At 70.9% G+C, this 56,471-nt stretch carries 52 protein-coding genes (2 of these 52 cut by a window edge); 33 read left to right on the top strand and 19 right to left on the bottom strand.

Features of this window, described 5'->3' with window-relative positions; translation table 11 throughout:
• Positions 1-679, bottom strand: the 5' portion of a protein-coding gene (locus BFN33_RS06120; protein ID WP_069758972.1) for an O-antigen ligase. 350 nt of this gene lie to the left of the window's left edge; 679 of the gene's 1,029 nt are visible here — the first part of the coding sequence; the start codon lies at positions 677-679; its stop codon lies beyond the left edge, outside the window.
• A 240-nt stretch (positions 680-919) separates the two neighbouring features.
• Here BFN33_RS06120 and lnt point away from each other — a divergent pair, with 240 nt between their 5' ends.
• The 4 genes from lnt (at position 920) to BFN33_RS06100 (ending at position 5,871) form a co-directional block, all read left to right on the top strand.
• On the top strand, positions 920-2,524 hold the full coding sequence (lnt, locus tag BFN33_RS06115) for an apolipoprotein N-acyltransferase (protein ID WP_069758754.1): 1,605 nt from the start codon (positions 920-922) through the stop codon (positions 2,522-2,524).
• 10 nt (positions 2,525-2,534) lie between these two features.
• Complete coding sequence (locus tag BFN33_RS06110) at positions 2,535-3,014, top strand: NUDIX domain-containing protein (RefSeq protein WP_069758753.1); 480 nt, start codon at positions 2,535-2,537, stop codon at positions 3,012-3,014.
• Between the two features lie 54 nt (positions 3,015-3,068).
• Positions 3,069-3,869, top strand: coding sequence for a 3-hydroxybutyrate dehydrogenase (locus BFN33_RS06105; RefSeq protein WP_069758752.1), 801 nt, complete (start codon positions 3,069-3,071; stop codon positions 3,867-3,869).
• An 82-nt stretch (positions 3,870-3,951) separates the two neighbouring features.
• On the top strand, positions 3,952-5,871 hold the full coding sequence (locus BFN33_RS06100) for a GAF domain-containing protein (protein WP_069758970.1): 1,920 nt from the start codon (positions 3,952-3,954) through the stop codon (positions 5,869-5,871).
• Between the two features lie 54 nt (positions 5,872-5,925).
• Here BFN33_RS06100 and BFN33_RS06095 read toward each other — a convergent pair whose 3' ends face one another.
• The gene (locus BFN33_RS06095) at positions 5,926-7,314 is read right to left on the bottom strand and encodes an MFS transporter (protein WP_069758751.1); all 1,389 of its coding nucleotides are present in this window, start codon (positions 7,312-7,314) and stop codon (positions 5,926-5,928) included.
• A gap of 234 nt (positions 7,315-7,548) precedes the next feature.
• Between BFN33_RS06095 and BFN33_RS06090 the strand changes: the two genes are divergently transcribed.
• Together BFN33_RS06090 and BFN33_RS06085 are read left to right on the top strand one after the other, a co-directional pair.
• Positions 7,549-8,241, top strand: coding sequence for a hypothetical protein (locus tag BFN33_RS06090; protein ID WP_069758750.1), 693 nt, complete (start codon positions 7,549-7,551; stop codon positions 8,239-8,241).
• A gap of 126 nt (positions 8,242-8,367) precedes the next feature.
• On the top strand, positions 8,368-9,288 hold the full coding sequence (locus BFN33_RS06085; RefSeq protein WP_069758749.1) for a squalene/phytoene synthase family protein: 921 nt from the start codon (positions 8,368-8,370) through the stop codon (positions 9,286-9,288).
• Positions 9,289-9,417: 129 nt separating this feature from the next.
• Here the strand turns inward: BFN33_RS06085 and BFN33_RS06080 are convergent, their stop codons facing one another.
• Together BFN33_RS06080 and BFN33_RS06075 are read right to left on the bottom strand one after the other, a co-directional pair.
• Complete coding sequence (locus BFN33_RS06080) at positions 9,418-9,681, bottom strand: GlsB/YeaQ/YmgE family stress response membrane protein (protein ID WP_069758748.1); 264 nt, start codon at positions 9,679-9,681, stop codon at positions 9,418-9,420.
• A gap of 831 nt (positions 9,682-10,512) precedes the next feature.
• On the bottom strand, positions 10,513-10,779 hold the full coding sequence (locus BFN33_RS06075; protein ID WP_069758747.1) for a GlsB/YeaQ/YmgE family stress response membrane protein: 267 nt from the start codon (positions 10,777-10,779) through the stop codon (positions 10,513-10,515).
• Between the two features lie 265 nt (positions 10,780-11,044).
• Here BFN33_RS06075 and BFN33_RS06070 point away from each other — a divergent pair, with 265 nt between their 5' ends.
• The 4 genes from BFN33_RS06070 to BFN33_RS06055 all read left to right on the top strand — a co-directional run bounded on the left by BFN33_RS06070 (position 11,045) and on the right by BFN33_RS06055 (position 15,764).
• Positions 11,045-11,401 carry a metalloregulator ArsR/SmtB family transcription factor gene (locus tag BFN33_RS06070; protein ID WP_069758746.1) on the top strand — a complete coding sequence of 119 codons (357 nt, stop codon included), beginning with the start codon at positions 11,045-11,047 and terminating at the stop codon, positions 11,399-11,401.
• A gap of 270 nt (positions 11,402-11,671) precedes the next feature.
• Positions 11,672-13,378, top strand: coding sequence for an LCP family protein (locus BFN33_RS06065; protein ID WP_176742306.1), 1,707 nt, complete (start codon positions 11,672-11,674; stop codon positions 13,376-13,378).
• Positions 13,379-13,443: 65 nt separating this feature from the next.
• A complete protein-coding gene (gene tatA / locus BFN33_RS06060) occupies positions 13,444-13,716 on the top strand; it encodes a Sec-independent protein translocase subunit TatA (protein ID WP_069758745.1) in 273 nt (90 codons plus the stop codon).
• Positions 13,717-14,018: 302 nt separating this feature from the next.
• Entirely contained in the window at positions 14,019-15,764 is a 1,746-nt protein-coding gene (locus tag BFN33_RS06055) for a serine/threonine-protein kinase (protein WP_069758744.1), read from the top strand.
• Between the two features lie 51 nt (positions 15,765-15,815).
• Here BFN33_RS06055 and BFN33_RS06050 read toward each other — a convergent pair whose 3' ends face one another.
• Positions 15,816-17,045 carry a PP2C family protein-serine/threonine phosphatase gene (locus BFN33_RS06050; RefSeq protein ID WP_069758743.1) on the bottom strand — a complete coding sequence of 410 codons (1,230 nt, stop codon included), beginning with the start codon at positions 17,043-17,045 and terminating at the stop codon, positions 15,816-15,818.
• Positions 17,046-17,213: 168 nt separating this feature from the next.
• Here BFN33_RS06050 and BFN33_RS06045 point away from each other — a divergent pair, with 168 nt between their 5' ends.
• Positions 17,214-17,909 carry an NADPH-dependent F420 reductase gene (locus tag BFN33_RS06045; RefSeq protein ID WP_069758742.1) on the top strand — a complete coding sequence of 232 codons (696 nt, stop codon included), beginning with the start codon at positions 17,214-17,216 and terminating at the stop codon, positions 17,907-17,909.
• 243 nt (positions 17,910-18,152) lie between these two features.
• Here BFN33_RS06045 and BFN33_RS06040 read toward each other — a convergent pair whose 3' ends face one another.
• The 3 genes from BFN33_RS06040 to BFN33_RS06030 are packed head-to-tail and all read right to left on the bottom strand — an operon-like array spanning position 18,153 to position 19,714.
• Positions 18,153-18,566 (bottom strand): arsenate reductase ArsC, encoded by a 414-nt coding sequence (locus BFN33_RS06040; RefSeq protein ID WP_069758741.1) that lies wholly within the window; start codon positions 18,564-18,566, stop codon positions 18,153-18,155.
• Positions 18,567-18,599: 33 nt separating this feature from the next.
• Positions 18,600-19,343, bottom strand: coding sequence for an MIP/aquaporin family protein (locus BFN33_RS06035; RefSeq protein WP_069758740.1), 744 nt, complete (start codon positions 19,341-19,343; stop codon positions 18,600-18,602).
• Positions 19,340-19,714 (bottom strand): helix-turn-helix transcriptional regulator, encoded by a 375-nt coding sequence (locus BFN33_RS06030; RefSeq protein ID WP_079140646.1) that lies wholly within the window; start codon positions 19,712-19,714, stop codon positions 19,340-19,342. Before BFN33_RS06030 ends, BFN33_RS06035 begins: the two co-directional genes overlap by 4 nt.
• 76 nt (positions 19,715-19,790) lie before the next feature.
• Here BFN33_RS06030 and arsM point away from each other — a divergent pair, with 76 nt between their 5' ends.
• Positions 19,791-20,663 (top strand): arsenite methyltransferase, encoded by an 873-nt coding sequence (arsM, locus tag BFN33_RS06025; RefSeq protein WP_069758738.1) that lies wholly within the window; start codon positions 19,791-19,793, stop codon positions 20,661-20,663.
• Positions 20,664-21,109: 446 nt separating this feature from the next.
• Positions 21,110-21,892: a DUF899 domain-containing protein gene (locus BFN33_RS06020; protein WP_069758737.1), complete on the top strand. Its 783-nt coding sequence runs from the start codon at positions 21,110-21,112 to the stop codon at positions 21,890-21,892.
• A 77-nt stretch (positions 21,893-21,969) separates the two neighbouring features.
• Here BFN33_RS06020 and BFN33_RS06015 read toward each other — a convergent pair whose 3' ends face one another.
• The 4 genes from BFN33_RS06015 to BFN33_RS06000 form a co-directional block, all read right to left on the bottom strand.
• Positions 21,970-23,079: a LacI family DNA-binding transcriptional regulator gene (locus BFN33_RS06015; RefSeq protein ID WP_079140644.1), complete on the bottom strand. Its 1,110-nt coding sequence runs from the start codon at positions 23,077-23,079 to the stop codon at positions 21,970-21,972.
• A gap of 139 nt (positions 23,080-23,218) precedes the next feature.
• The gene (locus tag BFN33_RS06010; protein WP_069758736.1) at positions 23,219-25,204 is read right to left on the bottom strand and encodes a glycoside hydrolase family 97 protein; all 1,986 of its coding nucleotides are present in this window, start codon (positions 25,202-25,204) and stop codon (positions 23,219-23,221) included.
• Between the two features lie 311 nt (positions 25,205-25,515).
• The gene (locus tag BFN33_RS06005) at positions 25,516-26,247 is read right to left on the bottom strand and encodes a class I SAM-dependent methyltransferase (RefSeq protein ID WP_069758735.1); all 732 of its coding nucleotides are present in this window, start codon (positions 26,245-26,247) and stop codon (positions 25,516-25,518) included.
• Between the two features lie 20 nt (positions 26,248-26,267).
• The gene (locus BFN33_RS06000) at positions 26,268-27,404 is read right to left on the bottom strand and encodes a hypothetical protein (RefSeq protein WP_069758734.1); all 1,137 of its coding nucleotides are present in this window, start codon (positions 27,402-27,404) and stop codon (positions 26,268-26,270) included.
• A gap of 349 nt (positions 27,405-27,753) precedes the next feature.
• On the opposite strand from BFN33_RS06000, the gene BFN33_RS05995 reads away from it, so the two are divergent.
• Both BFN33_RS05995 and BFN33_RS05990 read left to right on the top strand, forming a co-directional pair.
• The gene (locus BFN33_RS05995; protein WP_069758733.1) at positions 27,754-28,167 is read left to right on the top strand and encodes a cytidine deaminase; all 414 of its coding nucleotides are present in this window, start codon (positions 27,754-27,756) and stop codon (positions 28,165-28,167) included.
• A 118-nt stretch (positions 28,168-28,285) separates the two neighbouring features.
• The gene (locus tag BFN33_RS05990) at positions 28,286-29,284 is read left to right on the top strand and encodes an aldo/keto reductase family protein (RefSeq protein ID WP_069758732.1); all 999 of its coding nucleotides are present in this window, start codon (positions 28,286-28,288) and stop codon (positions 29,282-29,284) included.
• A 411-nt stretch (positions 29,285-29,695) separates the two neighbouring features.
• Here BFN33_RS05990 and BFN33_RS05985 read toward each other — a convergent pair whose 3' ends face one another.
• Together BFN33_RS05985 and BFN33_RS05980 are read right to left on the bottom strand one after the other, a co-directional pair.
• Positions 29,696-30,073, bottom strand: coding sequence for a peptidase inhibitor family I36 protein (locus BFN33_RS05985; RefSeq protein ID WP_069758731.1), 378 nt, complete (start codon positions 30,071-30,073; stop codon positions 29,696-29,698).
• Positions 30,074-30,121: 48 nt separating this feature from the next.
• Positions 30,122-30,964, bottom strand: a complete 843-nt coding sequence (locus BFN33_RS05980) for a hypothetical protein (RefSeq protein ID WP_069758730.1) — start codon at positions 30,962-30,964, stop codon at positions 30,122-30,124.
• Positions 30,965-31,200: 236 nt separating this feature from the next.
• On the opposite strand from BFN33_RS05980, the gene BFN33_RS05975 reads away from it, so the two are divergent.
• From BFN33_RS05975 to BFN33_RS05965, 3 genes are all read left to right on the top strand, one after another.
• Positions 31,201-32,670: a cytosine permease gene (locus BFN33_RS05975; protein ID WP_069758729.1), complete on the top strand. Its 1,470-nt coding sequence runs from the start codon at positions 31,201-31,203 to the stop codon at positions 32,668-32,670.
• Entirely contained in the window at positions 32,667-33,209 is a 543-nt protein-coding gene (locus BFN33_RS05970; RefSeq protein ID WP_069758728.1) for a cysteine hydrolase family protein, read from the top strand. Before BFN33_RS05975 ends, BFN33_RS05970 begins: the two co-directional genes overlap by 4 nt.
• Before the next feature lie 390 nt (positions 33,210-33,599).
• A complete protein-coding gene (locus BFN33_RS05965) occupies positions 33,600-33,989 on the top strand; it encodes an SseB family protein (RefSeq protein WP_069758727.1) in 390 nt (129 codons plus the stop codon).
• 353 nt (positions 33,990-34,342) lie between these two features.
• Here the strand turns inward: BFN33_RS05965 and BFN33_RS05960 are convergent, their stop codons facing one another.
• The 4 genes from BFN33_RS05960 to BFN33_RS05945 all read right to left on the bottom strand — a co-directional run bounded on the left by BFN33_RS05960 (position 34,343) and on the right by BFN33_RS05945 (position 37,344).
• On the bottom strand, positions 34,343-35,245 hold the full coding sequence (locus BFN33_RS05960) for an acyl-CoA thioester hydrolase/BAAT C-terminal domain-containing protein (RefSeq protein ID WP_069758726.1): 903 nt from the start codon (positions 35,243-35,245) through the stop codon (positions 34,343-34,345).
• Positions 35,246-35,283: 38 nt separating this feature from the next.
• Positions 35,284-35,673: a MarR family winged helix-turn-helix transcriptional regulator gene (locus BFN33_RS05955; protein WP_069758725.1), complete on the bottom strand. Its 390-nt coding sequence runs from the start codon at positions 35,671-35,673 to the stop codon at positions 35,284-35,286.
• A gap of 66 nt (positions 35,674-35,739) precedes the next feature.
• Positions 35,740-36,090, bottom strand: coding sequence for a VOC family protein (locus tag BFN33_RS05950; protein WP_069758724.1), 351 nt, complete (start codon positions 36,088-36,090; stop codon positions 35,740-35,742).
• Positions 36,091-36,312: 222 nt separating this feature from the next.
• Positions 36,313-37,344 carry a LacI family DNA-binding transcriptional regulator gene (locus tag BFN33_RS05945; RefSeq protein ID WP_069758723.1) on the bottom strand — a complete coding sequence of 344 codons (1,032 nt, stop codon included), beginning with the start codon at positions 37,342-37,344 and terminating at the stop codon, positions 36,313-36,315.
• Between the two features lie 198 nt (positions 37,345-37,542).
• Between BFN33_RS05945 and BFN33_RS05940 the strand changes: the two genes are divergently transcribed.
• From BFN33_RS05940 to BFN33_RS05870, 15 genes are all read left to right on the top strand, one after another.
• A complete protein-coding gene (locus BFN33_RS05940) occupies positions 37,543-39,564 on the top strand; it encodes a beta-galactosidase (RefSeq protein WP_069758722.1) in 2,022 nt (673 codons plus the stop codon).
• A gap of 1,116 nt (positions 39,565-40,680) precedes the next feature.
• Positions 40,681-40,968 (top strand): helix-turn-helix domain-containing protein, encoded by a 288-nt coding sequence (locus BFN33_RS05935; protein WP_069758721.1) that lies wholly within the window; start codon positions 40,681-40,683, stop codon positions 40,966-40,968.
• A 28-nt stretch (positions 40,969-40,996) separates the two neighbouring features.
• A complete protein-coding gene (locus BFN33_RS05930; RefSeq protein ID WP_069758720.1) occupies positions 40,997-41,959 on the top strand; it encodes an SMP-30/gluconolactonase/LRE family protein in 963 nt (320 codons plus the stop codon).
• A 167-nt stretch (positions 41,960-42,126) separates the two neighbouring features.
• Positions 42,127-42,582 carry a fluoride efflux transporter CrcB gene (gene crcB, locus BFN33_RS05925; protein ID WP_069758719.1) on the top strand — a complete coding sequence of 152 codons (456 nt, stop codon included), beginning with the start codon at positions 42,127-42,129 and terminating at the stop codon, positions 42,580-42,582.
• Entirely contained in the window at positions 42,579-42,971 is a 393-nt protein-coding gene (locus tag BFN33_RS05920; RefSeq protein ID WP_069758718.1) for a DUF190 domain-containing protein, read from the top strand. Before crcB (BFN33_RS05925) ends, BFN33_RS05920 begins: the two co-directional genes overlap by 4 nt.
• Positions 42,968-43,342 (top strand): fluoride efflux transporter CrcB, encoded by a 375-nt coding sequence (crcB, locus tag BFN33_RS05915; protein WP_069758717.1) that lies wholly within the window; start codon positions 42,968-42,970, stop codon positions 43,340-43,342. Before BFN33_RS05920 ends, crcB (BFN33_RS05915) begins: the two co-directional genes overlap by 4 nt.
• Positions 43,343-43,415: 73 nt before the next feature.
• A complete protein-coding gene (locus BFN33_RS05910) occupies positions 43,416-44,252 on the top strand; it encodes an undecaprenyl-diphosphate phosphatase (protein WP_069758716.1) in 837 nt (278 codons plus the stop codon).
• Positions 44,253-44,571: 319 nt separating this feature from the next.
• Positions 44,572-45,255: a FadR/GntR family transcriptional regulator gene (locus BFN33_RS05905; RefSeq protein ID WP_069758715.1), complete on the top strand. Its 684-nt coding sequence runs from the start codon at positions 44,572-44,574 to the stop codon at positions 45,253-45,255.
• Entirely contained in the window at positions 45,252-46,700 is a 1,449-nt protein-coding gene (locus tag BFN33_RS05900) for an amino acid permease (RefSeq protein WP_069758714.1), read from the top strand. The genes BFN33_RS05905 and BFN33_RS05900 overlap by 4 nt, the downstream gene beginning before the upstream one ends.
• 79 nt (positions 46,701-46,779) lie before the next feature.
• Complete coding sequence (locus BFN33_RS05895) at positions 46,780-47,796, top strand: asparaginase (RefSeq protein WP_069758967.1); 1,017 nt, start codon at positions 46,780-46,782, stop codon at positions 47,794-47,796.
• A 115-nt stretch (positions 47,797-47,911) separates the two neighbouring features.
• Complete coding sequence (aspA, locus tag BFN33_RS05890; RefSeq protein WP_069758713.1) at positions 47,912-49,327, top strand: aspartate ammonia-lyase; 1,416 nt, start codon at positions 47,912-47,914, stop codon at positions 49,325-49,327.
• A 323-nt stretch (positions 49,328-49,650) separates the two neighbouring features.
• A complete protein-coding gene (locus BFN33_RS05885) occupies positions 49,651-50,682 on the top strand; it encodes an NAD-dependent epimerase/dehydratase family protein (protein WP_079140642.1) in 1,032 nt (343 codons plus the stop codon).
• A complete protein-coding gene (locus BFN33_RS05880; RefSeq protein ID WP_069758711.1) occupies positions 50,679-52,550 on the top strand; it encodes a glycosyltransferase in 1,872 nt (623 codons plus the stop codon). The genes BFN33_RS05885 and BFN33_RS05880 overlap by 4 nt, the downstream gene beginning before the upstream one ends.
• Before the next feature lie 69 nt (positions 52,551-52,619).
• Positions 52,620-53,642, top strand: coding sequence for a UDP-glucose 4-epimerase GalE (gene galE, locus BFN33_RS05875; protein ID WP_069758710.1), 1,023 nt, complete (start codon positions 52,620-52,622; stop codon positions 53,640-53,642).
• Between the two features lie 35 nt (positions 53,643-53,677).
• Positions 53,678-55,105, top strand: coding sequence for a UDP-glucose/GDP-mannose dehydrogenase family protein (locus BFN33_RS05870; protein WP_069758709.1), 1,428 nt, complete (start codon positions 53,678-53,680; stop codon positions 55,103-55,105).
• On the opposite strand, the gene BFN33_RS05865 is transcribed toward BFN33_RS05870, so the two are convergent.
• Positions 55,039-56,471 carry the 3' portion of a right-handed parallel beta-helix repeat-containing protein gene (locus tag BFN33_RS05865; protein ID WP_176742305.1) on the bottom strand. 319 nt of this gene lie beyond the right edge of the window, so 1,433 of the gene's 1,752 nt are visible here — the last part of the coding sequence; the start codon falls outside the window, past its right edge — the gene reads right to left on this strand; its stop codon occupies positions 55,039-55,041. The two genes, BFN33_RS05870 and BFN33_RS05865, sit on opposite strands and share 67 nt — an antisense overlap.

The raw sequence follows: 56,471 nt of genomic DNA, 5'->3' as shown, positions 1-56,471 counted from the left end.
TCTCGCGGGCCAGGCCGAGGGCGTCGTGCCACAGGCCGATGCGGTGCGGGGTGAACCGGCCGCGCAGCGACTCGGTGAGTCCGTCCGGGACGGCGTTCCCGGCCACCGCCCAGGTCAGACCGGTCACCGCGGTCGCGGCGAGGGTGAGACCCGCGATGCCAGGACCGCGGTGAGGCATCTGGCCCGCCGCGAGGGAGCACAGCAGCACCGCCGCACAGGTGACCAGCCCGGAGACCGACCCCAGGGCGGTCGAGGCCACCGCGATGCCGACGGCCATCAGACGCATCAGGAGCCGCACGGCGGGCGATCCGGTGGTCCAGGCGGCGCAGCACGCGGCGCCGGTGGCGAGCGTCAGCAGGGCGGCCGCGGCGCCCGCGTGACCGAGCGGCGCGACGGTCTCGGGGCCCGGCGACAGGTGGGGGAGAACCACCGCCAGGCCCAGTCCGGTCAGGGCGGCGGCGCAAGGGGCGGCGACCGGCAGCAGCGCCCCCGAGATCCGGCCGGCGGCATACCCCGCGGCCACGGCCAGCAAGGCGAGCAGGACACCCTCCGGACGGCCGTCGTGTGCGGCGGCGGTGATCAGCGACCAGGTGGCACTGGCTCCGAGCACCAGCACGCCCACCACGTCAGAAACGTTTCGTCTGTCGCCGTCCTCCGAAGAACCGGCAACAGACGTCATCCCCGTGGAACCCACCCCGCCCCCCGACACCCCGGTCCCCCGACCTGTGGTCCTCGCCGTCCGCACGCGATCGGCCCGTACGCCGAGGACTTCGGCACACCGTAACGGCTGATGGGCGATTTGTGGACGAGTTGCGCGGGGTTGCCCGGCCACATCACGGTTCAGGTGCCGGGCCACGGGCCACGGCCGCCTGGCGGACCGCGCTGTCGACGCCAAGGTCAACGGCCGTACACTCCCGGAGTGACCGTCACCGCAACTTCCGTGGACGAGTCGGACCAGCTGGAACCGCAGTCCGCGCCCGCCTCCCGCTGGGCCGCCCGGCTCCGCCGTCTCGTCCCGGCCGCCGCCGCGGCGCTCTCCGGAGTGCTGCTGTACGTCAGTTTCCCGCCACGCACCCTGTGGTGGCTGGCCGTGCCCGCCTTCGCCGTCTTCGGCTGGGTGCTGCGCGGCCGCGGCTGGAAGGCGGCCTTCGGACTCGGCTACCTCTTCGGCCTGGGCTTCCTGCTGCCGCTGCTGGTGTGGACCGGCGTCGAGGTCGGTCCCGGGCCCTGGCTCGCACTGGTGGCGATCGAGGCGATCTTCGTCGCGCTGGTCGGCGTCGGCGTCGCCGCGGTGTCCAAGCTGCCGGGCTCACCGGTGTGGGCGGCCGCCGTGTGGATCGCCGCGGAAGCGGCACGCGCGCGTGCGCCGTTCCACGGCTTTCCCTGGGGCAAGATCGCGTTCGGACAGGCGGACGGCGTCTTCTTGCCGCTCGCCGCGGTGGGCGGCACGCCCGTCCTGGGCTTCGCCGTCGTGCTGTGCGGGTTCGGCCTGTACGAGATCGTCCGGCTGGTCGCGGAGCGGCGGGGGACCGGTGCCGTACGACGCCCGGCCGCGGCCGTGGCCCTGCTGAGCGTGGCCGTCCCGGTGGTCGGGGCGCTCGCGGCCCGGACGCTCGTGAGCGACAAGGCCGAGGACGGCACCGTGACCGTCGCGGCCATCCAGGGCAACGTGCCGCGCGCGGGGCTGGAGTTCAACGCCCAGCGGCGCGCCGTGCTGGACTACCACGCGCGCGAGACCGAGCGGCTGGCCGCCGAGGTGAAGGCCGGCAAGATCGCGAAGCCCGACATCGTGCTGTGGCCGGAGAACTCCTCCGACGTCGACCCCTTCACCGACGCCGACGCGGCCGTGGTCATCGAGCAGGCGGCCAAGGCCATCGACGCGCCGATCTCCGTCGGCGGCGTCGTCGAACGGGACGGCAAGCTCTACAACGAGCAGATCCTGTGGGACCCGGTCAAGGGCCCCACCGACACCTACGACAAGCGGCAGATCCAGCCGTTCGGCGAGTACCTCCCGCTGCGCTCCCTCGTCGGCGCGATCAACAAGAACTGGACCACCATGGTCCACCAGGACTTCAGCCGGGGCACCAAGCCGGGCGTGTTCCAGATGGCCAACGCCAAGGTCGGTCTGGTCACCTGCTACGAGGCCGCGTTCGACTGGGCCGTGCGCTCCGAGGTCACCGACGGCGCGCAGCTGATCTCCGTGCCGAGCAACAACGCGACCTTCGACCGCAGCGAGATGACCTACCAGCAGCTCGCCATGTCCCGGGTGCGTGCCGTGGAGCACAGCAGGACCGTCACCGTGCCGGTGACCAGCGGTGTCAGCGCGATCATCATGCCGGACGGGAAGATCACTCAGAGGACCGGGATGTTCGTGGCCGACTCGCTGGTGCAGAAGGTGCCGCTGCGGTCGACGCAGACCCCGGCGACCCGGCTGGGCATCCTGCCGGAAATGGCCCTGGTGCTGGTCGCCGCGGGCGGGCTCGGCTGGGCGATCGGCGCCGGAGTGCGAGGGCGTCGCGGTTAGGGTCGCAGACATGGCTACTCCTGACTTCATCCGCACCCTGCGCCGGTCCATCGGTCATGACCTGCTCTGGCTCCCCGGCGTCAGCGCCGTCGTCCTCGACGACGAAGGCAGAGTGCTGCTCCACCGTCGCTCGGACACCGGCAAGTGGTCGGTGATCGGTGGCATCCCGGAACCGGGGGAGCAGCCCGCGGCCTGTGCCGTGCGGGAGGTCGAGGAGGAGACGGGCGTGCACTGCGTCGTCGAGCGGGTGATCGTCGTCCAGGCGCTCAAGGCCGTGACGTATGTCAACGGCGACATCTGCCAGTACATGGACATCGCGTTCCGCTGCCGGGCCGTCGGCGGCGAGGCGCGGGTCAACGACGACGAGTCGCTGGAGGTGGGGTGGTTCGCGGTGGACGCCCTCCCGGAACTGAACGAGTTCGGGCTGCAGCGGATCAAGCAGGCCCTGACCGACGCACCCACATGGTTCGACTCTACGAGTTCGGAGTGAAGTATGGGGTGTGACCACATGTGGTGGGGGTCGGGCGCTCCCTAGGATCGGAGCATGACCGCCAGCAGCGCCCTCCCGGGCCCCCACGCTCCCACGCTCGACCTCGGCGGCCGCACCGCCCTCGTCACCGGCGCGGCCGGCGGCATCGGCCGCGCCTGTGCGCTGCGGCTCGCGGCGGCCGGGGCCAAGGTGAGAGCGGTCGACCGGGACGCGGCCGGTCTGGACGCGCTCACCGAGCGGTCCGCGGGACTGGCGGGCACCGTCGAACCGCTGGTGCTCGACCTCACCGACCTGGACGCCGCCGAGCACGCCGCCGCGGGCACCGACGTCCTCGTCAACAACGCCGGCCTCCAACTGGTGCGCCCCATCGAGGAGTTCCCGCCCGAGGTGTTCCACACGGTGCTCACCGTGATGCTGGAGGCGCCGTTCCGCCTGATCCGCGGCGCCCTGCCGCACATGTACGGGCAGGGGTGGGGGCGGATCGTCAACGTGTCCTCGGTCCACGGCCTGCGCGCCTCGGCCTACAAGGCGGCCTATGTGGCCGCCAAACACGGTCTGGAGGGCCTGTCCAAGACGGCCGCCCTCGAAGGCGCCCCCCACGGAGTGACCTCTAACTGTGTGAACCCCGCCTATGTGCGAACACCGCTGGTCGAGCGGCAGATCACCGACCAGGCCCTTGCGCACGGCATCCCCGAGGAACGGGTGGTGTCCGAGGTGCTGCTCCAGGACAGCGCGCTCAAGCGGCTCATCGAGCCGGAGGAGGTCGCCGAGGCCGTGGCCTACCTGTGCGGCCCGCAGGCGTCCTTCGTCACCGGAACGTCGCTCGTCCTCGACGGCGGCTGGACCGCGCACTGACCGGCATCCGGCCGTACGCCGCCCCGCCCGGACTTTTCCACAGGCCTGACGGGGTGAGCGTGCGATGAGCAATCCTGTGGGCATGTCCAGCGATCACCTGCAGTCCGCCGAGCGCCCCGCCGGCAGCGCCGAGGCACCCTTCCTCGAGCTGCTCGCCAGGGGCGCGTCCGCCGAGGCCTACGAGCAGCCGGTGCTGATCGCCCGCGCCGAGGGAAGGCCCACCGAGCGGATCGCCGCGCTGGAAGCGGCCAAGGCGGTCGCCCTGCGGGTGCGCTCCGAGCTGGAGGGCCGACGCCGGCGGGAGGCCGAGCTGTCCGCCCTGTTCGAGACCGCCCACGACCTGGCCGGGCTCAGAGACCTGGACGCCGTGCTGCGGGCCATCGTGCAGCGCGCCCGGTCCCTGCTCGGCACGGACGTGGCCTACCTCAGCCTGAACGACCCGGCGCGGGGCGACACCTACATGCGGGTCACCGAGGGCTCGGTCGCGGCCCGCTTCCAACAGCTGCGGCTCGGGATGGGCGAGGGGCTCGGCGGGCTGGTCGCCCAGACCGCCCGTCCCTATGTCACCGACGACTACTTCAAGGACGACCGCTTCCAACACACCCTCACCATCGACGCGGGCGTGCGGGACGAGGGCCTGGTCGCCATCCTCGGCGTGCCGCTGACGCTGGGGCACCACGTCATCGGGGTGCTGTTCGCGGCGGACCGGCGTGCCCGGGTCTTCGAGCGGGAGCAGATCGCGCTCCTCGGCTCCTTCGCCGCGCTGGCCGCGGCCGCCATCGACACCGCGAACCTGCTCACCGAGACCCGTTCGGCCCTGACCGAGCTGGAGCGGGCCAACGAGATCATCCGGGATCACAGCGGCGTCATCGAGCGCGCCTCCGACGTCCACGACCGGCTCGCCGAACTGGTGCTGCGCGGTGGCGGGGTGCACGACGTGGCCGCGGCCGTCTCCGAAATCCTCGACGGCACGGTCGAGTTCTCCGAGGTCGCGCCCACCGAGGCGCTGGAGGCCTCCCGGGCCGAAGGCCACGCCGTACGGCACAAGGACGACTGGATCGCCGCGGTCGCCGCCGGCGGAGAACTCCTCGGTGCCCTCGTGCTGCGCGGCCACCCCGGACTCGACCCCGTGGACCAGCGCACCCTGGAGCGCGCCGCGATGGTCACCTCGCTGCTCCTGCTGGCCAGGCGTTCCGCCGCCGAGGCCGAACAGCGGGTGCGCGGCGAACTCCTGGACGACCTGCTCGACGCGCGCGACCGCGATCCTCGTCTGCTGCGCGAACGCGCGGCCCGGCTGGACGCCGACCTCGACGCCACCCACATCGTGCTGGCCGCCCGTCTCGACGGCGCCGCGGCCGACGCCGACCAGGAGGCGGCCGCCCGCAGACGCCTGTGGTCCGCGGCCTCCCACCTCGCCGCCACCCGGCACGGCCTGGCCGCCGCCCGTGACGGCGGCACCGTGCTGCTGCTGCCCCTCACCGCCGGGGACACGGCCACCGAACTGGCCCGCCGCACCGCCGGACACCTCGGAACAGCCGTCCACGAGGCGGTGACCGTCGGCGCCTCGGGCCCGGTCCGCGATCTCGTCGTCCATCTGGACGCCGTGGCCGCAGCCTACGAGGAGGGCCGCCGCTGCCTCGACGCGCTGCGCCTGCTGGGCCGCTCGGGAGACGGTGCCGCCGCCGAGGACTTCGGATTCCTCGGACTGCTCCTCGCCGGTGACCGGGACATCGCGGGCTTCGTCGACCGGACCATCGGTCAGGTCGTCTCCTACGACGACCGTCGGGGCACCGATCTCCTGCGCACCCTCGACGCCTACTTCGCGTGCGGGATGAGCCCGGCCCGGACCAAGGACGAGCTGCACGTCCATGTGAACACCGTCGCCCAGCGCCTGGAGCGCGTGGGCCGCCTGCTCGGTGAGGACTGGCAGAGCCCCGCACGCGCGTTGGAGATCCAACTCGCTCTGAGACTGCACCGGTTGGCGGCGCCGACGCGGCACTGACCCCCGCACGCACGCAGCGTACGGGGGCCGATGAGCTCGGGCACCGCCCAGGACTCAGGCGGTCCGGGCGTCCGCGGCGGGGGACTTGGCCGCGGGCTCGCGATCGGTGGCCGGCTCGGCGTCGGCCAGGTCCCGGTGGCGAGTCTCCTTGGCGACACCCACGGCGACGACCGTCAGGACGGCCGCGGCGATGACGTACAGGGCGATCGGGGTGGAGCTGCCGTAGTCGGAGAGGAGCGCGGTGGCGATGAGAGGTGCCGGGGCGCCTGCTGCGACGGAGGCGAACTGAGCGCCGATGGAGGCACCGGAGTACCGCATCCGGGTCGCGAACATCTCCGAGAAGAAGGCCGCCTGGGGCGCGTACATGGCGCCGTGCATCACGAGTCCGACGGTCACCGCGAGGACCATGTTGCCGAAGCCACCGGTGTCGATGAGTGAGAAGAAGGGGAACATCCACAGCCCCACGCCGACCGCGCCGATCAGGTACACGGGGCGCCGCCCGACGCGGTCCGACAGGGCTCCCCAGGCGGGGATCACCGCGAAGTGCACGGCCGAGGCGATCAGCACCGAGTTGAGGGCGGTCTGCTTGGAGACTCCGGCCGACGTGGTGGCGTAGACGAGGATGAAGGCGGTGATGACGTAGTAGCTGATGTTCTCCGCCATGCGCGCGCCCATGGCGACCAGCACATCGCGCCAGTGGTGCCGCAGCACGGAGACGACCGGCAGCTTCTCGACCGCGCCGTCCCGCGCCGCCTTGCGGGCCTCCGCGTGCGCCAACGCCTGCTTGAACACAGGGGATTCGTCGACGGACAGCCGGATCCACAGGCCGACGATCACCAGGACACCGGAGAGCAGGAAGGGAATCCGCCAGCCCCAGCTGCCGAACGCGGCGTCCGACAGTAGGGCGGTCAGCAGCGACAGCACACCCGTGGCGAGGAGTTGTCCTGCCGGTGCGCCGGTCTGCGGCCACGAGGCCCAGAAGCCGCGCCGCCGCGCGTCCCCGTGCTCGGACACCAGGAGCACGGCGCCGCCCCACTCCCCGCCGAGCGCGAAGCCCTGGACCAGGCGCAGCACGGTCAGCAGCACGGGAGCGGCCGTGCCGACGGTGGCGTGCGTGGGCAGCAGCCCGATGGCGAAGGTCGCCCCGCCCATCAGCAGCAGACTCAGGACCAGGAGCTTCTTGCGTCCGAGCCGGTCGCCGTAGTGCCCGAACACCAGGGCACCGAGGGGACGGGCGGCGAATCCGACGGCATACGTCAGGAAGGACAGCAGCGTGCCGACGAGCGGGTCGGAGTCGGGAAAGAACAGCTTGTTGAAGACCAGGGCGGCCGCGGAGCCGTAGAGGAAGAAGTCGTACCACTCGATGGTGGTGCCGATGAGGCTGGCGGCGACGATGCGCCTCAGGTTGGTCGGCGTCGGGGGAGCGGATGCTGCTGAGGCCATGTGCGCCACTTCCTCGTGTGCGGTGGGGACGGGTAGGTATGCGCACACCGTAGGAACGCACATTTCATGGGCACATGTGGCGGCGCACCATAGTTCTGGGGTGGGCTATCCGGGGTTTCCACATGTGTGCCATCGCGGGCGCGGAGCTCCTGCCGGACATGACCGTCGGTACGGCCGTTCTGCTGTCGGCCGAGCCGGTCGCGGCTGCGCCGGGGTGGGCGACAGGATCGTTCCATGCAGCCGGTCTTCGTTCTCGTGCACAGTCCGTCCGTGGGGCCCTCGACCTGGCGCCCCGTCGCCGAAAACCTGGTGGCGGCGGGACACCGGGCAAGGGTGCCGTCCCTCCTGCACGTGGGCGCCGGCCCTGCGCCCTTCTGGCCCCGTGTGGTCGACGCCGTACGCGACGACCTCCGCGAGGTCCCGGTCGACAGCCCCCTCGTGCTGGTCGCTCACAGCAACGCGGGCCTGTTCCTCCCGGCGATCCGCTCGGGCCTCGACCATGCGGTGACCGCCTCGGTCTTCGTCGATGCCGCACTGCCGGCCCGGGCCGGGCCCACCCCTGTCGCCCCGCCCGAGTTGCTGGAGTTCCTCCGCCCGAAGGCCGTGAACGGCAGACTGCCGCGCTGGACCGACTGGTGGGACGAGGCAGACGTCGCCCCCATGTTCTCCGATCCGCAGGTGCGACAGAAGGTGGTGGAGGAGCAGCCCGCTCTGCCCCTGTCCTACTACGAGCAGCACATCCCGGTCTCCGACGGCTGGGACGACCACCCCTGCTCCTACGTGCTGTTCGGCCCGCCGTACGACGGATTTGCCGACGAGGCGCGCCGACGCGGCTGGCGGGTGGCCCACTTGCCCGGCGCACACCTCCACCAGATCGTCGATCCCGCTCGCACGGCCCGGCACCTCGTAGAACTCTCCACTCACTGACAAGTCATCGGTGCACAACCGCAGTTGGGAGGAGGCTAAGGTCACCCCGACCGCTCATTCGACGCCGTAGCCGACCGGGCCGTGGCGGTCCGGCGGGCCGGGTCGGAGAGGAAAGGGCGGTACGACGTGCCGAGTTGGGATCGCAGGCTGACGGCCGCCGGTGTGCGGGACCGTGCCCTGCGCGCGGACTATTCGACGGCTGCTCGGGTCTTCGCCCGCAGAATCCTCGCCCACTACGCCGCCGTACGTCTGCTGGTGGCTCCGGCACTGCACCCGCACGTGGTCGCCGCGTACGCCTTCCTGGCGCGGACCGACGACCTCGCCGACCAGGGGCCGCTGCACGAACGGCTGCCCCGCTGGCGGGCGTGGTCAGAACAGGTCACCGTGGGGCTGGAGTCGGGGCGCGCCGACGACCCCGTCCTGCGGGCCTTCCTGCACACCGTGGCCGCACGGCGGCTGCCCCATCACTGGGTGCACACCTACCTCAAGGCCACCACCGAGGAACTGCACTTCACCGGCCACGCCACCGAAGCCGACTTCCAGCGCTACGTCGACCACCTCGCCCTGCCGGCCCTGATGCTGATCGAGGACCTGCAGTACGAGGGTGGCGGTGACGAGGTCTTCCGGTCGCGTTGCCGATCGTTCGCCGATGGTCTGCAACGCCTGGACTTCCTGACCGACCTCACCGACGACCTGGCCGAAGGGCGCCTCTATCTGCCGCAGGACGACCTGGACCGCCTCGGGGTCACCCGCGCCGACCTCGAGCAGGGCCAGGACACCTCGGCCGTAAAGGAGTTGGTGGCCCTGACCTGCGCCAGGACCAGAAAGTCGTTGACCGACTCGCGAGCCCTCCTGGACTCCACCGTGCCGGGCTTCCGGCCGTTGCAGCGTGCTCTGCTGGACCTGGCCGAGCACCAGTTGGGCCGAGTCGAGAACACCGGCACGTCCGTCACCAGGCGCGCGGTGGGCTACGGCGTCCGCGTGCCGGTCGCCGTCCTGCTCCGAGAGAGGCGCCAACTCAAGGGCGGTGCGGCGTTCGACGGGTGAACGGGCTGGGTCGGACCGCCTGCGCGACCGCGCCCGGGCGGGGGTCGCCGCCCGCCGGATCGGGCTGGTCGGCGCGATCCGGCAGGCGACCCCGAGCTGATCTGCACGCCATCCGGACATGCCGGACCGTCAGTGGCGCACCTTCACCTTGCTGAGCGCGGCCACCCCGAGCGCGGCCACGGCGATCTGGATCAGCCACTCGACCCAGTCGACGCCCTTGGTGTCGGCGACATCGAGGCCTGCCGCGATGCCCGTGCCGATGAAGGCGGCGACGATGCCGATCAGGATCGTCCACAGCATGCCGATGTGCTGGCGCCCGGGGACCACGAGCCGGCCGAGGACACCGATCACGATGCCGATGACAATCGCGCTGATCACGCCTGAGATCTCCATGCGGTGTCACCCCATCCGTAGTTGGTGACGCACGAGTGCCCGCCGATGGGGCGCACACTCCACAGCCTTGGCCATTGCTTGGGCGACGTCTCGCCGCTCAAGGAGGCTCCGGAACGGCCCGGAGTGGAAGTTCCGCGCGGTCGGCCAGGGGCGTGCGGATCCCGGCGAGGAGCGCGTGGAGCCCGCCCAGCTGAAGGCCATCAGCCGGGGCGGCGGGCGCCAGTCGGGCGGATTTCGAGAGGGCGTTGTGTCCGGCCCTCGACCGCGGCGACATCGGCTCGGCCCTCCGAGGCGACCGCAGCGAATTGCCGGGGCGCATTTGGAGGTTCGCGCACGTTCGGCTACTCAGGAGATGGCCGCCGCCGGGGATGACGAGTGCCGGGACTGTCCGGCCGCTCGGGACAGCGCCGGGCGCCAGCCGAGAGAAGGGTCTGCCAGGCGGCCCGCGGGGAACCGAGGGCGAGCCCCGCGCGCGAGGTTTCCCAGCGCCGTCGGCGCCGTGAGGACCGCCGTCGCTGCACTCGCGACCCTCGTGTCGGCCGGCGCGGCGGCCCTTCTCCTGCTCATCGGGTAGTGACTGCATCTCGCCGCGCCGACCGCGGAGTTGGGAGCGTCGGTGGTCAACGCCGGTCGGGTGTTGCGCTTCTCGCGGTCCTCACTATGGGCTTGAGTCTCTGGACACTGGTCGGTTCGGGCCTGCGCCGGGGTGCGCGGGCGCGGCGTCGAGCTGCCCTTGGACAGGGGCGGCAAGCTCTCGTGGAGCGGGGCGTCCTGCCGTATCTGTGCCGTCGGTCGCTCTGAGCCCCCGCCCGGTGGACCGCCCCCCTCGGATCACTTCCGCGAGTTTCCGAACAGCAGGCGATAGCCGATCAGGAGCACCAGGGAGCCGCCGATGGCCGCGCCCCAGGTGTAGAGGTCGAAGAAGTGACTCTCCACCGGGCGGTCGAGGAAGCGGGAGGAGAGCCATCCGCCGACGAACGCTCCCGCGACCCCGATGAGGGTGGTGCCGATCAGGCCGCCCGGGTCGCGGCCCGGCAGCAGGATCTTGGCGATGGCTCCGGCGAGCAGACCCAGGATGATCCAGCCGATGATGCCCACGTTGTAGTCCTCCAGTTGGATCGGGGCCGGGGAAAGTCCGCCGGATCCGAGACTTCGAGTTGCCTGATTGCGCAACCTTAAGGACTGAGGCGAGGGAGAAAAGACGTCTGCCGTGCCTGGTGACAAGTCGTCGATGTTCTTTCACACACTTATTACATTGCGCAATCAATGAATCGGAGGCGGTCTCGTGGACCGCGTCCCGCCGCCCTTACACTGAGACAGCACACGTGCGTCGACAGTGACCGGTCGGGGACGGGAGGGGATCGTGGCGACATTCGCCGGTGGTTCGGAGGATCCGTCCGCCGACGTGCTGACGGAGGCGGCCGCCGCGTTCGGCCTCCTCGCGTCCGCCGCCCGGCTGCACATCATGTGGGCGCTGTCCCAGGGCGAGAGCGATGTCACCCACCTCGCCGACCGGGTCGGCGGCGCGCTGCCCGCGGTCAGCCAGCACCTGGCCAAGCTGAAACTCGCCGGGCTCGTCCGCTCCCGCCGTGAGGGCCGACGGCAGGTCTACTACGTCGACGACCCCGACATCGTGACGGTGGTCCGCGTCATGGTCGGCCAGCTCACGGCCCGTACAGCCCCGGCCGCGGCGCGCGGTAACGTCTCACGCAGGCCTTGATCCACCCCTGTGCCAGGTAGCTGTCGGGGGTGCGGAAAGCGCCGTAGGTGAAGGCAAATGTGTCCGCGAGGTTGCCGCGTTCCCTCATGAGATCTCTCACCTGTGAAATGCGGCGGGCTCCGTGCTGGCGGGGCCAGGGGTTTGTTAGATTGCGCAACTACGCAACCCAGGCCGAGGTTCCCGCTTGGCCTGCCTGTACACCGCCGCGCTTGCCCGGCCGCCCACCCCATGGCCCGGCCTGAGAGGCTCGACCGTTTCCTGGAGTGGTAGATGAGCGACCCGTGGGACGGCCCGGGCGGTCAGGCCACGCGCAGCCGCACCGGCCGGGTGCCGGAGCAGCGGGTGGACGAGCCCGGCGGTGCGCCTCGGCCCGGAGGCCGGGCCGCGACGCGGGCCGCGGCCCGCTCGCACGGTGGCAAGCGCTCGCGTCGCCGGGCCCGGCCGGTGCGGCGCGGCAGGCGGGTACTGAAGATCGTCGGGATGTGTATGGCGGTCCTCGTCCTGGCCACGGCCGGTGCCGGATGGTGGTTCTACCAGCACCTCAACGGCAACATCAACAGTGTGTCGCTCGACGGCAAGGGTGGTTCGGAGAAGACTGACGCGTTCGGTCGCACCCCGATCAACATCCTGGTCATGGGCTCGGACGGCCGGACCAGCAAGGCGGACTGCAAGCTGGGCGGCGGCTGCTCCCAGACCGGCGTGCAGACCGGAAACGGCAACGCGGACGTACAGATGGTGGTGCACATATCCGCCGACCGCTCCAACGCCACCGTCATGAGCATCCCCCGCGACACCATGGTCGACGTCCCGGCCTGCAAGGACACCGCGAGCGGCCAGTCCACGTCCGGCTACTACGGCCAGATCAACAGCGCCCTCCGGTACGGTCCCGCCTGCCAGGTCGCCACGATCCACCAACTCACCGGAATCCCCATCGACCACTTCGTCAAGCTCGACTTCTCCGGCGTGGTCAAGATGTCCGACGCCGTCGGGGGTGTCTCCGTGTGCGTCGACCACAACGTGTACGACACCTACTCGCACCTGAAACTCTCCATGGGCTCCCACACCCTCAAGGGAGAGGCGGCCCTGGAGTTCGTCCGCTCCCGCCACGGCTTCGGGGACGGCAGCGACCTCGGCCGCACGGTCTCCCAGCACATCTTCCTCAGCGCGATGATCCGGAAGTTCAAGAGCGCGGGCACGCTCACCGACCCCACCGCGGTCTACGCCCTCGCCGACGCCGCCACCAAGGCGCTCACCGTGGACGACGGTCTCGGCAGCGTCAAGAAGCTGATCGGGCTCGCGGCCGACGTGAACAAGGTCCCCACCAAGCGGATGACCTTCACCACGATGCAGACCGGCGCCGATCCGAACGACACCAACCGGGTCGTGGTGGGCGCGGGTGCCAAGGCCCTCTTCTCCAGCATCGCCGACGACCAGTCCCTGAGCACCGGCTCCGGAAAGAAGTCCACGGCGGCCTCCGCGACGGCCACGGCCTCGGCGGTACCCGCCTCCGAGATCGCCGTGACCGTCGAGAACGGCACCGAGATCACCGGCCGCGCCTCCGCGATCGCGAACGCGCTCACCGGCCAGGGCTTCAGCTCCGCGACGACCACCGCCAACGCGCCGAGCCCGGCGACCACCACCACCCTCACCTACGGCACCGGGCAGAAGGCCCGGGCGCAGACGGCCGCCAAGGCGCTCGGGCTGTCCAGCTCGCACCTCGAGGAGGGCACCGGCACCGGTCTGACCCTGGTGATCGGCAGCGACTGGACGAGCGGCACCACCTTTCCGGGCGGTTCGTCCTCGCCGGCGCCCGCCGACACGAAGGCCGCGGTCTCCAACGCGCAGGCCCAGACCGCCGACCAGGCCAAGAAATGCGCCAAGGTCAGCCCCTACAAGACGGTCTCCCTCAACGGGGTCCCGATGACACCGGAGCAGGCGTACGCGGCGGCGCCCAACAAGAAGGACTCCGACGACTGAGGCGGGCACGAAGCCTGTGGTTGTACAGTTGCGCAAGCTAGCAACCATAAGAAGGGATGTGCGGCATGCTGCGCAACGGACTGGAGCCCTGGCACCTGCTGATCGTGGCGATCATGATCATCTTGCTGTTCGGCTCGAAGAAGCTGCCCGAGGCCGCCCGCGGGCTCGGCAAGTCGATGCGCATCCTCAAGAGCGAGGCCAAGGCGATGAAGGAGGACGGCACCGCGCACTCCTCCGGCGCCGCCCCGGCTGAGTCCGCCCCGCATGTCGTCCAGTCCGTCCCGGGAGAGACCACGGCAGCGCAGCCGACGACGGCCGAGGGCAACCCGGCCCACTGAGCTCCCGTACGGCGTCCTCGGCCGCTGGTCGGCTCGGGCCCGGCAACGCGCGAGGGCAGGGCACGCGCAGCGAGTCCGCCCTGGCCGACCTGAGCGCCGGACCGGGCCGACGGCCGTACAGCAGAAGCGTGCCCGGTCGGGGAGCGGCCGGCGCCACCAAGTGGCACGCTGTCAGAGCGCGCATGAGGCACGTCGTCGACGAACGTCCGCTGCCTGAACGGTCATTGCGAGACCCTGCCGCCTCGTGTCCGTGATGCAGGCGGCGGCGATCGCTGTCGGTGGGGGCAACTAAGCTCCCGCCCATGAGTGAGGCAGACGAAGTCCCCGGCAGACGAGTCGTCGACGGGCGCTTCGCGTTGGAAGCCCGTCTCGGCGGCGGTGGGATGGGCACGGTCTGGCGGGCCAGGGACCTGGTGCTGCACAGGATGGTCGCGGTCAAGGAGGTCCGCCCGCCCGACCGGGACCTCGCCGAGTACGACCCCGACAGCGCGCGGGTGCTGCGAGAGCGGGTGCTGCGCGAGGCGCGGGCACTGGCCCGGATCGACCATCCCAACGTCGTCACCATCCACCACATCGTCGACGGCGGCGACGGCACCTACCCGTGGATCGTCATGGAGCTGGTCAGTGGCGGCTCGCTCGCCGACCGGCTGGCCCGGGGGGCGATGCCGCCGGCCGAGGCGGCGCGGATCGGCCGGGGCGTGCTGGCGGCGCTGGCCGCCGCGCACGACGCCGGGATCCAGCACCGGGACGTCAAGCCCGCCAACGTGTTGCTCAAGTCCGACGGGCGCCCCGTCCTCACCGACTTCGGCATCGCCGCGATCCGCGAGACGACCAGCCTCACCGTCACCGGCTCCATCATCGGCACCCCCGACTTCATGGCACCGGAGCGGATCTCGGGCCACGAGGGCGGCGCCGCCTCCGACCTGTGGTCACTCGCGATGATGCTGTACACCGCCGTGGAGGGCCACCACCCGCTGCGCCGGGCCAGCACGCTCGCCACGCTCGCGGCCGTCCTCAACGACGACGTGCCGCCGCCGGTGCGGGGCGGTGCGCTGGGTGACGTACTGATGAGCGTGCTCGTACGCGATCCGGCGGCGCGGCCGTCGTCTGCCGTGCTGGACCGACGGCTGGCCGAGATCGAGTCGGGATCCGCCGGTCCGGTGACCGCATGGAGCCGGCCCACCACCGCGTACCCGCTGAACCCGCCGTCCGCCGGTACGGCCCCTTCGTACCCGGGGGCCTTCGCCTCGCCCACGGCTCCCCTCGCCGGCGCCCCGGTTCCGGCGGGCGCGGCCGTTCCCGCCGGATTCGGGCCGCCGCCCGTCGCCGCAGGACCTGGTCAGCCGGTGACCTCGCCCGTGCGAGCGGGACGTAGGAGCCGGCCGGGGCTGCGTGTCCTGCTCGGCGTCTCGGGGACCTCGCTGGCCGGTGCCCTGGTCCTGATGTGGTGGGTGCTGCCCTTCGGAGGGGACTCGGGCGGATCGGGGGACGCGGCGGACACCGGCGCCCCCTCCTCCGTCACATCGGCCCCCGGATCGACCGGCTCCCCGGTCGCCGCCCCGGCCGTCCAGCAGTCGAAGGACACGACGACCACGAACCTGCTCACCCCCGTCGGCATCCGCACCGCCATCAAGGCGCTGAAGCTGGAGACGGGCCGGGACAGGTTCGGCGACTTCAGCGTCTACCCGGACTTCGTGTCGGCGGAGCTGATGGTCAACGGCAGCGACAGCAAGTACGACACCTACACCTACCGTCCCGGGCAGGGCGTGGAGAAGGGCATCATCAAGGGCACCCTGTCCGGCGGCGACAAGCCCTTCCGCCTCGACGGCTTCAACTGGGACAAGGTGCCCGCGCTCCTGGAAGAGGCCCGCAAGAAACTCAACGTCGACCATCCGAACAGCCGTTACGTGTTGGTGAGACAGCCCAACGACGTCTTCGACACCCCCCTCGGCATGGCCGTCTATCTCAGCAACGAGTACAGCCAGTCCGGCTACCTGGAGGCGAACACCAAGGGCAAGGTGACCCGTGTCATGCCCGCCGAGGACTGAGGGCCTTCCCGGGGGGCCCGTACAGCGCTGATGCGCCGGTACCGGCTCGTCTCAGAGGCGGATGACGACGAGAGCGGTGTCGTCGGCGTTGCCGGTGGGTGGGAGCAGCTCGGCCAGGAGCGCGTCGGCCAGGTCCTCGGGGGCGGCGTGGCGGTGGTGGGTGAGCGTGCCGGACAGGCGCGCCAGGCTGGTGTCGATGTCCTCGGTGCGGCGCTCGATCAGACCGTCGGTGTAGAGGACCAGCGTGGCGCCCTCGTCGAAGGGTGTGGTGGCCTCCGGGCGGATGGTGTGTTCGAGGCTGGCACCGAGCGGCGGGTCGGTGGCCCGGTCCAGGAAGGTGACCGTGCCGTCGGGGCGGAGCAGGGCGGGCGGGAGATGGCCCGCGCTGCTGTACGTGAGGGTGTGGTCGCCCCAGTCGATGAAGGCCGTCGCCGCCGTCGTCGACTCGGCGCCTTCGACGGAGCGGGCGTACAGTCCGAGCGCCTCCAGAGCCCGGGCGGGGCCGTCGGCGACGCGGGTGGCGGCGCTCAGGGCGCTGCGCAGCTGACCCATGACACAGGCGGCCGCCAGGCCGTGGCCGACCACGTCTCCGACGGCCACCGCGAGACGGTCGTCGGGCAGGTCGACGAGGTCGTACCAGTCGCCGCACACGTTCAGGGAGCCGACGGCGGGCCGGTAGCGCACGGCCGCCTGATGGTGGCTGAGGGGTCCGGAGGCCGGCAGCAGGGCCTCCTGCAGAGCCAGAGCGACCTCGCGTTCGCGGGCGTGCGCCTTGCGCAGGCGTTCGTTGACCTCCTGGAGCTCCCGGGCGCGGGTGTACAGCTCGGCCTCCAGCACACGTGCCCGGCTGTCGCTGCCCGGTCCGCCGCGGGCGCGAATGAGTTCGGTGACCTCCTCCACCCGGTGCACGAGCAGTTTCACCTTCCCGTCGGTGCCGATGACGGGCGCGTTGACGGGGCTCCAGAAGTGCTCCTGCCAGTGGCCGGGCCGCTGGGGATCCTCGATGTCGTAGCGGAGCACCGCCATCGTGTCGCGCTCCCCGGTGGCCACCGCACGCAGCATCGACTCCCGCGTCTCCCGCATCCCGGCGGCGGCCGAATCATTGGGGTTCTCTGGGAAGACGTCGAAGATGTAGTGGGTCAGCAACTGCTCGCGGGTGCGACCGGTGAGCCGTAGGAAGTCGTCGTTGACGTCGACGTACACCAGCTCGGGCGTCAGCAACGCCACCATGCCGGGCAGAGCCCGGAAGACCGCCGCGTAATCGATGTGCGGTTTCCTCATGTGCAGCCTGCCTCGACACGAGCCATCATGATGTGATTTTCCACGATAGATGGGAACGGGCCGCCGCCTCGACAGCTACCGTCATCCCGCGACGCGAACGACTTGGTTGGTTTTCTCACGGGCGCGGCCCCCAGGCCGCTCGCCCGAGTCCCGGAAGGACCCACTCGCATGCGTTACGCAGTCCTCGGAACCGGCATCGTCGGCCGGACGCTGGCCGGCAAGCTCGCCTCTCTCGGTCACGACGTCGTCATCGGCACCCGCGATCCCGGGGCCACTCTCGCCCGCACCCAACCCGACGGCATGGGCAACCCGCCGTTCGCCCAGTGGCACGCAGAGCACGGCCAGGTGCGTCTGGAGACCTTCGAGAAGGCGGCGGCCTTCGGCGAGACGGTCGTCAACACCACCGCGGGCGAGCGCAGCCTCGATGCCCTGCAAGCGGCCGGTGCACCCCGTCTGGGCGGCAAGGTCCTCATCGATGTCGCCAACCCGCTGGGCTTCACCGCCGGGAAACCGACGCTTGATCCGGTCAACACCGACAGCCTCGGCGAGCGCATCCAGCGGGCCTTTCCCGACGCGAAGGTCGTCAAGACCCTTAACACCATGAACTGTTTCGTCATGGTGGAGCCGGCTCGCGTGGCAGGGGAGCACACCGTGTTCGTCAGCGGTGACGACACCGGGGCCAAGAAGGCCGTCACGGCACTGCTGGGCTCCTTCGGCTGGCCCGAAGCGAGCGTCATCGACCTGGGCGATATCACCACCGCGCGTGGCGTCGAGATGCTCCTGCCGATCTGGCTGCATCTGTACGGCACGCTCGGCCACGGCGACTTCAACTTCCACATCCAGGGGGCCCGGCCCGGCGGCTGATCCCGGGTCCACGGATCCGGCGTGAGCCGTTGAGCAGGGCTTCAAGCCGCAGGGGTGCGGGCGGGCGGCCCGAGTGTGACGGGTCCGCTGCCCGGCTGCGCCATGTGAGGTACCCAGGACCGGGCGGCTCGCCCGAGTTCGGCGAACGGCTCGTGGGCCGGTTCGGGCGGGCGCGGCCGGGAGCCGGCCGTCGTGCTCAGGGGTATGGCACCGTCGCGGTGTCGGGCGGTGGTGCCCGGGCCGTCAGCGGGGCGCCACCTCCGAGATCAGTTCCCGTACGCGGGTCTCGATCGCGTCGCGGATGGGGCGTACGGCCTCGACCCCCTGTCCGGCCGGGTCGTCGAGCTGCCAGTCGAGGTACCGCCTGCCGGGGAAGACGGGGCAGGCGTCGCCGCATCCCATGGTGATCACGACGTCGGACGCCTGGACGGCCTCGGTCGTGAGGACCTTGGGGGTCTGGGCGGAGATGTCGATGCCGGCCTCGCCCATCGCCTCGACCACGGCCGGGTTGACGGCGTCGGCGGGGGCCGAGCCGGCGGAGCGGACCTCGATGCGGTCGCCTGCGAGATGGGTGAGGAAGGCGGCTGCCATCTGGGAACGGCCTGCGTTGTGGACGCAGACGAACAGCACCGACGGGCGCGGGGCGGGAGTGCTCATGGTGGGTGGTCCTTCTGGAAGCGCGGGGTGTGGTCAGGAGGTGGCGGGCTCGGGCTCGCCGCTCGGGACGCCGACCTCGCGGCGGGCGGGTGCGGGAGCGGTGTCCGAGCCGTGGATGGCGGCCACCGCACCGAGTCCGACCACGGCGCCGAGCAACTGGGCGGCGACGAACGGGGCCACGGAGGCGGGCGCGATCCCGGCGAAGGTATCGGTGAAGGCCCGGCCGATGGTCACCGCGGGGTTCGCGAAGGAGGTGGAGGAGGTGAACCAGTAGGCGGCGCCGATGTAGGAGGCCACCGCGGCCGGAGCAAGCGCGGCGCGTCCGATCCGGCTGAGGCCGAAGACCAGCAGGATCAGCCCGGCGGTGGCGACGACCTCGCCCAGCCACAGGTGGCCGGCCCACCGGTCGTGGGTCGAGAACTTCACCAGCGGCTCGGCGAACATCGCGTCGGCCAGGATCGCTCCACCGATCGCACCCGCGGTCTGGGCGGTCGTGTAGGCGGCGACGTCCCGCAGCGTGAGGCCGTCCGGAGTGCGGCGGCCGGTGAACCAGGCGGCGAGGGTGACGGCGGGGTTGAAATGCGCGCCGGAGACCGGGCCGAACAGGGCGATCAGGACGCCCAGTCCGAAGACGGTGGCGATGGAGTTGGCGAGCAGCTGCACACCGACGTCGTGAGACAGCTCGACGGCCTGGATGCCGGAGCCGACCACCACCGTCACCAGCAGCCCGGTGCCGATCGCCTCGGCGGCGACGCGGCGGCCGAGCGGCGCGCTCACGCGCCGGCTCCGACGGGCTGCGCAGTGGTGAGGAACGCGCCGAGCCTGTCCAGGACGCCGGGCAGCACCCAGTAGTAGACCCAGGTGCCGCGCCGCTCGCAGTCGATGAGTCCGGCCTGGCGCAGCAGCTTGAGGTGGTGGGAGATCGTGGGCTGGGACAGGTCGAAGGCCGGGGTCAGCTCGCACACACAGACCTCGCCGCCCTGTCCGCGCGAGGCGATCATCGACATCAGGCGCAGCCGGACCGGGTCGCCCAGGGCCTTGAAGACCTTCGCCAGCTCGGCCGCCTGGTCCTCCTCCAGCGGCGCGGCGGACAGGCCCGGGCAGCAGGCGGCCTCCTGGCCGATCACCTCAAGCTCTTGTTTCGACATTCCTCTATGTTGACGTCTTTCGATTCAAGGCGCAAGCTTGCATCGATGAACATCAATGCAAGCAGGAGGAGAGGCCATGAGTGAGCAGTCCATCGACCTGCGTGAGTCCGTCCGGCAGCGGTATGCGGCCGCGGCCGTGCAGGTGACCGAGGGTGGCAGCGCCTGTTGCGGGCCCGAGCCGGTCGAGGTCGACGAGAACTTCGGCTCCACCCTGTACGCCGCGGACGAGCGCGACACCCTGCCGGCCGACGCCGTCGCCGCCTCCCTCGGCTGCGGCAATCCGACCGCCGTGGCCGAACTGCGCGAGGGTGAGCGTGTCCTCGACCTCGGTTCCGGCGGCGGCATCGACGTCCTGCTCTCCGCTCGCCGCGTCGGACCGAGGGGCAAGGCGTACGGGCTGGACATGACCGAGGAGATGCTCGCCCTCGCTCTGGCCAACACGGCGAAGGCGGGCGCCACCAACGTGGAGTTCCTCAAGGGCACCATCGAGGCGATCCCGCTGCCCGCGGACACGATCGACGTCGTGATCTCGAACTGCGTGATCAACCTGTCGGTCGACAAGTCCGCCGTCTTCGCCGAGACCTTCCGCGTCCTCAGGCCCGGCGGCCGCATCGGAGTCTCCGACGTCGTCGCCGACGACACCCTCACCACCGAACAGCGGGCGGAACGGGGGGACTACGTCGGCTGCATCGCGGGAGCGCTGTCCTTCGCCGAGTACCGCGCGGGCCTGGCGGCCGCCGGCTTCACCGGCATCGAGATCGTCCCGACCCACCAGGTCGCCGACGGCATGCACTCCGCCATCGTCCGCGCCACCAAGCCCATCACCGGCGCGACGGACGACTCCTGCTGCGGCGTCACCGGCTGCTGCACACCGTCCGAGCAGCCGGCCGACCCGTCCGTCACCGCCGGCGAGGCCAAGAGCGCCGCGGGATGCGCCTGCCGGAACTGACCCCAACCTGACCTGGACCTGTTGCCGTGCAGGGCGCCCGCCATTCGGTACGGGAAGCGTCCGACCCTGCCGAGTCCGCCCCGCACGGGCGGGTTCCCGGGCTCGGTCTGTTCAGCTCGTCTCTGCCTCGGATGCGCCCCGTCCGGGAACGCGGCCGACACAGCCACGTTCGGCAGCACCGCAGGTGCCGGTACGAGAGAGTGCTCGACGTCCACGAGCCGGGCCGGTAGCACCACGGCCGACCGGCCCCAGGGTCGGCGGCGGGACCCGGTCGGGCCCGGGGGTGTGGTCGGCGGGCGACGGCTGTACGCCCCGTCCTGCGTCGGCGCGGCGAGCACGGTCACGGTTCGTTCGCGGCGATGAGTTCCGGCCGGGTCGGGAGTCTGTTCCGGAGAACGTCGTAGAAAGCCGTACGACGCTGCCGTACGACACTTCACGGAGGACCCATGACCACCACGCCGGACGACCCGAGCACCGCGCTCTCCGACCGCCCGCCCGTTGTCGACCTGGCCACCTGGCAGAGCGCCCGTGACGAGCTTCTGGTCCGCGAGAAGGCCCACACCCGCGAGGGCGACGCCATCGCCGCGGCCCGCCGCCGGCTGCCGATGGTGGAGTTCGACGGGACGGTCGAGGTCGTCGGCCCCGACGGCCCGGTGCCGTTCCTGGACCTGTTCCAGGGGCGCGACGAGCTCGTGGTCTACAAGCACATGTGGTACGACGGCGCTCCGCACCAGGGGCAGTGCGAGGGCTGCACCACCACGGCCTGGCACCTGAAGGACGCCGTCTACCTCAACGCGCGCGGGGTCTCGTTCGCCGTCGTGACCACGGGCCCGTGGGGCGAGGTGGCGTCCTTCGTCGAGTTCATGGGCTACACCCAGCCCTGGTACTCGGTGCGGGGCGTGGACGGGCCAGTCGGAGGGGACATGGGGTACCTCACCTGCTACCTGCGCGACGGCGATCGCGCCTTCCTCACCTACTCCACGACGGGCCGTGGCAACGAACGGGTCAGCGGCTCCCTCGGCCTGCTCGACATGACCCCCTACGGCCGCGGCGAGACATGGGAGGACAACCCCGAGGGCTGGCCCGAGGGGCGCGGTGCCTGCTGGACCTGGCGCTCCGACGCGGAGGGGAACCCCACGTGGGGCCCGACCGGCCGCCCCGTGCCGCAATGGACCCGCCCCGGCGCGACCCCGGTGCAGACCCTCGGCCGACGCGGTCACCACCACTGACGTACCTTCGTCGCTCGGCGCCGGCAAAGGGAACCCGGCGCCGAGCGACACCTCCCGCATCCCTCACCGACGCTCGCTCAATCGGCAGCCGGACGCACCGAATCCCGGATCACGAGCTGCGTGCTCAGCACCACGTGGTTGTCGGAGGCGAACCCCACCTCGCGGTCCAGGGCGAGGCGTACGGCGGTGCGGCCCAGTTCCTCGTACGGGACCCGCACAGTGGTGAGGGCCGGGGTCAGGTCGGCGGCGAAGGGAACGTCGTCGAAGCCGACGACGGAGACCTCGCGCGGGACGCTGAGACCGGCCTCGCGCAGGGCGGCCAGCGCTCCCAGCGCGACCACGTCGGACCCCGCGAACACCGCCGTGAAGCCGACGCCCGTACTCAGCGCCTCCCGGGTGCGCAGGTAACCCGAGACGCGGGTGTAGTCCCCGTTCGTGTCCAGCTCATCGGCGTACGGCACGCCATGAGCGCGCAGCGCGTCCCGGTAGCCGAGGCGCCGCTCCTCCGCGCTGCTGAAGCCCGGCGCGCCGCTGAGGAACAGGACCCGCCGGTGGCCGGCCGTCAGCAGGTGAGCGGTGGCCTGGAAGGCGCCGCCGCGGTTGTCGTAGTCCACGACCGTGGCCGGCACACCCACGGGCAGCGGCGGCCTGCCGCACAGCACCAGCCGGGACCCCGCGGAGTCCAGCGCCTTGGCATAGCCGGCCATACGACGGTGATACGCGTCGTCCGTCACGGTGCCACCCACCAGGACGACCGCCGCCGCGTGTTGTTCCCGCATCAGCTGGACCAGGTCGTCCTCGCGCTTGATGTCGTCCTTGGTCGAGCACACCAGGCTGAGGCGGCCCCGGCTGCCGGCCTCCTCTTCCACCCCCGCCGCCACGTGGGCGAGGGAGGGGCCGGTGATGTCACGCAGGACAAGAGCGATGGGCCCGGCGACCCGGCCGGACAACGCCTTGGCGTGGACGTTCACGACGTAGTGGAGGGAGTCGACAGCGGCCATGACCCGCTCCCTGGTCTCCGCTGACACCGGGTAGTTGCCCGCCAACGTCCGGGAAACGGTTGCTACGGAAACCCCGGCCTTCGCGGCGACGTCGCGGATCGTGCTGGGCCTGTCCGCCGGCTTCCTCTTCCGCTTCGCCCTCTTCGGCACCTGGGCGTCGACCGGCCCCACTTCCTCGTCCGTCACGGCTCCGACGTTACTGCACCGGCTCACGCCTGTGAGTTCCGTCGTCGGAAGGCACCCTCCCGAGACGGTAAGCGTTTACCGAAGGTCAGTCGCCGAAGCAGGCCGGCCGGTGTCGATGTCAGCCGCCTCCGGTGCAGGGTCAACTCGGCTTCAGGACGACCGCCTGGCCGCCCGCCGGGGCCATGGCCACGCTCAGTGTGCTCTGCGCGGTGACGGACCGGGTGCTGACCACGACCGGGGTCTGGTACGGGGCGGCCCCGGGGGTGCCGTCGGCGTACACGGTTGCCGTGTAGGTGCCGCCGCCCAGGAACGACAGCGGGATCGACAGGGTCCGGGAGGTCTCGTTGGTCATGGCCCCGAGGTACCAGGTGTCGCCGCTCCGACGGGCCACCGCCACGTACTCGCCGATCGAACCGGCCACGGTCCGGCTCTCGTCCCAGGTCGTGGGGACGGCGTTGAACCAGGGCAGTCCCGGCCAGTTCGCCGGGTTGGCGTACTTGGACGGCTTGTCGTACCAGAAGAGGAAGTTGAGGGGCTGGTAGTACACCGCGGCCATGGCCATCTGGTGGGTGTTGGTCGTCTTGTCCCGTGACTGGCCGTAGCAGACGGTGTAGTCCATCGGGCCGCCGATGTTGCGGGCGAAGGGCAGCGTCACGTTGTGCGTGGCGGTCGGGAACTGCTCGTTGCCCCGGACGCCTTCCAGGCTGATCCAGTTGGGGTAGGTGCGTTCGTAGCCGAACGGCCGGACGTCGTCGTGCATGTCGATCAGCAACCGGTACTTGGCGGCCGTCCTCGCCCAGTCGGTGATCTGGTCGGTCATCGTCCGCGTACCGTCGTTGATGAAGCCGAGCTTGATGCCCGCGACGCCCCAGCCCTTGTAGAGGCCGAAGAGGGAGTCCGCGTCGGTCAGCGCGAGCCGGTTGACGTAGAGGAAGACACCGATGCCCTTGCTCGTGGCGTACGAGATGACGGACGGGAGGTCGATGGCCGCTATCGGTTCGGTCGCGTCGGTGGTCGTGAACTCGGGGCCGTACCAGCCGGCGTCGTACTCGACGTACTCCAGGCCCCGGGCCACGGCGAAGTCGACTCCCGCCAGGCCCGCGGCGGTACTGAGCTCGCAGCGGAAGACCTTGCCCGGCTTGATCCACGAGGTGTCGGCCAGGGCGTTGGGCGGGGCCAGGTTGAGGATCAGCTCGGCGTTGTCGACCAGTTCGGCATGGGTGGAACCGATTACTACCGCGCGCCATGGTGTGGCGAAGGGGGTCGTGACCGTGCCGGCCGGCTCGACCGGGCCGGTGCCACGGGCGGTGTGTTCCATCAGGAAGGCGGACAGGGTGCCGGGTCGGCCGTCGGTCGAACCGAGCATCAGGCGCGGGAAGCCGAGCCGGGCCGACTCGCAGACGCAGGCGATGAGCCCGTCCGCGAGGGTGGCGGTGAGCGGCAGGTCGGTGAGGGGGCCATTGTCCGTGGTGGAGGTGCCGGTGACCGGGATGGAGCCCGGCGCCACGGGGAGGTAGGCGTCCTCGTCGCGGGCGCTGTAGACGGTGGTGTCGTCGGGGAAGGCGAAGGTGGTCAGTTCCTCTGCGACGGTGGCGGTGCCTGCGTCGAGGAGGAGGTAGCGCAGCGCGACACCGGTCCTGTAGGCGCGGATCTGGACGCCGAAGCGGGTTCCGGAGACGGTGTCCCGGAGGTTCCACCGCTGTTCCTGGTAGTGGTCGGTGACGGTGGCGTTGCGTCCGTACACCGGGTTCCAGGTGGTGCGGGCGGTCCCGTGCTGGTTGCGGTTCACCGTCACGTCGCTGCCGAGGACGGTCCCGTCGCCCAGTTCGAGGCCCAGGACGGACGTGTCGACGACCGTCCTGCCGTGGTGGTCGACGGACCACCGTAGCGCTCCGTCGATCACCGACATCGTGATGGCGTTGCCGCCCATGCGCGCGGTCGCGCAGGCCGACTGGCCTGTGCCGGCCGGTACTTCGGCGGCGTAGACCGGCTGCGTGGTGACGGCCCCCGCCGCCGCCATGCCGACGGTGACTGCCGTGCCCTTGAGGACACCCCTGCGTGACAGCGCCCCCGGGCTGCCGGCTCCGTCCCGCGCAGGCTCTTCCCTGTCCTCTGTGGTTCTCATGGTGAGCCCGGCCTCTCGGTAGAGTAAACGTTTTCTACTGGAGAGTGTTGTACGTGGCCGGGGGAGCGGGGTCAAGGCCTGCGGGAGGCGCAGGCGCCGTGGATCCGCCTGGGCCTCGGGGCGGGCCGGTGTCAATGCGCCGCCGTGCTGGGCGTACTGGCGGGTGTGGCCGCGGCTGAGCAGGGTCAGGAGTCAGGAGCGTGTCAGCGCGCCCGACCCGACGCTGAAGACGCGCCTTCGTGACGCCGGGCCGGCGGTCACCGGGTAGGCAACTCCGGCCCGCGGACCACTCACGGGCGCGGAGTCGGCGATCACGACCTGCCCGGCCTGCTGGGGGACTGGTTCTTCCGCATGCGGACAGCGACGAAGAACGGTGTGTGAAGAGTCTTGAGGTAGCGGCTCTCGTCGACGTGGCGGGCTGCCTCCGTGGCCCGCGGCTCCACGAATCGTTCCAACGCGAAGCCGGCGTCGAGGAGTTCGCCCAGGAAGGTCTGCATCGTCATACGGCGGTGGGAGTTCGTGGTGCCGCTGTCCCCGAAACGCGTCTCGACGCGGTCCTCGTCGAAGTAGGAGCCGCCGTGCCAGACCCAGTCGGCGGTCGGATGGACCGTGGAGACCAGCAGAGTTCCGCCGGGACGCAGCACGCGGTCCAGTTCGGCCAGCAGTTGCCGGCGGGCCTCCAGGTGATGGTGCACCAGGGCCACGACCACCAGATCGAACGAGTCGTCCGGCAGGAAGTCGAGTGGGTCCTCCAGGTCGTGATGGTGAAGGGTGACGGCGTCGTCGTCGCCGATGCGGTCGCGGGCATGGCCCAGCAGCGTCACGCTGCCCTCCACGCCGACCACTTCGGCCGCGCCTCGTGCCCGCAGTTCGGTGATGTAGTGCCCGGCGCCGCAGCCGATGTCCAGGACGCGCAACCCGGTGACGTCACCGGCCAGGGCGAACATGGCGGGCCGGTCGGTGTGGGCGTTGTAGGGGCCGTCGGTCGCGTTGTCGGCGAAGTAGTCGCCGAGGGCCCCCTCGTAGGCGGTGTTGATAGGCATCACCGCATGCTGCCAGGGATTCAGGCAGGGACGACAGAAGACGGCAGCGGGTCACGGTCCCCGGCCAGCCGCAGTGTCGCGAAGGCCGCCAGTCCTGCCGTGACGCCGAAGGTGAGGGCGGCGGGGACGCCCCCGCCGAGAGCGGAGAACATGTGCACGGGACCCCACACGGAGGCGGTGTCGTCGATCGCCATGTGCAGGACCTGGCTCGCGAGCAGTCCCAGCACGGTCGCGCAGACCGCGCCCACCGCCATCCCCGGCGCGGTGGTCCGGGTGAGCAGGCCGGGCAGCAGACGCAGTGACCACCACACCACGGCCAGCAGGAGCCCGTCGGCGGCCCGGTACAGCAGCCAGTGTCCGAGGGGTGCGGTCGACGGCCCCGCCCAGGCGCCGAGGAGCAGCCATTGGCGCAGCAGGTCACCGGGCTCGGACAGCAGGCCGGCGCCGCTGAACGAGGTCTGAATCCAGGCCGCCACCGACTGGTACGACAGGATCACCAGGGACAGCGCGACCACCGCGGTTCCGACGCTCGCCGCCAGGCGGGCGGCGCGCGCCGGCACATCGCGCCGGGGCAGTGGTTCCGCGCCCTTGGCGGAGACGCGGGCCACGAGCACCGTGAGCAGGGCGGTGAACAGCCCCGCGAACACTGGCACCGGTCCGCTCGAGGCGATCACACCCGCCAACTGCGGCAGGACCCGGTAGCTGCCGCGCCCCCGGGACGCGATCAGCCAGGGTGCCGAGACCGTCACGGCCAAGGTCGCGGACACCGGCCCCCAGGCCCACAGCGCGACCAGCGTGCCCGGTGTACGGCCCCGCGTCGGCGGGATCCTGCGGAGCAGGAGCAACGCGCCGGCCAGGAAGAAAGCGAAGACGGCCACGAATCTGATCTGCATCGCGGTGCTGTACAGACTGGCGTAACGGGTGTCTCCGCCCGTACCCGTGCCCGGGTCCAGGGATCCGTCGGACGGCAGGGCCGCCGAGGAGTCGTACGACCAGGGCATGAGCCATCGCCGGAGTTCGTTCACGGAGTCCACGTCGAACACGCTGGTGCTGCCGCGCAGTTGCAGTGCCTGCGCGCTCGCCCCCGCCCACCACAGCAACAACGTGATCAGCAGGCCTCCGACCAGGGCCGGTATGACCGCGCGCCGGTATGTCATGGTGCTTCCCCCCGTTTTGCCCCTGTGTCCGTGGCGTCTCGAACAGAGGAAGAGTAGGGGGCGGTGATCTCGTGCGGACGGGCGGGGCGATCACTCCTGTCGTTCTCGGGCGCGGACCAGGCCGGTCTCGAGGTGATGACGAGGAGCTGGGTGCAGCCGTGGGCGCCGAGTTCGGATCCGGAGGGTGCTCACGAACGCCGGACCGGGCGCTGTCCGTGCCGTCCGCCAGGGCACGGACCGAGGCCGCGTCGGTCCGCTCGGCGTGGCCGGTCCGACCAGCGCGTGACTCCCGGAGCCGACCCACCGCGGATATCGTCGACGTCGCCTGACCAACGACGAAGGCAGAGAAGTGACCACGCAGACGCACCCCGTCGATCATGAACTCGTCCAAGCCGCGGCGCACGTCGCTCGCACGCGTTGCCGGGGCGACAACCACACCATGGCGGCCGCGGCCCGTGCCCGCGACGGGCGGATCATCACCGCCGTGAACGCCTACCACTTCACGGGAGGCCCCTGCGCCGAACTGGTCCTCATCGGCGCGGCGGCCGCCCAGGGCGCCTACGAACTGGAGACGATCGTCGCCGTGGGGGACCGCGACCGAGGGGTTGTTCCACCGTGCGGCCGGTGCCGGCAGGTCCTTCTCGACTACTTCCCCGATCTCGAGGTCATCGTCGGCGAAGGCACCCGCACCCGGACCGTGCGCATCACCGACCTGCTGCCCGAGAGCTACGTCTGGGCCGATCACCAGCTCGCCGCCGAATGACACTGACCCCTGACGACGCTGTCGACGAGAGCGTGGCATGGTCATCGGTCCAGTGGACAGCAGCCTCGTAAGGCCTGCCCCGGAGCCGGCGGCCCACCCGACACAAGGAGCGACAACCATGCGGTACCGCACACTCGGCAGCTCGGACCTGAACGTCTCGGAGATCTCGCTCGGGTCCTGGCTCACCTACTCCGGAGGCGTCGAGGCGGACGCGACCCGCGCCTGCACCGAGGCGGCCTTCGACGCGGGCATCAACTTCTTCGACACCGCCAACGCCTACGGACGGGGAGCCGCAGAGACGGCCTGGGGCGAGATCCTGTCCGCCCATCCCCGTGACTCCTACATCCTGGCCACCAAGGTCTACTTCCCGATGTCGGACGACCCTGCCGACAGCGGGCTGTCCCCCGCCCACATCGCCCAGCAGATCGACGCCTCCCTCACCCGCCTCAAGACCGACCACGTCGACCTGTACCAGGCACACCGCTTCGACTCCGGCGTGCCGATCGAGGACACCGTCGAGGCGTTCCAGAAGGTCGTCGAGCAGGGCAAGGCCCGCTACATCGGCTTCAGCGAGTGGCCCCCCGAACAGATCCGGGCAGCGATCGACATCGCCGGCCCCGATCTGTTCGTCTCCTCCCAGCCGCAGTACTCCATGCTCTGGCAGGCCCCCGAGGCCGAGGTGTTCGATCTGTGCGCCGCCAACGGCATCTCCCAGATCGTCTGGTCGCCGCTGGCGCAGGGCGTCCTCACCGGCAAGTACAAGCCCGGACAGCCCGTCCCCGAAGGAAGCCGGTTCGCCTCCGAGGACATGGCGGTCTCCCAGGACCTCGTCTACAGCGACGCCATCCTCGAAGCGGTCCAGCGCCTCGTCCCGATCGCGGAGGAGGCGGGGATGAGCATGGCCACCCTGGCGCTCGCGTGGGTCCTGCGCCGCGACGAGGTCGCCTCCGCGATCACCGGTGCCTCCCGCCCCGACCAGGTCCACGCCAACGCCGCCGCCTCCGGCGTGGAACTCTCCGACGACCTGCTGACCGCCGTCGACCAGGCCCTCGGTGACGTCCCCGTCGCCGAACCCACCCTCGCCCCCGGCGCCCAGGCCGGCATCAAGCACCGCTGAGCCGGTACGGCGGGTGGGTCCGGCGGAAGGCCCTGGTGAGACGCCGGTACGGCGGGTGGGTCCGGCGGAAGGCCCCGGTGAAACGCCGGTGTGAAGGGTGGGTCCGGCGGAAGGCCCCGGTGAAACGCCCGCACGGCAGGTGAAGAAGGTGCCGAAGTCACCGTGCACCGGCACCTTCCCCGCCGGGAAGACCGCCCGTCCGCCGTGGCGCGTCATCAGCCTCTCGGCGCGTCCAGGCGGCTCCCGGATCGCGACGGCCTGCGCGGCCCGCGAGCGGCCCCGGCCACCGGGGAACCTGCCGATCCGGTGCGCGAGGAGGTCGCCCGCCGTCACGGCACGGGCCGCGGCGGCGATCACACCGGGCAGGCTGATGTGGCCGCCGCGGACCGGCGCGCCCGCGGGAGTGTGCGTTCAGCAGCTGCTGGTCCAGATGTGCGAGTCTCCCCGGTCGTTGGCTGCCGCGTTGTACGGCACCTCCTGCCCGGGGCTCAGGCAGATGGTGACACCGCCGCCCTGCCAGGCACTGGCGTACACCTTGACGTGGTCCTTGATGCCCGGGCCCGAGATGCCGTGGTTGGCCCACGAGCTGTCCTCGTCCGCGATGTTGCTCTCCCACCAGCCGTCGTCGCCGGTCCAACCCACCGACAGCCCGCCGTAGTTGGCGTCGGTGTAGGCGCAGAAGCTCCCCTGGCCGCAGGGTGCGGCGGCCTGGGCCGTGCCCGGTACGACGGCCAGGGCGGTGCCGGCGGCGAGGAACAGTCCGGCCGCGGTGATGAAGGTCTTGCGCATGATGTCGATCCCTTCGATGTGGTGTTGGTGAGGTGACAGGAAAGGGCCTCAGAGGTCGTGCCGCACGGCGTACCGCAGCCCGTGGTCCCGCAGCTGCCGGTGCTCGGCGATCACGTCGGCGTACTCGGCGCGCAGCTCGGCGGCGTACCGCTTCTCCAGCCGGGCACCGGTCCGGGCGAGGTCCGTGCGCCGCACGCACCGTGCCTCGGCCACGGCGAACCGCTGTTGCAGGGCGGTCGCTTCCCGTGGAGTGAGGCCACGGGCCCGGCGCTGCCACGCACTGCGCAGCTCCCCGGGGCTGTCGGCCTGCTGTACGGGGGCGACACAGCGCGACCAGCGGGCGAGTGCGGCCCGGTGGACGGGGTCCTGGGTCACCCGTCGGTGAGCGGCGGCAGCGAGGTTGTTGACCGTGACCTCGGTGCGGAACCAGCGGTCCAGGTCGCCGTAGAGGACCCGCTGTGCCTCGGCCAGACAGCCGTCGCTGTTCGCCTGGACGACCAGTCCGGTGGCCGTGCGGGTGGACAGCTCACGGCGCCCGGTGCCGAACAGGGCGTCGGACAGGCGCTGTTGCTCCTTGGAAGCGCCGGCCTCCTGCTGCCGTGAGCTCCGCTCCACCGGGATGCCGAACCCGTGCCGGGCCGCCCAGCCGGGATCGTCGATCCCGTACGGGAACTCCCGCCGCGGAGCGGCTCCCCGGCCCTGCCCGTCGCCGCCCTCGGCACGCGCCGTTACCTGGCGCTCCGTCAGACACCGTCGCACAAGCGTGGATTCGGCGCTCTTCAGCAGATCGTCCTGCGCGCGGACGGACCGTGGTACGGAACCCGGTGCGCTCCCGTCGCCGCCGTCCGCGCAGCCGCCCACCAGGGTGGCCGCACACACGGACAGCGCCACTGCGGAGACAAACCTCGAAGCCCGCACCGCGGACACCCCCGTCCTTCGCCCGCCCGTAAAACCGCGGCGGGCTCAGCCGTTCCGACTCCTCGTCGGCTCGCCATCCAGTACAGGGGAGCGCGGGACGGCTGTGATCCTCGGAAGTCATAGGGCGGGTCGTGCGGGCGATGCGTGATTGACGCCCCCGCGCCCCCTGCCTACCGTCACCCCAACACGTCTGAACAGGCAGGTCGACGATGACAGACTCCTCGGGATCCCCCGACAGCAGATCCACCGCCCGGCAGCTCCAGGTGGAGACCCACGGGCTGGACGTGATCGGCGACGCAGAACGCAAGGGCACCCCGCGGACGCTGTTCTGGCCGTGGTTCGGCGCCAACGTGTCCATCCTCGGCCTGAGTTACGGCTCCTTCGCGCTGGGCTTCGGGATCTCCTTCTGGCAGGCGCTGGTGGCCGGCGTGATCGGGATCGTCTTCTCGTTCCTGCTGTGCGGCTTCGTCGCGGTTGCCGGCAAGCGGGGCTCCGCGCCGACGATGGTGCTCGGCCGTGCCGCCTACGGGGTGCGCGGCAACCGCCTTCCGTCGGTGGTCTCCTGGGTGCTCACCGTCGGCTGGGAGACCGTACTGTGCGCCCTCGCCACCCTGGCCACGGCGACCGTCTTCGGACGGCTCGGCTGGGGCGGCGGCACCAAGACCCAGGTGATCGCCCTGATCGTGGTCGCGGGGCTCACCGTCGTCGGCGGGGTGATGGGCTTCGACCTGATCATGCGCCTCCAGACCGTGATCACCGTGGTGACGGGCGTACTGACCGTCGTCTACGTCGGGCTGGTCGCCGACCACATCCACTGGAGCTCCGTGAGTGCCCTCCCGGCGGGCTCCGCCCAGGAGTTCATCGGCGCGCTGGTCTTCATGATGACCGGCTTCGGTCTCGGCTGGGTCAACGCCGCCGCCGACTACTCCCGCTATCTGCCCCGCACTTCGTCGAGCCGGGGCGTGGTCGGCTGGACCACCTTCGGCGCGTCCGTGGCCCCGCTGCTCCTGCTGGTCTGCGGGCTGCTGCTGGCCGGATCGTCCACCGAGCTCAGCCAGGCCGTCGCCGCCGACCCCATCGGCGCGCTCACCACCATCCTGCCCACCTGGTTCCTGGTGCCCTTCGCCGTCGTCGCGGTGCTCGGCCTGGTCGGCGGCGCGGTCCTCGACATCTACTCCTCGGGTCTCGCCCTGCTCTCGGCGGGCCTCAGGATCCCGCGCCCGCTGGCGGCGCTCGTCGACGGTGTCCTGATGATCGCGGGCTCGATCTACATCGTGTTCTTCGCCGACGACTTCCTGGGCCAGTTCATGGGCTTCCTCACCACCCTCGGTGTCCCCATCGCCGCCTGGTGCGGCATCATGCTCGCCGACCTCTCCCTGCGCCGCCGTGACTACGACGAGGCCGACCTCTACCGTCCGAGCGGCCGCTACGGCGACGTGCCGCCCACCCCGCTGATCCTGACGGTTCTCGCCACCGCCCTCGGCTGGGGCCTGGTCACCAACTCGGCCGCGAGCTGGCTGGACTGGCAGGGCTATCTCCTCGACCCCTTCGGTCTCGGTGGCAAGTCCGGCGCCTGGGCCTACGCCAACCTCGGGGTTCTGGCGGCCCTGGCCCTCGGCTTCCTCGGCACGCTGGCCTTCGGCCGCGGGCGGGTCCGCGCACAGGAGGGCGCCGTATGACGACCGGTGTGCTGGCCGTCATCGACATGCAGCGCGTGTTCGCCGAGCCCGGCAGTCCCTGGGCCACCCCTCGTTTCGCCGAGGCTGCGGCAGGCGTACGGCGGCTGCTGCCGGCCTTCGCCGAACGGGTCACGTTCACCCGCTTCGTGGCCCCTGACCGGCCCACCGGCGCCTGGCGGGCGTACTACGCGCGGTGGGCCTTCGCCCTGCAGCCGCCGGACGCCCCGCTGTGGCGGCTCACCGACGAGTTCGCCGACCGGGCACCGCACATCATGGACGCGACCACCTTCGGCAAGTGGACCCCCGAACTCGCCACCCGGGTCGGCCCCGAGGGCCGCCTGGTCCTGGCCGGTGTCAGCACCGACTGCTGCGTCCTGTCCACGGCCCTCGCCGCCGCCGACGCGGGCGTCGAGACCCTGGTGGTGTCCGACGCCTGCGCCGGCGTCGACGACGACTCCCATGCCAGGGCGCTGGACGTGATGGCGCTGTACGGGCCGCTGATCCGGGTCGTCACCGTGGATCAACTGATAGGAAACTGAAGGCACTTGGCGGTATCCGGTCGGTACCGGGCAGCGCCCGGCCGTGTTGAATCGCTCGTAGCGCTTCACGAACGGACGGCTCCCACACGCCAGGAGGCATCGTGACCGCCGCACCCGAGACCGGCCTCATCGAGTGGGAGATCATCGAACGGGCCGTGGCCCTCAGGCGCGCTGCTCGCTCGCCAGGCGGAGACCCCTTCGAGCATGTACGAGCCTCTCCTGCGGCGGGTGGGTTGCGACACGCTCGGTCTGCCCTCGGAGCACATCGCGCTGATTCCCTGAGGTCCCGAACGCATGCTCTGGGCACGCTCGGGTACGCGAGCAGCACCGCGCCCCGGGCGATCATGTCCGCGGGCGGGCCGCACGACCGCCGCTACCAGGGGATCTGCCATGGACACACCCGCCAATGACAACACCGCCACACCGGCCCAGCGGGCGCTGGACGCGCTGACGCAGAACACCGAGGACGCGACGGCGCTGGACACGCTCGCCACCAGTGACGTGCTCATTCCGGTGCCCGACGACGCCGCGGACGAGGACACGACCGTGGCGCTGCCCGTGCTGGAACAGCAGGACGGCGCTCCTGTGGTGCCCGTGTTCACCTCGGAGACGGAGATGGCCGAACTGCTTCCGTTCGTGTCCCGTTACCGTTTGGTGCCGCTGGGCGCTCTCGCCGCGCAGTGGCCGGACGGCGATCTGTCGCTCTCGATCGACGCCAGCTCCTCGCATCCGCTGACGCTCACGTCCGAGGGCGTGCGCACCCTGCTGGCTCGGCCGTAGGGCTGACCACACAGTGAGGCTCGGCCACCGCATGTGACGGAGAGGGAGCGGCCGGGCCCGTAGAGGGGTGCGGACCGCTCCCGCTGCCGCACCCCGGTTGTCGCCTGCGGAAACAGAGCTGAGCGGCGCCGACCCCGCTCATCCCCGGCGCGCCGGGCTCATAGGACCGATCCGGCAGGCCGCCGCTCCGGACTACATGGCGCATGTCCGCAAAGCGCGGCGGATCGGCGGGCGAAACGGTTCACGAGGCGTGCAGTGTCCGCGAGGGTGACTCCCGTAGCGCCCCGGTGCCGCCGTGCGGCGGGCAGCGCGGTCCCAGTTGGACCATCCCCCACGTGTGAGTTCTGGGTCGGTCAGTTGCTCTCGCAGACCGGGACGGCTCTCGGCGGGCGGAGGGCGTGGACGACGGGGCCCCAGGCCAGTTCGCCGAGCATGGCATCGGCGCGGGGTGTCCCGCCGTAGCGGAATGTCGGCGAGGGATCGGCGGGACCCTCGCCGGGGAACCGTGGGCGGTGCCCGGCGTCGGCGCGGGTGAGCAGACGGACCGAGCGTCCGGCCGTGCGACGTCGTGCGGCCAGTTGTTCTGCGTACCGCAGCGAGGGCCACATGGCGTCATCACCACCGGCGATGAGCAGTACGTCGGCACGCGCCCGCTCCACCGGAATCGCGGCGGCATCCAGGCGCGTGGCGAAGGTCCGCTCGCTGAGGTCGTACCACCCGCCGATGGCCACCGGCCCGTCGGCCCGCTCCGCCGGTCGCCAGGAGTCGTCCATGGGCACGAAAGGCAGCGGCCGCCCCCGCCAGGTCCAGGAGGAGCGGTGGGGATGTCGGTGGCCGTCGAGACCGGGTCCGACGTTGCACCAGACCAGGGCGGTCGGCGACACCGCGACGACCATGTCCACGAGCGGCTCATGCACCGCCGTGAGCAGTGCGGCCTCGGCGCCCTTGGAGACGCCGAGCACGCCGACGCGCTCCACTCCGCGAGACCGCAACAGGTCCACTCCCGCGATGAATGTCTCCAGGGGGATCTCGCAGATCCCGGCCGCCTGACCGGGCCCGCCGAACCAGCGTATGGCCAGGGCGACAAGGCCCTGCTGAGCCAGAAGTTGCGCTCGCCGCCGGTCGACACGACCACTCGACCCCGCCAGGACCAGGACTCCGGCGCAGCTGCCCGCGGCCGGCTCCAGCAGGACCCCTTCCCAGGGAGCCGTCACCTTGTGCTCGACGATCTCCGACGCGCTCTCTCCGTCACGCATGCGCGGTGCCCACGTCTTCGACCACCACGCAGGCGTCCCTAGCTGTCGAGCGTCTTCGCCAGCACCGCGCGCTGCAGCGGCAGCACCTCGGAGTGCAGGTCACGGCCCTTGCGGGTGAGGGACACCCAGACGCCCCGCCGGTCCTCCACGCACATGGAGCGCTCCACCAGACCGTCCTTCTCCAGGCGGCCGATCAGCCGGGACAGCGCGCTCTGGCTCAGATGCACCCGCCCGACCAGGTTCTGCACCCTGCACTGGTCGCCCTCCCGGGGCGACTCGGTGGCGAGGATGTCGAGCACCTCGAAATCGCTCGCTCCCAGCCCGTGCGGATGCAGCACGCGGTCGATCTCGCACATCGTGCGCGCGTGCACCGCCAGGATGTCCCGCCACCGTTCCTCGAGGCCGGTCGAGACCGTGTTCAGTGCCATACATGCACGGTAACACCGAAGCGGCCATTTGTTGTCTGTGCAACTAGTGTATGTGCAAGGAAAGTGTCAGCCCTGCGGATCCTGGGTGATCCCGACCAGGTTGCCGTCCGCGTCCTTGACGAAGGCGATCAGCTTGCCGCCGCCGACGTCCTGGACGTCCTGGAGCGTCTCGGCCCCGGCCGCCACCAGCGCCGCGAGCGTCGTCCGGATGTCGTCGACGTGCCAGTACGGCACCGGGCCGGTCATGCCCCGGGCGTGCCCGTTCGGGTCGAGGCCGACGTCCTGGCCCGCGTCCTTGAAACCGACGTAGTACGGCTCATCCGCATACGGCTCCACCCCCAGTAGCGCGCTGAACAGGGCCTTCGCCGCGGCCAGATCCTTGACGGGGTAGATGATCGTCTTGAGGCCGGCAGTCATGGTGCGCTCCTTCGTGAGGTCGTCCCGACGGTCCGCGTCGGTGATCTCACGCTAGGCCGGGGGAGGACGTGCGCGCTTCTCCGATCCTGATCGGTCACCGCCCGCAGGAGACGAAGACGCCGGGTCAGGTGGTCATGAGCGCATTCCGATGCATACTCGCCCAGTCGGGCGAGGCGCCTTCTCTTCGGGGGCGCCGGCCACCGGCCCCTCCGACGCCCGGTCTCAGGCCGACTCGCGTCGGACCAGTTCCGTGGGCAGGATCACCGCTGCCGGATCCTCTCCGCCCAGCTGGGCCAGCAGCACCCGCACCATCTCGGCGCTGATGCGGTCGTAGGGCTGGCGGATCGTGGTGAGGGGAGGGGTGGCCTCGGTCGCGGCGATGGAGTCGTCGAAGCCGCCGACGGCCACGTCCTCGGGGATCCGGCGGCCCGCTCGGCGCAGTGCCGACAGGGCGCCAAGCGCCATGAGGTCGGAGGCGACGAACACGGCGTCCAGGTCCGGAGCCTGCGCCAGCAGCCGCTCGGCGCCGGCCTCCCCGGCGGCCCTGCTGTAGTCGCCGGAGACGACGAGCCGCTCGTCGATCCCGACGCCCGCCTCCGTCAGCACCTCCTTGTAGCCGGCGAGACGGTCGACACCGCCCGGCGAGTCCAGCGGACCGGTCACGATGCCGATCCGGCGGCGGCCCAGGGACAGCAGATGGCGGACCATGTCACGGGCGCCGTCACGGTCGTCCGCGGCCACGTAACTCACCTTCGAGCCGGACCTCATGGGCTTGCCGCACTGCACGACGGGCACGCCCGCCTTGTGCAGTTCCTCGGCCACCGGGTCCGCGGAATGGCTGGTGACCAGCAGCACGCCGTCGAGGTGGCCCGCCGTGATGAACCGCTTGATACGGCGCCGCTCGTCCTCGGTGCCCGCCAGCATCAGCAGCAGGGGGATGTCGTGCGCGGCCAGCGCCTGGGTGCAGCCGCGCAGCAGCACGTTGAAGTTGGGGTCCTCGAAGAACCGCTCCTGGGGCTCCGTGAGCAGGAAGCCGACCGAGTCGGAGCGGCCGGTGATCAGCGAGCGGGCGTGCCGGTTGACGACGTAACCCGTCTTGCGGATGGCGGCGTTGACCGCCTCCAGGGCGGGCGGGCTGACGTAGTGTCCGCCGTTGAGGACGCGCGAGACGGTGCCCCGCGAGACCCCGGCCTCGCGGGCCACGTCGTGGATCGTCGGTGGCTTGCGCCGGCCCCCCGCACTGTTCATGGTCAAGACTCTAAGCCCCGGTGGGCGGCACGAGGGTGCTCGAGCGGTGGGACGGCACGGACGGGATGCGACCGTACTGGGATCGTGCACAGAAATGTCGACTGTCAGGCCCTTGGCAAGGGTCACCTCTGTACGGTTATCTTGGGCCGCGTACTTCTGGAGCCGTGTGTGCACGTTCCCAACTACTCGAAACGGGAGAGACCCATGCCGGAGACCACCCCCAGGGGCCTCACCAGGCTTGCCTTCGGCGGGGACTACAACCCGGAGCAGTGGCCCGAGAGCGTCTGGGACGAGGACGTCCGGCTGATGCGCGAGGCCGGGGTCACCATGGTCAGCGTAGGGATCTTCTCCTGGGCGCTCCTGGAGCCGGAACCGAGCGTGTACGACTTCGGCTGGCTGGACCGGATCCTCGGCCTGCTGCACGAGAACGGCGTCCGCGTCGATCTCGGCACGCCCACCGTCGTCCCGCCCGCCTGGTTCTACCGCGCCCACCCCGACGCACTGCCGCTCACGGCCGACGGCACCCGCCTCGCGTTCGGCTCGCGCGGCGCCATCTGCCACAGCAACAGCGCCTACCGCGCGGCCGCCGCGGACATCACCACCCGGCTCGCCGAGCGCTACGCCGACCACCCGGCCCTTGCGATGTGGCACGTGCACAACGAGTACGGCGTCCCCGTCTCCGCCTGCTACTGCGACTCCTGCGCCGCGCACTTCCGCCGCTGGCTCGAGGCGACGTACGGCGGCGTCGACGGTGTCAACGAGGCCTGGGGCACGGCCTTCTGGGGCCAGCACTACACGACCGTCGAGCAGATCGACCCGCCGCGCACCGCGGCCACCGTCGGCAACCCCGGCCAGGCGCTGGACTACAAGCGGTTCGCCGACGCCACCATGCGCGAGAACTTCGTGGCGGAGCGGGACATCCTGCACAGGCTCTCCCCGAACGTCCCGGTCACCACCAACTTCATGACCGCGCTCAGCCAGTGTGACTCCGTCGACTACTGGGCCTGGGGCCGCGAGGTCGACATCGTCACCAACGACCACTACCTGATCACCGACGGCCGCCGCACCCACGTCAACCTCGCCATGGCCGCCGACCTCACCCGCTCGGTGGCGGGCGGCGCCCCCTGGATCCTGCTGGAGCACTCCACCTCGGGCGTCAACTGGCAGGCCCGCAACCCCGCCAAGGCCCCCGGTCAGATGGCCCGCAACTCCCTGGGGCACGTGGCCCGCGGCTCCGAGGGTGCCATGTTCTTCCAGTGGCGACAGTCGCGGCGCGGCGCCGAGAAGTTCCACTCGGCGATGGTCCCGCACGGCGGCACCGACACACGCGTGTGGCGCGAGGTCGTCGAACTGGGCGCCTCCCTGGACTCGTTGAGCACGATCCGCGGCACCCGCACCCAGGCGGACGTGGCCGTCCTGTGGGACTGGCACTCCTGGTGGGCGCAGAACCTCGACTGGCGCCCCAGCGAGGACCACGACGCGCGCGAGCGTGCCGACGCCTTCTACGAGGCCCTCTACGACCGTCACCTCACGGTCGACTTCGCCCACCCGGAAGCCGACTTGTCGGCTTATCCCCTTGTCGTCGTCCCCGCCCTGTATCTGATGACGGAGGCCGCCGGGAACAACCTCAAGGCGTACGTCGAGAACGGCGGCACCCTCGTCGTGTCGTACTTCTCCGGCATCGTCGACGAGCACGACGCCGTCCACGAGGGTGCCCATCCGGGCGCGCTGCGGGACGTCCTGGGCCTGACCGTCGAGGAGTTCTCGCCGCTCCTGCCGGACCAGCTGGTGCGGATCACCGGACCCGACGGCTCCGAGCTCACCGGCGACGTGTGGACCGAGTTCGTCGTGCCGCGCGGCGCCGAGACGGTGTGGACCTACGCCGACGGACTGGCCGCCGGTCACCCCGCCGTCACCCGGCACCGGCACGGCGAGGGCACGGCCTGGTACGTCTCCACGCGCCTGGCTGCCCAGGGCCTCGACGTCCTGCTCGGCTGGGCCGCCGAGGACGCCCAGCTCCCCTCGCGTGCCGACCTGCCCCACGACGTCGAGGTGGTCCGGCGGAACGGAGAGACCGGTTCCTACGTCTTCGTGATCAACCACACCACCTCGGAGGCCAAGGTGCCCCTGGACGCGGCAGGCACCGAACTGCTGACCGGCGAACGTGCCGCGGGCCGCCTCGCCGTCCCGGCGGGCGCCGTCCGGGTCGTCCGGCTCGACGCCTGAACCGACTCCCCTCCGCCCGCGAGACCACGAGCCGCGGGCGGAGGGGGCCTCACCCCGAGAGGCCCGCAAGCCCACGGCCCGTCCTCGCGACCGGGGTGGGCTTCGCGGCTCGGGTGGGGCTGCGGCCCGGGTCGGTCTCGCGGCTCGGGTGGGCCTGCGGCCTGGGTCGGCCTCGCGGCTCGGGTGGGGCTGCGGCCTGGGTCGGTCTCGCGGATCGGGTGGGGCTGCGGCCTGGGTCGGTCTCGCGCACCGCGTCCGTCTCGCGCACCGGGTCGGCCTCACGCCTGGGACCGGTTGGATGCCCTGGACCGGGTTCACGGCTCGGACGGGCCGGACGGGCCGGATTGTCCTCACGCTCGGGACTGGCTGCACGCTTCAGATCGCCCTAAGCCCCGGACCGGCCGCAAGCCCCTGGGCCAGCCTCACGCCTGGGACCGGCTGCACGCCCTGGACCGGATTCACGGCTCGGACGGGCCGCACGTCCCAGATTGGCCTCGCGCCCCGGACCGGCTGCACGCCGCAGACCGGCCTCGCGCCCCGGATCGGCCGCAAGCCCCTGGGCGAGCCTCACGCCCGGGACTGGCTGCACGTTTCAGATCGGCCTCATGTCCCGGATCGGCCGCAAGCCCCTGGGCCAGCCTCACGCCCGGGACTGGCTGCACGTTCCAGATCGGCCTCATGTCCCGGATCGGCCGCAAGCCCCTGGGCGAGCCTCACGCCCGGGACTGGCTGCACGTTTCAGATCGGTCCTCATGCCCCGGATCGGCCGCAAGCCCCTGGGCCAGCCTCACGCCCGGGACTGGCTGCACGCTCCAGACCGGCCTCACGCCCGGGACCGGCCGTACGCTCCAGATCAGCCTCATGTCCCGAACCAGCCGCAAGCCCCCGGGCCAGCGTCACGCCCCGGACGGCTCCGGGCCGCGACCAGGCCGCGATCCCCGGGCCAGCCCCAAGCCCTTTGGACGCACCCGGTGTTTGCCCTCCCCGACCGCCATGCGCACCAACAGCCCTCTGTCCCAGAGGAGTTGATCTCGGACAAGCTCGGTGAGTCCGGGACAGGGCGGCTTCGGCTGCGGGACAGTGGACCCACGCAGAGGGAGGGGCGGAGGGGACGAGATGCTGAGGATCCCGGCCGGCCAGCGGCGTCTGGACATCCTGGAGTGGCTGAAGGACCCGGCCGCGCACTTCCCGCCGCAGCGGCACGGTGACCCCGCCCGGGACGGAGTCACCTCCGACGCCATTGCAGGCAAGCTCGGCGTGCCCCGCTCCGTCGCGGAGACCCACCTCGGCCTGCTCGTGAACCTCGGTCTGCTGCGTACCAGGAGAATCCGGTGGCGCACGTACTACCGTCGCGACGAGATGCGCATCGCCGAGGTGGCGCGCATGTTCGAGAAGGGCTGGTAGTGACCCGCACCGGAAGGGCAGGCACCTGATGGACCGTTCCACCGCACTGACTCCCCGCCACTACGTCGCGATCGGCGGCCACGGACCCGAGGACGTGGTCGCCGACGCCCGCGGACGGGTTCTCACCGGAGTGGCGGACGGCCGGATCCTGCGCATCGACGGACTGACGGAACCGTCCGCCGCCCGCGTCGAGGTGCTCGCCGAGACCGGCGGCAGGCCACTCGGTCTCGAACTCCTCCCGGACGGTGGTCTGTTGGTGTGCGACGCCGAACGCGGACTGCTGGGCGTCGACCTCGCCGACGGCACCGTGCGCGTCATCGCCGACGAGGTGGCGGGGGAGCGGCTGCGGTTCGCCAGCAACGTGGTCGCACTGTCCGACGGCAGCGTGTACTTCACCGTCTCCAGCCGCCGTTACCCCCTGGACCAGTGGATCGGCGACATCGTCGAACACACCGGCACCGGCCGCCTCCTGCGCCTGGCACCCGGCGACGACACTCCCGAAGTCCTGCTGGAGGGACTGCAGTTCGCCAACGGCCTCGCCGCGAGCGGCGACGAGTCCTTCCTGGTCGTCGCCGAGACCGGGGCCCGCCGGCTCACCCGTTACTGGCTCGACGGACCCGAGGCCGGACGCGCCGAACCCCTCGCCGAGAACCTGCCCGGCATGCCTGACAACATCTGGCGCGGCGGACCCGACGGCCCCATCTGGGTCTCGCTCGCCGGCCCCCGCGTGCCCCCGCTCGACCTGCTGCACCGCGCCGTCCCACCGGTCCGCCGAGCCGCCGCCCGTGTCGCCGTACGCGCCCCCTACCGCCCCACGGGCAGCATCGGTGTCCTCGCGGTCGACGACACGGGCGAGGTCGTCCACCACCTCGCCCGCAACCGGTCCGGCTTCCGCATGGTCACCAGCGTCTGCGAGGCCGCCGGCCACCTGGTCCTCGGCAGCCTCTGGGAGCGCGGCATCGCGCTGTGCGAGCCGCCCGCCGCGAAGTGACCCCGGCGGCGCCCCGGCGTTACCCTGGTCCTCGGTCGCGATCACCCTCGCGGCGCGGCGGTGGGGCCCGCCGTACCCGAACCGCGGCGAAGGCGCCGCCAACGGTCCCTACTCGCGATGGAGCGCGCCCGTGTGCCAGGGCCCCGGCGAGTAGGAGAGACACGACCATGACAGCCCCGGAGAGCCTCCGTGCCCCCGCCGGACCCACGCGCCCGTCGCTCCTGCACGGTCAGGCGCCGGTCGTCGCGGTGGTCGCGCTGGGCGGCGCCCTCGGAGCCGTCGCCCGGTACGCCCTCTCCCTCCACTGGCCCGCGCCGCCCGGCGGATTCCCCTGGGCGACCTTCTGGACCAACGTCGTCGGCTGTGCCGTCATCGGCGTGTTCATGGTCGTCATCACCGACGTGTGGGCCGCCCACCGCCTGGTCCGCCCCTTCTTCGGCACCGGTGTCCTCGGCGGCTTCACCACCTTCTCGACCTACGCCGTCGACATCCAGAAACTCGTCGATCACGGCCGGCCCGCCATGGGCCTGGCCTATCTCGCCGCGACACTGCTCGCGGCCCTCACCGCGGTGTGGCTGGCGTCCACGGCGACCCGCCGCGTCCTGAAGTGGAGGCAGCCATGACGAGGCTGACCGGCAGCGCCCTGCGCGTGACCGTCTACGTCGGCGAGAACGACACCTGGCACCACAAACCCCTCTACACCGAGATCGTGCATCGCGCCCACGCTGCGGGGCTCGCCGGGGCCAGCGTCTTCCGCGGCATCGAGGGTTTCGGTGCGTCCTCCCTGATCCACACCTCCCGGCTGCTGTCCCTCAGCGAGGACCTGCCGGTGGCCGTCGTGATCGTCGACACCGAGACCCGCGTACGGGAGTTCCTTCCGCAGCTCGACGAACTCATCACCGAGGGCCTGGTGACCCTCGACCACTGCGAGGTCATCCGGTACGTCGGCCGCGACGGCACCCAGGACACAAGTCGGGGCAGAACGGGCACGAAGGGTAAGAAGTCGTTGTGAACTGGCTGCTGGTCGTCACAGGTGCCATGGTCGGCGCCCCGCTCCGCTATCTCACCGACCGCGCGGTGCAGTCCCGGCACGACTCGCTCTTCCCCTGGGGCACCTTCGCCGTCAATGTCACGGGCTGTCTGATTCTCGGCCTGCTCACCGGCGCCGTGGCCGAGGGAGCTGCCGGATCCCGCCTCCAACTCCTCCTGGGCACCGGTCTGTGCGGGGCCCTGACGACGTACTCGACCTTCTCCTACGAGACTCTCCGGCTCGGCGAGACCGGGGCACGTTTCTACGCCGCGGCCAACGTGGCCGCGAGCGTGGTGGCCGGTCTCGGGGCGGCCTTCGCGGGCGTGGCGCTGGCGCAGGCCGTGTGGGCGTAGGCATCGGCGCTTGTGCGCGTGTAGTAAGACTGGGGCCTCCGCACCTGCCTTCCCCTGAGAAGAACTGGATCCCATGAGCGTCATCAGCGTCGGTCAGGCCGTCGTCCTCGGAGCCGTCGAGGGAGTGACCGAGTTCCTGCCCGTCTCCTCCACCGGCCATCTGAAGATCGTCGAGGGTTTGATGAACATCCCCGTCGACGACGACGCCGTCGTCGGGTTCTCGGCCGTCATCCAGGTCGGCGCGATCGCCGCCGTGCTCGTGTACTTCTTCAAGGACATCGTGCGGATCGTCTCCGCGTGGGGGAGGGGGCTCGTCAACAAGGAGGAGCGCTACCACCACGACTACAAGTTCGCCTGGTGGGTGATCGCCGCGACCATCCCGATCGTCATCGTCGGTCTGGCCGCCAAGCCGCTCATCGAGGGAGCGCTCGCGTCCCTGTGGGTGGTCGCGGGCTCCCTGATCGTCGGCAGCGGTGTGATGTGGGCGGCGGACCAGATGGGGCGGCACAAGCGTGGTGAGGACGACACCTCGTTCAAGGACGCGATGCTGGTCGGCAGCTCGCAGATCCTCGCACTGCTCTTCCCCGGCTTCTCCCGCTCCGGCGCGACCATGTCCACGGCCCTGATGCTCGACCTGGACCGCGTGGCCGCCACCCGACTGTCGTTCTTCCTCGGCATCCCCGCCCTCACCGGCGCCGGCATCTACGAGCTCAAGGACGCCCTCGGCGCGGGCGTGGGGGCGGCTCCGCTCGCCGTCGGCACGGGCGTGTCCTTCGTGGTCGCCTACGGCTCGATCGCCTGGCTGCTGAAGTTCGTGGCCAAGCACTCCTTCAACGCCTTCGTGGTCTACCGGATCGTCGTGGGCCTGCTGCTCTTCGGCCTGCTGGCCACGGGAACGCTCGGCAGCTGACCGCCACGGGGGTGCGAGGCGGCTCTCCCTGCTCGCACCCCCGTGCGGCGGCTCTCCCTGCTCGCACCCCCGTGCGGCGGCTCTCCCTGCTTGCACCCCCGTGCGGCGGCTCTCCCTGCTTGCACCCCCGTGCGGCGGCTCTCCCTGCTTGCACCCCCGTGCGACGGTTGTCGCTCCTCGCCCCCCGTGCGGCGGCTCCCGCTCCTCGTACCCCGTGGGCCCGGCCCCTTGACAGCACCCTCTCGCCGCCCGGAGTATCTGTTCCGTGAACCTGTCAGACAGCCGGACAGCCAGTCAGCCCCCGCGGCGCATCAGCGCCATGGAGGCGGTGCTGGCGCATCTGCGTGACGCCATCGAGCGCGGGGAGTACGCCATCGGCGACAAGCTCCCCTCCGAAGCGGAGCTCTGCCGCACCCTGGAGATCAGCCGGCCCGTCCTGCGCGAGGCCCTCAGGGCCCTGCAGACGATGGGCCTGACGGTCTCCAAGACCGGCAAGGGCACCTTCGTCGTGGCCAACGCGGTGGAGGACCCCACCTTCGGCGACTACGCGGCCAGCGACCTCCTGGAAGTGCGCCGCCACGTCGAGATCCCGGTCGCCGGGTACGCGGCCCGGCGCCGCACCCCCGAGAACCTGGACCACCTGGCCCACCTGCTGGACCGGATGGAACGGGAGACCGACACCACGGCGTGGGTCGCGATGGACACCCTCTTCCATCTCGCCGTGGCCGAGGCCGCCCAGAACCCGGTCTTCCGCCGGGTCATCGAGGAGATCCGGGACGCACTGGCGCGTCAGTCGGCGTTCCTCAACGAGCTGGGCGGCCGCCGTGAGCAGTCCAACCGCGAGCACCGCGCGATCGTCGAGGCGCTGATCGACGGTTCCGAGCACGACGCGGTGGAGGCCATGTCCCACCACCTCGACCGCGTCGAGACCACCCTCACCGACATCGTGCGTCCCTCGCGCACGGGTACGGACACCCCCACGGAAGGCGAACCCCAGGCGTGAGCGAGCAGAGCCTGCACGACGATGTGCAGAAACGTTCCGGCCATGTCGACGCCGGAGACGAGGGCTACAGCAAGTCCCTCAAGTCACGACACGTCAACATGATCGCCATCGGCGGCGCGATCGGCACCGGCCTCTTCCTCGGTGCCGGCGGCCGCCTCGCCGACGCCGGCCCCTCCCTGTTCATCGCCTACGCCGTCTGCGGCGTCTTCGCCTTCCTCGTCGTACGCGCCCTCGGCGAACTCGTCCTGTACCGGCCCTCCTCCGGCGCCTTCGTGTCGTACGCCCGGGAGTTCCTCGGCGAGAAGGGCGCCTACGTCGCCGGCTGGATGTACTTCCTGAACTGGGCCACCACCGGCATCGCCGACATCACCGCCGTCGCCCTCTACACCCACTACTGGGGCATGTTCTCCGACATCCCGCAGTGGGTGATCGCCCTCATCGCGCTCGCGGTCGTCCTCACCGTCAACCTCATCTCGGTGAAGATGTTCGGTGAGCTGGAGTTCTGGTTCGCCATCATCAAGGTGGGCGCGCTCGTGGCGTTCATGCTGATCGGCATCTTCCTGCTGGCCACCCAGCACCCGATCGACGGCCACCACCCCGGCCCGTCCCTGATCACCGACAACGGCGGCGTCTTCCCCAGCGGCCTGCTGCCCATGCTCCTGATCATTCAGGGCGTCGTCTTCGCCTACGCCTCGGTCGAACTGGTCGGCGTCGCCGCGGGCGAGACCGAGAATCCCGAGAAGATCATGCCCAAGGCGATCAACTCGATCATGTGGCGCGTCGGCATCTTCTACGTCGGCTCGGTCCTGCTGCTCTCGATGCTGCTGCCCTGGAACAAGTACAGCGCCGGCGAGAGCCCGTTCGTGACCGTCCTGTCCAACATCGGCATCCCGGCGGCCGGCGGTGTGATGAACCTCGTCGTCCTCACCGCGGCCATGTCCTCGCTCAACTCCGGTCTGTACAGCACCGGGCGCATCCTGCGCTCCATGGCGATGTCCGGATCCGCCCCGAAGTTCACCGGCGTGATGAGCCGCAGCCAGGTCCCCTACGGCGGCATCCTGCTCACCAGCGGCATCTGCGTCCTCGGCGTCGGCCTCAACTACGTGGTCCCCGCCGACGCGTTCGAGATCGTGCTGAACTTCGCCGCCATCGGCATCCTCGCCACCTGGGGCATGATCATGGTCTGTCACCTGCTCTTCTGGCAGAAGACCGAGAAGGGCGAACTCACCCGTCCCGGCTACCGACTGCCGGGATCCCCCTGGACCGAACTCGTGACGCTGGCCTTCCTCGCCTCCGTCCTGGTTCTCATGTACGCCGACGGCGGCGCCGGCCGCACCACGGTGCTGTGCCTCCCGCTGATCGTCGCGGCACTGGTCGCCGGTTGGTTCGCCGTCCGGCGCAGGGTCTCCCGTACCTCCACGGAGAGCCGATCCACCGGCGCGTGATCGCTCGCGCGCTTACCGAGCCCGAATCGACCGGCACGCACGCGTGACCCGCGTGACGTTCCCGGAGAAGCAGGAAGTGATGCACAGCAGTCCCGTCGCGGCCGCACCCCTGGTCCGTGAACCCCTCCACGCTCCCGTCGCCCACCTCATCCGCGGTGGGTTGGTCGAGGGCACCCACTACGGTTCCGTCGTCGTTCTCGACAGCGACGGGGACGTCCGTTTCCAACTCGGTGACATCGAGGCCGCGTTCTATCCGCGGTCCGCGCTCAAGCCGGTCCAGGCCGTCGCCATGGTCCGGGCCGGGCTGCCGCTGGAAGGCGAGCTCCTCTCGCTCGCCGCGGCCAGCCACTCCGGCGAGGAACGCCACCTCGCCGGGGCCCGCCGGATCCTGGAGCTCGCGGGTGTGTCCGAGGACGACCTGCGCAATGTCCCGGACATGCCGTTCGGCCCGGCCGTCCGGGACACGTGGATCCGGGAGGGCCGCGGGCCCTCGCGGCTCGCGCAGAACTGCTCCGGCAAGCACGCGGCGATGCTGTACACGTGCGTGCTCAACGACTGGCCTCTCGAGGGGTACCTCGACCCCTCGCATCCGCTCCAGCAGGCGATCGCCGAGATCGTTGAGGACCTGACCGGGCAGCGGATCACGCGGGTGACCGTCGACGGGTGCGGTGCGCCTTTGTTCTCCGTCTCGCTGCACGGCCTTGCCCGGGCCGCGGCACGGATCACCTCGGCGGCCCCCGGCACACCTGAGGCGCGGGTCGCCGACGCGATGCGGGAGCACGCGGAGATGGCGTCCGGGGCGGGGCGGGACGTGGCCGCGCTGATGAAGGCCGTGCCCGGGCTGCTCGCGAAGGACGGGTTCGAGGGCGTTCAGGTCGCCGCGCTTCCGGATGGGCGCGCTGTCGCCGTGAAGATCTCCGACGGGGCGAATCGGGCGCGGGTGCCGGTTGCTGCGGCGGCGTTGGCGTGGGCCGGGGTCGATCCCTCGCTGCTCACCGAGTTCCAGGGTGAGGCGCTTCTTGGAGGCGGCCTCGAGGTCGGGTGTGTGCGGCCCGTTCGTTCGCTGGAGCCCGTTGGTGTCCCGGCTTGCGCCTAGTGGCTCGGGCGCACCTGTCGTTCGGCGGGTGCGGTCCGTCTGTGGCTGATCGCGCAGTTCCCCGCGCCCCCAAAAAAACTCACCTGATCCCCATGGAAGAAGGAACCGCACCCTCATGACCGTCGCCCTCACCCGCAGCGAGCACGACCTCCTCGGCGACCGCGACGTCCCCGTCGACGCCTACTGGGGTGTGCACACCCTGCGGGCCACCGAGAACTTCCCCATCACCGGGACGCCGATCTCCGCCTACCCGCACCTCATCGACGCGCTCGCCGCCGTGAAGGAGGCAGCGGCTCTCGCCAATGAGGAACTCGGGCTGCTGGAGCCAAGGAAGGCCACCGCGATCGTCGAGGCCTGCCGGGAGATCCGGGACGGGAAGCTGCACGACCAGTTCGTGGTCGACGTGATCCAGGGCGGGGCCGGTACGTCGACCAACATGAACGCCAACGAGGTCGTCGCCAACCGGGCGTTGGAGCTGCTGGGGCACGAGAAGGGGCAGTACTCGTTCCTGCACCCCAACGAGGACGTCAACCTGGGCCAGTCGACCAATGACGTCTACCCGACCGCCGTCAAGATAGCGACGGTCTTCGCGGTACGTGGACTGCTCGAGGCGATGGCTGTACTGCAGGACGCGTTCGCCCGTAAGGCCGTGGAGTTCCGCGAGGTGCTCAAGATGGGCCGTACACAGTTGCAGGACGCGGTGCCCATGACGCTGGGGCAGGAGTTCTCGGCCTACGCCGTCATGATTGACGAGGACCGGTCCCGTCTTGACGAGGCCGTCCAGCTGATCCATGAGATCAACCTGGGTGCCACGGCGATCGGGACAGGACTCAATGCTCCCGCCGGATACGCCGAGTCGGCCCGGCGCCACCTGGCCGCCATCACCGGGCTGCCGCTGGTCACGGCCGCCAACCTGGTGGAGGCGACGCAGGACTGCGGTGCGTTCGTGCAGATGTCCGGTGTGCTCAAGCGGGTCGCGGTCAAGCTGTCCAAGAGCTGCAACGACCTGCGGCTGCTGTCGTCGGGGCCGCGCGCGGGCCTCGGCGAGATCAACCTGCCGCCGGTGCAGGCGGGTTCGTCGATCATGCCGGGGAAGGTCAACCCGGTGATCCCGGAAGTCGTCAATCAGGTGGCCTTCGAGGTGATCGGCAACGACGTGACCATCACGATGGCCGCGGAGGCGGGACAGCTCCAGCTCAACGCCTTCGAGCCGATCATCCTCCACTCCCTGTCGGAGTCGATCACCCACCTGCGCGCCGCCTGCCTCACCCTCGCCGAACGCTGCGTGGACGGCATCACCGCCAACACCGAGGCACTGCGCCGGACGGTCGAGAACTCCATCGGCCTGGTCACCGCCCTCAACCCGCACATCGGCTACACGGCCGCCACCGACATCGCCAAGGAGGCCCTGGCCAGCGGCCGGGGAGTAGCCGAACTCGTCCTGGAGAAGGGTCTGCTGCCGGCCGAGCGCCTGGCGGATCTCCTGCGTCCGGAGGTACTCGCCGGCAGCGGCACGGCACAAGCGATCTGAGGTCCGGCCTCCTTGCGCCGCATGACACCGGCGTTGCCGCGCCGCACCGACACGCGGCGCCGTCACACCCAGGGGTGAACCGCGCCGGGGGTGGTGCACCCGCCACAACCGAATGGTGGCGGCAGAACGAGAGACAGTCCCCCCTCGGGCGGTACCCGCTGATCGGCGCAGCCTGTGTCGCTATTCCCAGTAAAGTCTTATTAATGCTCATATCGTGAATTGTGCGGCCTTCGAAACAGGCCGTCTCCTGTCCTGGTGAAAGACCCTGCACTCTCTGCGCCGGGCGGAGCGATGGAATCCCTTCGGTGAGTCCACGAGAATTCATGCGTGTGGCCGTGACAGGTGGCGGCGGTTTTCTCGGTTCGCATCTATGCGAAGCACTCCTTCGGCGCGGCGACGAAGTCGTGTGTCTCGACGACTTCTCGACCGGCGACCCGGCGAACATCGCCCCCTTTCTCGGAGACCCGGCTTTCGAACTCGTCCGCGGGGACGTCAGTCTGTCCGTGGAGGTGTCGGGCACCGTCGACGCGGTGGCCCACCTCGCCAGCCCCGCCTCACCTCCCGACTACCTCGCCCGCCCGCTGGAGACGCTCGCCGTGGGCAGCCGAGGTACGGAGAACGCGCTGCTGCTGGCGGCGCGCCACGCCGCCCGCTTCGTCCTCGCCTCCACGAGCGAGGTGTACGGAGACCCCGAGGTACACCCTCAGGACGAGACGTACTGGGGCCACGTCAACCCCGTCGGCCCGCGTAGCGTCTACGACGAGGCGAAAAGGTTCTCCGAAGCACTGACCCAGGCCTACCGGACGAACCGCGGAACGAACACGGGAATCGTGCGGATCTTCAACACCTATGGCCCGCGCATGCGCCCGCACGACGGACGGGTCGTCTCCAGCTTCGTCGTCCAGGCACTCGCCCAAGAGCCGTTGACCGTCTACGGAGACGGAAAGCAGACCCGCAGTTTCTGCTACGTCGACGACCTGATGCGCGGAATCGTCGCCATGCTCGACCACGACGAACCCGGACCGGTCAACCTCGGGAATCCCGTCGAACTGACGGTCCTGCAACTGGCGGAACTCGTTCTCGACCTCACGGGATCGCAGGCCGAGATCCAGTTCCACTCGCTGCCGGTCGACGACCCCACCCGCCGCCGGCCGGCGATCGCCCGAGCGGCGCAGCGCCTGGGCTGGAGCCCCGAGGTCGGCATCGAGGACGGTCTGCGGCGAACGGTGGAGTGGTTCGCCTCCCGGCCGGACGACATCGCCGCCGCGCTCTCCGCGATCCGGGGCGGGCAGCAGGACGGCGTCGTCACGGCGGCCTCCTCCCGGCTCGGCGCGACCGTCGCCGCCGCGTCGTGACCCAGACGGATCACGGCGGGACGCCCGGCACCGCCCTGGACGGTGCTCCGGGCACGGCGCACACCGACGAGGCGATGCTGAGAACCCACCTGTGGAGTCTCTCGGCGGGCAACGTCGTCGACATGCCCGCCGACGGACCGGTTTTCGGCAAACCGCGCAAAAGGCTCACGCTCGGGCCGGCGTCCTGCGTTCCCCTGCTGGGGCGCCTTGACCGGATGAAGGTGTCCCTGCTCGCGGTCGGCTGGTGGGCCGCCTTCGTGTGCTTCTGGGAGTGGTGGCTGCGTCCGGAACACCGGGTCGGCATGGTCGGCTTCGCGGTGAACAGCGCCCTGCTGCTGTACCTGTCCGTGCTGCCCCTCTACTTCGTCGTCGTGATGGTGAGGCTGCGCACCTTCGACCCCGCTGTGGAGGTGCCCCGGCTGCGGACCGCGTTCGTGGTGACCCGGGCACCGTCGGAGCCCTGGCCGGTCGCCCGCACCACCCTGAGCGCGATACTGCGCCAGGAATTCCCGCACCCCTACGACGTATGGCTGTGCGACGAGGACCCGAGCCAGGAGATCCTGGACTGGTGCGAGGACAACGCCGTGCGTGTCTCCTGCCGCCGCGGTGCCGCGCCGTACCACCGCGACGTCTGGCCCCGCCGTACCCGGTGCAAGGAGGGGAACCTCGCGCACTTCTACGACCACTGGGGCTACTCCGACTACGACGTGGTCGCCCAGCTCGACGTCGACCACGTACCCCACCCCCGCTACCTGGGGGAAGTGGTCCGGCCGTTCGCCGATCCGGCCATCGGCTACGTCGCAGCGCCCAGCGTGTGCGACGCCAACGCCCGCACCTCGTGGTCGGCGCGCGGACGGCTGTACCGCGAGGCCACCTTCCACGGACCGATGCAACTGGGCCACTCCGACGGTCTGGCACCGCTGTGCATCGGCTCCCACTACGCCGTACGCACCTGCGCCCTCCAGGACATCGGAGGGCTCGGCCCCGAACTGGCCGAGGACTTCGCCACCACGTTCCTGCTGAACTCGGCGGGGTGGCACGGGGCGTTCGCCATCGACGCGGAGGCGCACGGCGACGGCCCCCTCACCTTCGCCGCCATGGTGACACAGGAGTTCCAGTGGTCGCGGAGCCTGGTGTTCATGCTGCTGGGCATGCTCCCGAAGCATCTGTGGCGCATGCCGGGCCGGCTGCGGATCCGCTTCGCCTTCGCCCTCTCCTACTATCCGCTGCTCGCGCTGACGACCACCGCCGGCCTGCTGCTGCCGCCGATCGCCGCGGTCACCGGCCGGCCGTGGATCAACGTGAACTACGGCGCTTTCCTCCTGCACTTCTGGGCCATGTCGTTCTTCCTGATCCTGCTCACCCTGCTGCTGCGCAGACGCGGCCTGCTGCGGCCCGTCGACGCGCCGCTGCTGAGCTGGGAGGGCTGGCTGTTCGGGCTGACCCGATGGCCATGGGTGGCCTGGGGTGCCGCGGCCGCGCTGGTGCAGCGCCTGCGGCCGAGGAAGGTCGTCTTCAAGGTGACGCCCAAGGTCCGCGACGGCATGGAGCCGCTGCCGGTGCGCCTGGTGCTCCCCTACCTCCTGATCACCGTCGTCCTGTCCGGCGCGGCCGTGATCGGGCAGCTGACCGGCCCCGCCCTCGGCTATGTGTTCCTGTGTCTCCTCGGCTCGCTCTCCTACGCGCTGGTGACCCTCGCCGTCAGCTTTCTGCACATCCGTGAGACCGCGAGGTCCGCGGGTGTGGGCGCGCACCGGGCGCTGCGGACGGCGATCATTCCGCTGGCCTCGGGTCTCGTCGCGCTTGTGCCGCTGGGTTTCGCGCTGCTGCTGTTCCCGACCTATGTGCGGGGCTTCCTTTCGGGCTGATGCCCGTGGCCGCCCGGCGCCCCGCCCGCAACGTCCCCCCTTCCCCTGTGACGAAGAACGAGGTTCTCGATGCCCGAAACCGTCCTGGTGACCGGTGGCGCCGGATTCATCGGCAGCCACACCTGCGTCGAACTGCTCGCCCACGGCTACGAAGTCGTCGTCGTCGACAACCACGTCAACAGCTCTCCCCACGCGCTGGAGCGCATCGCCAAGACCGCGGGCCGACCACTCGCCGCCGCCTACCAGGTCGACGTGCGCGACCGGTCGGCTCTCGGGCAGGTGTTCGCCACCCATCAGGTGGACGCGGTCATCCATTTCGCTGCCCACAAGGCGGTCGGGGAGTCGGTGGCGCTGCCGGTCGAGTACTACGACACGAACGTGGGCGGCACCTGCGCACTGCTGTCGGTCATGCACGAGCACGCCGTCCGACGGCTGGTCTTCTCCTCGTCGTGCTCCGTCTACGGTGACGCGCGGACCGTGCCCCTGACCGAGCAGAGCCCGGTGGCACCCACGAACCCCTACGCCCGCACCAAGCTGACGTGCGAGCGGATCCTGGAGGACGTCTGCGCCCACGTGACGGACATGAAGGTGCTCGCCCTGCGCTACTTCAACCCGGTCGGGGCCCACCCCGGCGGACTGCTCGGCGAGGACCCGCAGGGCGTCCCCAACAACGTCATGCCGTACGTCGCCCAGGTCGCCGTGGGCAGACGGGAGCGGCTGAGCGTCTTCGGGGACGACTACCCCACGCCGGACGGCACCGGAGTGCGGGACTACATCCACGTCATGGATGTCGCCGAGGGACACCGGGTGGCCCTCCAGCACCTGGACGACCGCACCGGCATGCGGGTGTTCAACCTGGGCACGGGCACCGGCACCTCCGTGCTGCAACTGGTCGCGGCCTTCGGTGAGGCGAGCGGCCGCCCCGTTCCCTACCAGGTCGTCGCCCGCAGACCCGGCGATGTCGCCGAGCTCGTCGCCGACGCGAGCGCGGTGGCCGAGGCCTGGGGCTGGACCACCACGCGTGACCTCGCCGCCATGTGCCGTGACGCCTGGCGGTTCCAGGAACTCAACCCCCACGGTTACGCCCGCTGACCCGTCGACTCGGTTTCCAAGACAGGAGTACTCCCATGCGGTTGACCGTCATCGGTACGGGTTACCTCGGAGCCGTGCACGCCGCGTGCATGGCGGACATCGGACACGACGTCCTCGGTGTCGACACCGACAGCGGGAAGATCGCGGCACTCGCGGCAGGCCGGGCGCCCTTCTTCGAACCCGGCCTGCCGGAGATCCTCGTCAAAAACACCCGTGCGGGGCGGCTGCGTTTCACCACCTCCCTGCGGGAGGCCGCCGACTTCGCCGACGTGCATTTCGTGTGCGTCGGTACACCGCAACGCGCCGATTCCCTGGCCGCCGACCTGCGCCATGTGAAGGCGGTCGTCGACGGTCTGGCACCGCTCCTCACCCGCGACAGCCTCATCGTCGGAAAATCCACCGTGCCGGTGGGTACCACCCGGACGCTGACCCGCAGGGTGACCTCACAGGTTCGCCCCGGCGTCGACGCCGAGGTCGCCTGGAACCCGGAGTTCCTGCGCGAGGGATTCGCCGTCCAGGACACCCTGCGCCCCGACCGGCTGGTCGTGGGAGTCACCTCGCCGCACGCCGACCGGACGCTACGCGATGTCTACGCACCGATGCTGCGGGCCGGTGTCGCCTACGTCAGCACCGATCCCGCCACCGCGGAACTGGTGAAGGTCGCCGCCAACTCCTTCCTGGCGACGAAGATCTCCTTCATCAACGCCATGGCGGAGGTGTGTGACGCCTCGGGCGCCGATGTGGTGACTCTGGCCGAGGCCCTCGGCCATGACGCCCGCATCGGGCGTGCCTTCCTGTCCGCGGGGCTCGGGTTCGGCGGCGGCTGTCTGCCCAAGGACATCCGCGCGTTCCTCGCCCGGGCCGAGGAACTGGAGGTGGGGGAGGCCGTGTCCTTCCTGCGCCAGGTCGATCAGATCAACCACCGGCAGCGGCGGCGTACCGTCGACCTGGCCCGGCAGCTGCTGGGCGGTGAGTTCGCCGGGCGGCGCGTCGCGGTGCTGGGCGCCACCTTCAAACCCGACAGCGACGACGTGCGGGACTCGCCGGCCCTGGCCGTCGCCGCCGAGATCGTCGCCCAGGGCGCCGACGTCCGCGTGCACGATCCGGAAGGCATCGACAACGCGCGGGCGGCACTGCCCGGACCGTCCTACACCACGGACGTCATGGAGGCGTGCCGGGACGCGGATCTGGTGCTGCACCTGACCGAGTGGCGCCAGTACCGCGCACTGGACCCGGTGAAGCTGTCGCAGGTGGTCCGGGCTCCGCGGATGATCGACGCGCGCAACGCCCTGGACCCGGCCCTCTGGCGGGAGGCCGGCTGGCACGTCCGCGCTCTGGGGCGTCCGGTCCACGTGCCGACGCCAGGTCCTGGCGACGCCCTCCGGGTGACGATCCCTCAGGCGGGCGGACCGGTCTCCACGGCTCCCACGCCGGGCGATCCGCTCAGCGGCGCTCCGAAGTAGTCCACCTGACCGGGGTCGATCCCCATGGCCCGCAGGTCCACCGCAGCAGCGGCCAGCGTGTCGGCGCACCGTCCGGCGAGTGCACCGCGCGTCGGCTCGCTGCCGCGCAGGTTCGGACCGGCCGCGGGCACCGCGACCGGGGCGAGGCACGGGTCGCGGTCGGTGCCGGTGACCTGCGCGCCCAGCGACTCCTGACCCGTCTCCTGGCGCCACGTGGCCATGTCGCTGTACTCGCGCCCGCCCCACAGCAGGGCCCAGCCTCCCGAGCTGTGGTAGTCGTTGCCCTGCATCACCACGGACGACGCGTCGAAGGCCCCCTGCGCCGCGACGACCGGCGAGCCGTCCGTGACGAACACGTTGTTGCGCACGGTGACGCCGCGCAGGCTGGGCTCGAGTCGGAGCGCCGGTGCGCGGACGGCGCCGTTCGCCGTGGTCAGCACCGTGTTCTGGTAGATCGAGAGGTCGCTGACCCGCCATCCCAACGCGACGATGCCGCCGTAGTGCGGGAGCTTGCGGCCGTCGTTGTGGCTGATGTTGTACCGGATCGTGTTGTCCCGGTGAGCCGTGTTCGGGGCGGCGGAGTACGCCAGGAAGCCCGAACCGTCGTTCCCGTAGGCAAGGTTGTACTGCATCAGCGAGTGGGACACGTTGTTGTCGAGGCCGAACCCGCCGCCGTCCACCGTGGAACCGGTGTGGTTGCCGTAGGAGACGTTCTTCTCCAGCGTCATCCACGACGAGTCGTACGTCCAGATGCCCTCGGGGCCCTCGACGGCGTCCGGTGAGGACGAACGCCCGTTGTCGTGGCTGACGGACTGCTCCACCAGGCCACGGTGGACACTTCCGAGGACGATGCCGCTGCCGGTGTTGCGGTCGGCCGCCTGGGGGTCGCCGACATTCCGGTACGCCGTCACCCTCGACACCGTCACGTCGTCGTGCGCGTAGGCGGGCGCGTCCGCGGAGAAGGGCGGACCGTCCGCCACGAGACCGGCGTCCTGGTTGTCGTGCAGTGCGCAGTCGCTGATCACCACGTCGCGGAAGCCGGATGCCTCGGTGCCGCCGTGCAGCCGGAGGCCGTTGCGGAAGCCCGACACCTCGACATCCGAGACCCGGACGTACGGCAGCTTCCGGTCGCCGGGCAGATCGTTGACGAAGGCGATGCCCTCCTGCGATCTGTAGGACGCGGTGTCGCCGACGAGGGTCAGGTCACGGATGACGACTCCGCTCGTGTTGTGCACCTCGATGGCGCGTGTGCCGCGGGCCGTGATCGTCGCGCGGCCCTCTCCATAGGACTCGATCACGACAGGCTTGCGGGCGTTGCCGGCGTCACCCTGGCCGATGCTCAGTCTGCCCGGAAAACGTGCCCCGG

The organism is Streptomyces sp. LUP47B (assembly GCF_001746295.1).
Classification (GTDB): domain Bacteria; phylum Actinomycetota; class Actinomycetes; order Streptomycetales; family Streptomycetaceae; genus Streptomyces.
This window is presented reverse-complemented; position numbering and strand designations above follow the sequence as displayed.

Excerpts from the sequence above, each read along its gene's own strand:
- BFN33_RS06000 (WP_069758734.1), bottom strand. The coding sequence starts at position 27,404 with ATGACATACCGGCGCGCGGTCATACCGGCCCTGGTCGGAGGCCTGCTG.
- BFN33_RS06040 (WP_069758741.1), bottom strand. The coding sequence starts at position 18,566 with ATGAGCACTCCCGCCCCGCGCCCGTCGGTGCTGTTCGTCTGCGTCCAC.
- BFN33_RS06045 (WP_069758742.1), top strand. The coding sequence starts at position 17,214 with ATGCGTTACGCAGTCCTCGGAACCGGCATCGTCGGCCGGACGCTGGCC.
- BFN33_RS05930 (WP_069758720.1), top strand. The coding sequence starts at position 40,997 with ATGGACCGTTCCACCGCACTGACTCCCCGCCACTACGTCGCGATCGGC.
- BFN33_RS05985 (WP_069758731.1), bottom strand. The coding sequence starts at position 30,073 with ATGCGCAAGACCTTCATCACCGCGGCCGGACTGTTCCTCGCCGCCGGC.
- BFN33_RS06110 (WP_069758753.1), top strand. The coding sequence starts at position 2,535 with ATGGCTACTCCTGACTTCATCCGCACCCTGCGCCGGTCCATCGGTCAT.
- crcB (WP_069758719.1), top strand. The coding sequence starts at position 42,127 with ATGACAGCCCCGGAGAGCCTCCGTGCCCCCGCCGGACCCACGCGCCCG.
- BFN33_RS06030 (WP_079140646.1), bottom strand. The coding sequence starts at position 19,714 with ATGTCGAAACAAGAGCTTGAGGTGATCGGCCAGGAGGCCGCCTGCTGC.
- galE (WP_069758710.1), top strand. The coding sequence starts at position 52,620 with ATGCCCGAAACCGTCCTGGTGACCGGTGGCGCCGGATTCATCGGCAGC.
- BFN33_RS06105 (WP_069758752.1), top strand. The coding sequence starts at position 3,069 with ATGACCGCCAGCAGCGCCCTCCCGGGCCCCCACGCTCCCACGCTCGAC.
- BFN33_RS06080 (WP_069758748.1), bottom strand. The coding sequence starts at position 9,681 with ATGGAGATCTCAGGCGTGATCAGCGCGATTGTCATCGGCATCGTGATC.
- tatA (WP_069758745.1), top strand. The coding sequence starts at position 13,444 with ATGCTGCGCAACGGACTGGAGCCCTGGCACCTGCTGATCGTGGCGATC.
- BFN33_RS05920 (WP_069758718.1), top strand. The coding sequence starts at position 42,579 with ATGACGAGGCTGACCGGCAGCGCCCTGCGCGTGACCGTCTACGTCGGC.
- BFN33_RS06005 (WP_069758735.1), bottom strand. The coding sequence starts at position 26,247 with ATGCCTATCAACACCGCCTACGAGGGGGCCCTCGGCGACTACTTCGCC.
- BFN33_RS06055 (WP_069758744.1), top strand. The coding sequence starts at position 14,019 with ATGAGTGAGGCAGACGAAGTCCCCGGCAGACGAGTCGTCGACGGGCGC.
- BFN33_RS05990 (WP_069758732.1), top strand. The coding sequence starts at position 28,286 with ATGCGGTACCGCACACTCGGCAGCTCGGACCTGAACGTCTCGGAGATC.
- BFN33_RS05870 (WP_069758709.1), top strand. The coding sequence starts at position 53,678 with ATGCGGTTGACCGTCATCGGTACGGGTTACCTCGGAGCCGTGCACGCC.
- BFN33_RS06050 (WP_069758743.1), bottom strand. The coding sequence starts at position 17,045 with ATGAGGAAACCGCACATCGATTACGCGGCGGTCTTCCGGGCTCTGCCC.
- BFN33_RS06100 (WP_069758970.1), top strand. The coding sequence starts at position 3,952 with ATGTCCAGCGATCACCTGCAGTCCGCCGAGCGCCCCGCCGGCAGCGCC.
- aspA (WP_069758713.1), top strand. The coding sequence starts at position 47,912 with ATGACCGTCGCCCTCACCCGCAGCGAGCACGACCTCCTCGGCGACCGC.
- BFN33_RS06095 (WP_069758751.1), bottom strand. The coding sequence starts at position 7,314 with ATGGCCTCAGCAGCATCCGCTCCCCCGACGCCGACCAACCTGAGGCGC.
- BFN33_RS05905 (WP_069758715.1), top strand. The coding sequence starts at position 44,572 with ATGGAGGCGGTGCTGGCGCATCTGCGTGACGCCATCGAGCGCGGGGAG.
- BFN33_RS06010 (WP_069758736.1), bottom strand. The coding sequence starts at position 25,204 with ATGAGAACCACAGAGGACAGGGAAGAGCCTGCGCGGGACGGAGCCGGC.
- BFN33_RS05965 (WP_069758727.1), top strand. The coding sequence starts at position 33,600 with ATGGACACACCCGCCAATGACAACACCGCCACACCGGCCCAGCGGGCG.
- BFN33_RS05885 (WP_079140642.1), top strand. The coding sequence starts at position 49,651 with ATGCGTGTGGCCGTGACAGGTGGCGGCGGTTTTCTCGGTTCGCATCTA.
- BFN33_RS05950 (WP_069758724.1), bottom strand. The coding sequence starts at position 36,090 with ATGACTGCCGGCCTCAAGACGATCATCTACCCCGTCAAGGATCTGGCC.
- BFN33_RS05975 (WP_069758729.1), top strand. The coding sequence starts at position 31,201 with ATGACAGACTCCTCGGGATCCCCCGACAGCAGATCCACCGCCCGGCAG.
- BFN33_RS06020 (WP_069758737.1), top strand. The coding sequence starts at position 21,110 with ATGACCACCACGCCGGACGACCCGAGCACCGCGCTCTCCGACCGCCCG.
- BFN33_RS05910 (WP_069758716.1), top strand. The coding sequence starts at position 43,416 with ATGAGCGTCATCAGCGTCGGTCAGGCCGTCGTCCTCGGAGCCGTCGAG.
- BFN33_RS05935 (WP_069758721.1), top strand. The coding sequence starts at position 40,681 with ATGCTGAGGATCCCGGCCGGCCAGCGGCGTCTGGACATCCTGGAGTGG.
- arsM (WP_069758738.1), top strand. The coding sequence starts at position 19,791 with ATGAGTGAGCAGTCCATCGACCTGCGTGAGTCCGTCCGGCAGCGGTAT.
- BFN33_RS05970 (WP_069758728.1), top strand. The coding sequence starts at position 32,667 with ATGACGACCGGTGTGCTGGCCGTCATCGACATGCAGCGCGTGTTCGCC.
- BFN33_RS05940 (WP_069758722.1), top strand. The coding sequence starts at position 37,543 with ATGCCGGAGACCACCCCCAGGGGCCTCACCAGGCTTGCCTTCGGCGGG.
- BFN33_RS05895 (WP_069758967.1), top strand. The coding sequence starts at position 46,780 with ATGCACAGCAGTCCCGTCGCGGCCGCACCCCTGGTCCGTGAACCCCTC.
- BFN33_RS05960 (WP_069758726.1), bottom strand. The coding sequence starts at position 35,245 with ATGCGTGACGGAGAGAGCGCGTCGGAGATCGTCGAGCACAAGGTGACG.
- BFN33_RS05955 (WP_069758725.1), bottom strand. The coding sequence starts at position 35,673 with ATGGCACTGAACACGGTCTCGACCGGCCTCGAGGAACGGTGGCGGGAC.
- BFN33_RS06090 (WP_069758750.1), top strand. The coding sequence starts at position 7,549 with ATGCAGCCGGTCTTCGTTCTCGTGCACAGTCCGTCCGTGGGGCCCTCG.
- BFN33_RS06065 (WP_176742306.1), top strand. The coding sequence starts at position 11,672 with ATGAGCGACCCGTGGGACGGCCCGGGCGGTCAGGCCACGCGCAGCCGC.